This window comes from Clostridium tetanomorphum (assembly GCF_017873215.1).
In the GTDB taxonomy this organism is placed as follows: domain Bacteria; phylum Bacillota; class Clostridia; order Clostridiales; family Clostridiaceae; genus Clostridium_AO; species Clostridium_AO tetanomorphum.
In genome coordinates this window covers 1-57,671 of record NZ_JAGGKA010000021.1, presented here as the reverse complement: position 1 = coordinate 57,671, position 57,671 = coordinate 1, and the positions used below count along the sequence as shown (strand labels likewise).

Sequence of the window (57,671 nt, the reverse complement as noted above, 5' to 3'; positions counted from 1 at the left end):
ATAAAAATAACATTCAATGTAAATATTTAAGAGGTTAATATAAATTGCTTTTAAATTAATTCTAACTATTAGGGTTTCATATAATAATAGAAATGTCTTTATTATTATATGAAATCCTTTTGTTAATAACATATAAATGATGTTAAAGTAAATAAAATAATGAAAAATAAAGTAGTCTTAATATTTTTATTCTATAATACTTACTTTTGTTTTACTTATTTTTTCATAAAATAGTCTGTCCCTTTTTATAAGAGTAAGTACAATATGAATAAAAAGCAAAATGTTAATTATAAATAGAATGAAAATTATAATATAAATTACATAATGATTGTAAGAGTATATTTTATTTAATGTAATTGCTTGTAACATAATTTTATTTATTCCAAACACTCCATAATATAATATAGTATATCTTATGAAAATTTCTTTGAAGGTTAATTTTTTACCAATTCCTGAAACCTTTATTCTTAGTATCCATTTACCCAAGGTTTTTCCATTTATAAGATAAGGAATTAAAATAAAGTAAACAAATAACCAAATTGTTTCAGATAAAATACGATTTTTATTTATAAAAATTCCCATTATGAGCCAATCTATTGAAAAAGCAATAATTCTTCTAAAATAACTTACTCTATATTCTTTTAAATTTATATTTTCATCAAGTTTTGATGCATCTGGAAGAAAAAAAGTGAATAATGGTGCTATTAAATACCCAATATATCCACCAAAAGTATTTAGAATTAAGTCGTCAACATCAAAGATTCTATAAGGAGCGTTATATATACCATATAATCCTGTAAGCTGAGTTAATTCAAAAAACAATGAAAAAAGAAAAGTAATTAGTAAAGTTTGTTTTAATGTTTTTTTAAAATAATATCTTAAATAAATTCCCAGTGGAAGAAGCAAAATTCCATTAAAAGCTGCTTGTAAAAAGGCTCTTTCTTTTAAAATATTTATATATGATAAAGGATCTCTAAAGTTAATTGTTGTTTCTTTTAAAATATCAAATATAAAATTAAAAGGCATTAATTGATAATGTTTTGTATCTGGTTTTTGTATACTAAGGATATCCCTAGTACTAGGCAAAGGTAGTATTACTAAATAATAGGAAGTTATTAAAAATAATAAAAATGAATATAGGATAAAAACTCTAAATTTATTTATATATCCATGTTTTCTATATTGATATATTGCAAATGGAACTATAAATAATAATGCTATAAATGGAAAAGTTATGAATGCATATTTAATAGGTATAAAATAGTTCTCCATTTGTCCTCCTTAAAAGATTAATTTTTAGCTTTACTTTATTTATTATAGGATAATTAATTATATATTTGCAATAATTATGTAATTTTTTTTATTAAAAAGAATGATTTTTTCTTTTAATGTAGAATTATATAATAATTAATGGGTATATAGAGATAAAAGAAAGGGGAAATTTTAATGAGGAAAGTTCTTATTGTTGATGATGCTCAGTTTATGAGGGTATCTTTAAGAAAAATGCTTGAAGAAAATGAATTTGAAGTAGTTGGGGAAGCTTCAAATGGAATAGAAGCAATAGAAAAGTATATGATTTTAAAACCTGAAATTGTAACTATGGACATAACTATGCCGGATATGAATGGTGTTGATGCTCTTAAAGAAATAAAGAAGTATGATTCAAATGCTAAAGTTATTATGATATCTGCTATTGGACAAGAAACATGGGTAAAGAGAGCTATATTGGAAGGAGCGAAAGGTTTTATTATAAAGCCTTTTAAAAAAGAGAATGTTATTAAAACTATAAGTAAATTGTAATATAAATAAAAAATTAAACCTTATGCTAAGTTAACAATAGCATAGGGTTTAATTTTTTAAATCTTACATTTAGTAATTTGTATCCAAAACATATGGATTTTGTTATATAATAATTAGTGGCACAAGTAAGAGTTTTTATAGACAATTAATAATATGGGAGGAAAATCACAATGATAAACTATGGAAAATTTAATAAAAAGATTAGGAGTACTGTAATTATAACAGCATTGCTTGCCAATATGGTTACTCCAATTAGTGTACAAGCATTAGGGGAATTTGATATAAAATCTAGTTTTATATCTAAAGGAATTAATGAACAAAAAACAAATATAGTTCCAGGTATAACACAAAAAGTATATACTTTTAGGGACAAAGATGGTAAAAAGCAACAAATGTTTGTAGTGGAGGTGGATTCAAAAAATCCTAATGCAAGTATTGAAGCTGGAACTCCGCATAACAGAGATGCTTATTCTATGCAAGCTGTGTCTTTACAAGCGAAAGCAGAACAATCCGAAGAAGAACATGTAATAGCAGCTGTTAATGGAGATTTTTACTATATGGTAACTGGAGAACCAATTGGTATAGTTTATAAGGATGGAAGAGCAGTAAAGCCAACCCATGCAGCAGAGTGGAATTTCTTTGGCATTTTAAAGGATGGAACTCCTATAATTGGTGATGGTAAAAAGTATAATGAGGTAAAAGATAATTTGGAAGAGGCATTAGGAGGTAATGCCATACTTGTGAAAGATAGACATGTTTATCAAACACCACCTATAGGGGCATATAGAGAACCAAGAACAGCAGTAGGTATAAAGGCAGATGGAACAGTATTTTTTGTAGCCATTGATGGAAAGCAAGAACCTTACTCCGCAGGAATATCAATTAAAGATTTAGCTTATTTAATGGCAGATATGGGAGCTGTACAAGCTTTAAATCTAGATGGAGGGGGATCAACTACTTTTGTTGCTAAAAAACCTGCCAATGATAACATATCTGTATGGAATAGACCTTCAGATGGAAGAGAAAGAAGTGTTGGCAATTCATGGTTAGCAGTAACAAAGGTGAAATCAAATAAAGGATTTACACAAGCATATATTGAACCTTTTGATAAGAGTTATACTCCAGGATCTTCTATTAATTTTAAAGCAATAGGAATGGATGAAATTGGATTGCCAGCACCACTACCTTATGAGGGAGTAGTTTGGGCAATTTCTGATAAGTCTTTTGGGAGTATTGATAAAAATGGAGTATTCACATCAAATGGAAAAGTTGGACAAGTTGAAATATTAGTATATTATGATGGAAAGATAGTGGGAAGAACATGGGTAGAAATTGTTCAACCAGATGAGATACATAGTAGTATAAATAATATTAAAATTAATAAAAATTCCAATAAAGCTATAAGTATATCTGGTAAATATAAAGAAAGGGATGTTAAATTAAAAGGCAGTGATATTTTATGGCAAGTTCCACAAGAAATTGGAACAGTAGATGAGAATGGTGTTTTACATACTAAAGATAAAGATGCATCTGGAAAAATAATTGCTAAAGTTAAAGGAACAAATCTTAGTATTACTATAGATGTATTAGTAGGAAAAGCTTCTGAAATTAATAAGATTAAAATAGAAAATAAAACTAGATTGTCAGGGGCAAATAGATTTGAAACAGCAGCGTCTATAGCTAAAAAGTTATATAGTGAGGAAACCCTTAATGTAGTTATTGCAAATGCATATAATTATACAGATCAAATATCTGCAAGTATTTTAGGTAACAATTTAAAGGCACCTGTTCTTTTAGTAGGAAATAATCCAGAATATGATAAGGAAGCCTTATCATATATAAAAGAGCACATGATAAAAGAAGGTAAGGTATTTGTAGTTGGAGGTAAAGGCGCAGTAGGGGATACAGTTGTAGACTCTATAAAATCTTTAGGAGTTAAGAATATAGAGAGAATGGAAGGAAAAGATAGATATGACACTAACATTAAAACTAATGCTAAACTAAATTTAGCAAAAGGAACCCCCATAATAATAGCTAGTGGAGAAGGATTTGCTGATGCTTTAAGCGCAGCAAGTATAGCACAAATAAATAAATATCCAATAATACTTACTAGTAAGAATAGTTTATCTAAAGATGCAGAACAATATATAAAAAATGTAAGTCCATCTAAAGTTTATATTATAGGTGGAGAAGGTGTAGTAAGTAAAAATGTTAAAAGTGCTGTAAGTAATATTACTGGATTAAATGATGGCAATATAGTAAGAATTAGCGGAACAGATAGATATAAAACAAATATGAATGTATTAAAAAGTTTTGATATAAAGGGAGATACTATTGCAATAGCTTCAGGAATAAGTTTCCCAGATTCGTTAGTTGGAAGTGTATATGCAGCTAATAGCAACGCACCTATACTATTAGTTAACAATGTGATGAATTTATCTGAGCAAAGTAAATATGTATATTCAAAGGGATACAAAAATTGTATAATATTTGGTGGCAATGGAGTTGTAAGTGATAATTTATTTTAAGAATATATTATAACCTTCAATTTATAAATAATAATTAAAACAATAGAGTGTTGATTTTTATAAATTAATGCTCTATTGTTTTATTATAAGAATTTATTTGAATGTATTGTTTTTAAGATAAATGTTAAGTGAAAACTATAAAGTATATGGCTATAAATTCCAATAATTAACATAAACATATTATTTAAATATATGTTAGAATTATTAGTACAAGATTATAAGGAGTGAACATTGATGACAAGGGGAAAGAAATTAGTACTATTTATTGTATGCTTTTTATCCACAATTTTTACATTTACAACAAAAGTAGCAGCATCACCTGAAATTGAAAGATTTGGTGGAAGCAACAGATATGAAACTTCAATAAGTATATCTCGAAATAATTGGGAGAAGTCAAATTATTTTATTTTAGTTTCAGGAGAAAATTTTCCAGATGCTCTTAGTGCAGCACCATTATCAAAAAAGTATAATGCACCTATTTTACTAACAGAGAATGATAGTATAAATAGCAAGATGATGGATGAGATAAATAGATTAGGATCTAATACTGCATTTATAATAGGAGGTCCTGGTGTAATATCTGAGAAAGTAGAAAAACAATTGATTGATGCAGGGATAGCATGTAATAGAATATATGGAAAAGATAGATATGAAACCAGTATAAAAATAGCAGAAATTATAGGAACAAATAATGGAGCTTTTATTGCATCAGGAGATAACTTCCCAGATGCTGTATCAGCAGCTGCTATAGCTTCTTTAAGAAATATGCCTATACTTCTTACAGCTTCTAAATATCTACCAGAGAAAGTTAAAAATTTTATTTATAATAATAATAGAAATAAATATTATATTGTTGGTGGGCAGGCTTCTGTAAGCGAAAATGTTATAAATGGAATTAATGATTATAAAAGGTTAGGCGGCAGAGATAGATATGAGACTAATTTATCAATTATAAATGAGTTTATAAGTAATATAAATTTTAATAATACATATTTGGCTAATGCTAACTCCTATGCAGATGCATTGTCAGGAGCAGCGTCAGCAGGAAAAACAGGGTCACCTATAGTTTTAGTAAGTAATTCTTTTAATACAAAAGACTCTATAATCAAATCTAATATAGAAAATATATCTACTATAAGTGTATTAGGTGGTACAGGGGTAATATCGAATGTATTAGTTCAGAAAATTATAAATGGAGGAATAATAAGAGTGTGCTTAGATCCAGGACATGGAGGATATGATTCTGGAGCAGTAGGTTCCACAGGAGTTATGGAAAAGAATATAACTTTAGCAATAGCATTAAAAACTGGAAAGATTCTTAAAGAAAAGGGAATAGAAATTGTATATACAAGAACTAGTGATAGTGTATCTTGGCCAGCTAATGTAGCACAGGATCTTCAAAAACGCTGTTATATAGCTAATAATGCTAATGTAGACTATTTTGTATCAATACATACCAATAGTGCTAGTGCATCTTCTGCTAATGGTGCGGAAACTTATTATTATACTTATGAAAGTGGTGCAGGTAAAAGTTTAGCACAATCTATACAACAATCAATTATAAATGCTACAGGTTTAACAAATAGAGGAATAAAAACTGCAAACTTTTATGTTTTAAAAAATACAATTGCTCCAGCTGTTCTTGTGGAAACTGGATTTATAAGTAATGTTAATGAGGAAAAACTCTTAAATAGCAATAGTTTCCAGGACAAAATGGCACAAGCTATAGCAAATGGAATAATGAATTTTATAAATAAATTATAAAAAAAGTGCAATGCACTTTTTTTATTTTGAAACAAAGGAAAATTGAATTCGTTGATTCTTTATTATAAGTTTGGCATTAAATTCTTTTCCAGATTTAGATTTAAAGCCTTCTATAGTATCCGTTTGTCCTTCATTAATTAATTTTTTGATTTGAGGAAGGGGAATTTTTTTGCCACAAATTTGACTCAGGAAGAATTTGCATCCACTTTGCCAATTGTTACAACCATAACCTTTACTGTTTTCTACAATATCCCCTGCTTTACATATAGGGCACATACCGAGAGATTCTCTAGTATATTTTTTATTATTTAAATTATTATTCTTTTTAGATGTTTTAGAACTTTTAATTACATTTTTATTTTTATCTTTAACCTTTTTAAAAGAGTTATTTATATTTTCAAAGTTGGAAATTTTTATAACTTTTTTGACATTGCTTTCAGTATAGTTTTCCAATTTTTTCATAAATATATCTGGAGATATTTCTTTAGAATAAACCATATTTAACCCTTTTTCCCAACTAGCAGTAAGGGTAGGATTAAGTAATGTAGGTATAGAATTTTTTATAACTTCATATATCATCTCGCCCTTTTGAGTTGGAGTTATAACCTGGGTTTTTTTATCTAAACTAATGTATTCTATCTTTTCTAGTTTTTTTAATATTTCAGCCCTAGTAGCTGATGTACCAATACCAGCCCCTTTTATTTGTTCCCTCAGTTCTTCATCTTCAATAAGTTTACCTGCATTTTCCATAGCTATAATTATAGAACCTGAAGTATATCTTTTAGGTGGGGAGGTTTCACCTTCCTTTATTTCCATATCTACAACGTCTATTATTTGGCCTTTTTTTAGATTATTTAAAAATTTTAAGTTTTTATCTTCTGTATTTTTTTTATAGTCTTTTAATACTTTAAGATAACCTTCTTCAACACAGACTTTATTTGTAGTGAAAAAGTTTTCGCCACCTACTTGTGAAGTAATAGATATTTTATTGTATTTAGCTGCTGGATAAAATATAGATAAAAATCTTCTTAAAACTAAGATATACACTTTTTGTTCTAAATCTGAGAGACTGTCATAGTTTTGAAGTCCTTCTCCAGTAGGAATAATAGCATAATGGTCTGTTATTTTACTGTCATTTACATATTTAGTTTTCTCTAAATTTAAGTACCATTTGTTGTTTAATATAGTTTGGCATATATCTTTTATTTCTTCATCATTGTAATTTATAAGTTTATTTATATTTTTATGTATTTCTTTGGCTACAGCTTTTGATAAAACTCTAGCATCTGTTCTTGGATAAGTTAATAATTTTTTCTCGTATAGAGATTGAATCTTATTTAAAGTTTCTTCTGGACTTATTTTAAATTTTTTAGAACATTCATTTTGGAGTTCAGCTAGATTAAATAGTAAAGGAGCATTTTTATTTTCTACAGTCTTTTTTATATTTTTAATAATTGGGTCTTCTTCAAAAATTTTTTCGCCTATGATTTCTACGAATTTTTCAGCATCTTCTCTTTTTTTAAATCCTCCCTCATTATATAGTAGAGGAGAAGAAGCATATTTAGAACCTTCTACAGCCTTCCACTCTCCATCATAAATCATTTCTTCTTCAAATTCACCGTGAGAATTTCCATCAAAGCTTCCTATTATTTTATAAAAAGGAGTTTTTACAAAATTTCTAAATTCTCTTTCTCTATCTACAATCATACCTAAAACACAGCTCATAACTCTTCCTACTGCAATTACAACTCTATCATCGCAAATAGCATTTGCCACAGATTTGCTATATTTAAGAGTTAAAAGTCTAGAAAAATTAATTCCTAAAAGATAATCTTCTTTTGCCCTTAAATATGCTGAATCTGATAAAGAATCATATTCAGAAAGGTCCCTTGCTTCTTTTATACCTCTTTTTATCTCATCTTCTGTTTGAGAGTCAATCCAAACTCTTTTTTTCTCTTTTTTCTCTACTCCCACCATTTTATCTACAAGTCTATAGATATATTCTCCTTCTCTTCCTGAGTCTGTGCACACATATATTTTACTTATATCTGTTCTTTTAAGTAAAGTTTTTACTATATTAAACTGTTTTGAAACTGAAGGAATAACTTCATACTTATATTCTTTAGGTAAGAAAGGTAAAGTGTCTAAAGACCATTTTTTAAGAGTTGGATCATAGGCTTCTGGATAACTCATTGTTACCATGTGACCTACACACCAAGTAAATATAGCAGTATCTGATTCTATATATCCATCCTTTTTTATTCCTTTTATTTTTAAAAGTTTAACATATTCCATAGCCACAGAGGGCTTTTCTGTAATAAATAAAGCTTTATCCATTTAAAAACCTCGCAGTACTTTAATAATTTACATTAATTCTTTAAGATTTCACATATATTATGATACCATAAAATAATAAAACTTTTTAATTAATATAAAAGATAAAACTCTTATACCCATCTTAGGAGGAAATAATATTTTTATTTACATGGAAGATTAAGTAAGGTAGAATATATCTATTCAAAATATATATAATATAATGCATAAAAGGAGAATTTTACAATGAATTATGAAAAGTCTTGTGGAGCTGTAATTTATAGAAAAGTGAATAAAAAGATTGAGTTTCTAATAGTTAAAAGTAGAAATAGAGGTCATTGGGGTTTTGCAAAGGGACATGTTGAAGAAGGCGAAAATGAAAAAGAAACAGCCAAAAGAGAAGTGTTTGAAGAAACAGGGCTTAATATAGAAATATGTGATAATTTTAGAATGAATATAAATTACTCTCCTTTTGAAAATATAGAAAAAGAAATAATATTTTTTTTAGCAAAAATAAAAAATGGAGAAATACATTTACAAGAAGAGGAAATAGCAGAGTATAAGTGGACAGGTTATGAATTAGCAAGAGCCTTGCTAGATGATATTTATATACAAGTTTTAGAAAAAGCTAATAGTTTTATAGGCACACCTACAAAATTTTAAAAGAACTTCATTAAAAAGTTATTCATATATATCTCCAGCTAGTTGTTCTAATTGATTAATATCTAGTATTATTATTGAATTTTTATATTTCTTTATAATATTTTGTTTACAAAATTTATCTATGGTTCTTAGTAAATGTCTATAACTAGTTCCAAGTAAATCTGCCATTTCAGTTAATTTATATGTTGAAATTCCATTTATATCTAAACTTTTATCTTTGGGTGAGGAAATAGCTAAAAGATAGCTAGCTAATCTATTTTCTAAAGGATAAAGAAGATTAATAGAACTAGATTTTGAGTTTTTTTCCAATTTATCGCCTAAGCTATTTATTATATAAGTTAGAAAATTAGTATCTTCTAAGGCTAGTGTTCTTAAACATTCCATTGATATGCCAATGCACAGAGTCTTTTCAACTACTTGAATATTTGAGCTAGTATAATTGTCATTAACGAATTCAACATCACCAATTAAACTTAAAGGTTTATAGAATCTTAATAAAAGGGATTTTCCGTTTTTTAGCAAAAGATATACATTAGCTTTTCCATGAACTAAAAAATAAAAGTAACTTAATTTTTCTTTATATTTACAAATATGTTCGTTTTTATTAAAAGAATGTAATTCCATATATTTAGTTAAGTCATTAAGAAAAATGTTATTCATATTATATTTATTTATATAATACCTAAGTTTATTTTCATCATATATTCTTTGCAAGAATTATCACCTCATAGTTTATTATAAACATATAATTAAAATTATGACATATGTCATATTAAATAAATATAATTAGTGATAATATTTTTAATGAAATGAATTTAGAATAAATAATGAGGAGAATAGATAAATGTATAAGTGCAGTGCAGTAGTTATTGGTGTGTTAATTGCCATAATGGTAACAGTGAACGGTGCTTTATCAAAAGGAGTGGGCGATTATAGTTCTGTATTAATAATTCATTTAGTAGGACTTATTTCTATAAGTACAGTATTAGTTTTAAGGAAGGGAAAATTAAAGTTTAAAGAAAAGCTACCAATGTATTTTTTTAGTGGTGGAGCTATTGGAATTTTTATAGTACTTTTTAATAATATAGCTTTTAATAAACTAGGAGCTTCTCTTACTCTATCTTTAGGATTACTCGGACAGCTTATTATTTCAGGTATAATAGATCACTTTGGATTATTGGGTATGAGAGTTAATAAATTTAAAAGTAAAAAAATAACGGGTTTTTTACTAGTGTTTATAGGGATAATTGTAATGATTGTATATTAAAGGAGGAAGTTATGCTATATATTATTATTGCATTTGTAACTGGTGGTATGGTTATTTTATCTATGGTAATAAATTCACATTTAGCAAAAAGAATAGGAGTGTTTCAAGGAACATTAATTAATTATGTTGTAGGATTACTAGGAATTATAATAGTGATTTTTACCAAACAAAAAGGGATAAATCTGACGCTAAAAGAATTATATAATATGCCTTCTTGGGTTTATCTAGGAGGAGTAATTGGTGTAGGAGTAGTGGCAGCGTCTAATATAGTAATACCTAAAATTCCAACTATATATTCAACTTTACTTATTTTTATAGGGCAAATTGTTACAGGAATAATTATAGATTATTTTACTTCTAATGTAGTATCTACAGGTAAAATTTTAGGAAGCTTTTTTATATTAGCAGGATTATTATATAATTTTTATATTGATAAGCAAGAACTTAGTGTGAAAGAAACTTTAGAATGGCAATAATAAATTTAAAAATGAGATTTACTTTTAAAAGTAAATCTCATTTGGCAACTTACATAACCCTTCCAGGCAATATGGCATCTATTATTCCAATGACTAATGCAGCTAATATAGCACCTATTATTGATACTTGCATATTAGGAACTAGAAATTGAGTTAAATATATTATTATGGCTGCTATTACAAATCCTTTAAATCCTTTTCCAAAAGGAGAAGCATCCATTCCCATAAGACTCTCAACTAAAATATCTATTACAGTTATAACAACTGCAGCAAGTAACATCGACCAAAGCCCTACTATACTAAAGCCAGGAGTTAAAAAGGATGTTATTCCTAATACAATGGCAGTTAGTATAAGTCTTACTATATAATTCAATACATTTGAACCTTGCCTTTCAGTATTTTTATTATCCATAATTGGAATCCTCCTTTATAATAAAAAATTGATATATATATATATTGTGCTCGTAAAATTGAAAAATATTTAAAAAGTTGTTAATGTAATTTTAATATTTTAAAGTTATAATGGATATGATAAATATTGGGAAAAATAGCAAATATAAAATTTAGAAGGGATTACTGAAACATGAATATGAAATTATTTTACATAATAAACGATTTAGCAGATAAAAATATTTTTTTAGATAGCTTCATGATAATGTTATCTAAATATGTACCTATTGTATTTATGAGTGTACTTGTTTTAATATTTATTTTAGGAATAGTTAAAAATAAGGGTGAATATAGGAAAGTTGCTTTTAATACCTTTATATTTACCATATTTAATCTTATATTAAGTTTTATTATTGGAAGCATATATTTTGAAAATAGACCATTTGTTCAAAGTAAGGTAAATTTACTTTATCCACATGCTGAAAATGCTTCTTTTCCTAGTGATCATGTTACTGGAACAATGAGTATTGCTTTAGGGATGAAAGCTTATAATAACATACTTAGCAAAATATTAACTATGTTATCAATTCTAGTGGGAATTTCTAGGGTGTATGTAGGGCATCATTATCCTATGGATGTAATAGGAGCTTATGTTATGGTGGTTATTACAGGGTATTTATATAATTTATTTCTAAAAAATAAAATTGATATGATTTATGATAGAGTAGAAAAAACACTAATTATAAAATTAGGTTTTAGTAGCTAGAAATAATATAAAAAAGTGAGATGTACCTTTTTTAGAGGACAGAGCAAAGATTATAGAGTACAGATAAGGAAGATTTTCTTCTGTTATTACTACAGAAAAGCTTTAATTTAAAATTTTTCGTAATGTTAATGGAGAAAAATTCTCATCATCTGTACTCTGTGCTCTGTAATCTGAAAAGTTGCTTTACAATCTTTTCATTATAGGTTATGAATAATTCCGTTATATATAAGTTTTTCTTCTATTTTTATATTTAGTTCTTTTTCATATTTTTTTATTAAAGAAAGTTCTTTTTTAGTAACTATAGAAACGGCTGTACCAGATTTACCGGCTCTTCCAGTTCTACCTACTCTATGTAAATATTCTTTTGGATCTTCAGGTAAGTCTAAATTTATTATATGGGTTACTCCTTTTATATCTAATCCTCTAGCAGCTATATCTGAGGCTATCAATAGTTTGATTTTTCCATTTCTAAATCCTTCTATGGCTTTTTTACGGTCTTCTTTTGAGGCATTGCCATATATTGCATAAGCTTTAATATGATGATATTGAAGTTTAGCTGTAGTAATTTCTATTTCATCCTTTTTATTTAAAAATACAATAGCTCTTTCAAGTTTTAAAGCTGCAAACAATTTCCTTAGAGTTTCAATTTTATCTCTTTGTTCACAAATAAAGTATATATGATTAATATTTGGATTTAACATATCATTATCTTCAATTTGCAATATTTTCGCATTTTTCATAAAATCTTTTGCTATATTTATTGTTTTTTCATTAATAGTAGCAGAGAAAATCATTAATTGTCTTTCTCTTAGAGTAGTTTTTATAACATTTTTTACGTTTGTTATATTATTCATATCTAAAAGTCTGTCACCTTCATCTATAACAATAGTTTTAATTGTATGAGCACTTATTTTTTTTAGTTTAATAAGTTCAAATATTCTTCCTGTAGAACCTACAATTATATGAGGTTTTTCTTTAAGTTTTTCAATTTGCCTTTTTATATTAACTTCACCGATTATAGGACAAGATGTTACAGGCACTCCAGAATTTTTTGATAATAGTTTAATTTCATTATGTATTTGCATGACTAATTCATGAGTTGGAGCTAGTATAATGGCTTGCATTTCTTTTTTATCAGTATTTATTTTTTGAAATAAAGGTAGTAAATAAGCTAGAGTTTTTCCGCTTCCTGTTTCTGATTTTCCTATTATGTCTTTATTTTCTAATGCTAATGGTATTGCCCTTATTTGAATAGGTGTGGGCTTTTCTATACCTTCTTTTTTTAATCCTTCAATTAACTGCAAATTCAATCCTAATTTATCAAATAAATTCTCCATATCTATCTCCTTTATAATTCTCAAATATTTTTTATATATTTTATTAAAAACTTATATAATTCTATACTTAGCATATGTTTTTGTCAATTATTTTATTAATGTATTAATTTAGGGAAAAATATAGAAATTAATGAAAAAATGTATAAATATATAGAAAAATCAGAAAAAATCATATATACTATATATAAATAAGTATAAAGGAAGTGAGATTATGTATATATCTAAATTATTAAAGCTTATTAGTAGAGTTTTTATGTTGTTAATTGTCATACTTATAGGAATTATTTATTATTTAAATGTAAGTTATAATGAACAAAGTGAAACAGTAAACTTGCAAATAGAGTTAAAGCAATTAGGAAATGATTTAGCAGCAGCTTCCGATTATTTAACTGATCAAGCTAGACGATATGTTCAATTTGGAGAGGAAGAATATTTTACAAATTATTGGAAAGAGGTTAAGGAAACAAAAACCCGTGACAAAGTAATAGAGAGATTAAAAGAATTAAATACACCAAAAGAAGAATTAGATTTATTAGAAATGGCTAAAAAGAATTCAGATAATTTGGTCAAATTGGAGGAGGAAGCATTTAAAGCAGCTCAAAATAAGCAGTTTGATAAAGCGAGAAAGCTTATGTTTGGAAAAGAATATAATGAATATAAAGAAGAAATAAAAAAGCCTATATCACAATTTCAAGAAAAAATGAATAATAGAGCAAAAAATCAGACAGAAATAATTAGAAGCAAAGTACAACTAATATTAATACTAATTAATATTTTAATAATAATCATAGGTGTAACTATAATTTTAGCTTTTATAATACTTAACAAAAAGATATCCAAGCCTATTAACAAAATTAAAGAAGAATTAAATAACTTAGCTGAACAAGGAGGAGATTTAACTCAAAAGATAAATATAAACTCTAAAGACGAAATAGGAGAACTTTCTAATATCATCAATAGCTTTTTAGAGACTTTAAGAAGAATGCTATTAGCAGTAAAAGATAACTCTTTAAATATAGAAGATAATTCTTTGAATTTAAATTTTATATCTCAGAATATGTTAGCTTCTTCTCGAAATGTAGCTTTAGCTATAAATGATGTAGCAAGTGGAACAGGAGATCAAGCACAAGATTTAGTAAATATAACATCTGTTTTAAATGATTTTGCACAAGAACTTAATATAATGATAAATTCAATTGAAAATATAAATGTTACTTCAGGAGAAATAGAAAGTACAGCTGATGAGAGTAAATCAAACATGAATACTTTAATCAATTCTGTAGAAAAAGTAGATAACAGTTTTAAAACTTTTTCAGAGAAAGTAAAAGTGTTAGGAAATAGTATCAATAAAGTAAATGAAATAACAACCATAATTAATAGCATTTCTGAACAAACTAATTTATTAGCTTTAAATGCAGCTATAGAAGCAGCAAGGGTGGGGGAAAGTGGAAAAGGATTTGCAGTAGTAGCGGATGAGATTAGAAAGTTGGCTGGACAAAGTAGAGAGTCGGCAGAAAGTATATCAAATGTAATTAAAAATGTTTATAATGAAACTAATTTAATTGTTAAATCTTCAGAAGAAATAGATAGAGAAATTGGAGAACAGGTTAATATTATAAATAGCTCTATGAGCTCTTTTCAAAATATTCTAAATTCTATTAATTCTATTATACCTAAAATTCAAGATTTAAATAATGGATCTAATCATTTAAATAAAGAGAAAGAAAATATTCTATGCAAAATAGAAAATTCTTCATCTATTGCAGAGGAGGTATCTGCTTCTGCAGAGGAAATATCTGCGTCAATTGAAGAAATGAATTCACAAGCTAGCAATGTTGCACAAGCATCTGAAGAACTTAAAAATATAACTAATAACATGATAGAAAACATAAATAAGTTTAAATTATAATTTTATATATAGTATATTATAGCTGTAATACTATAAAGTATTACAGCTAATATTTATCTTAATTTAAAATATAAATTTCTAATTACAATATGTGTAAGAAAAATATGAATTCTTGTATTATAATAGAATTGAAGTATAAGAGAAAATATATAGTTGGTACTAGTAATAATATAGGAATATGGATGTGAGAATTGTTGAGTAATAAAGGGAAAAATGTATTGATAACAGGAGCATCATCAGGAATAGGGTATGAACTAGCCAAAGTATTTGCTAAAAGTGGTTATAACCTTATACTTGTAGCTAGAAGATTAGATAGATTACAACAGTTGGCTGAAAATTTATTAAAAGATTATAATGTAATGATAAAAGTAATAGGAATAGATTTGATAAAATCCAATTCAGTGGAGGAAGTGCTTGAACAAATTAAAAATTGGAATTTGAGTATAGATATACTTGTCAATAATGCAGGCGTTGGAATTTGTGGCTTTTTTAATGAAACAGATTTAAAAAAGGATGTTGACACAATACAGCTTAATATAATTGCATTAACTAAGCTTACAAAACTTGTAGTAAAAGAAATGGTAGAGAGAAGAAGTGGTAAAATATTAAATGTAGCTTCTACTGGTGCGTATCAACCAGGGCCTTTAATTTCAGTGTATTATGCAACAAAAGCTTATGTAGTTTCTTTTTCTGAAGCAATTTATAACGAATTTAAACCATATAATATAACTGTCACAGTACTTTGCCCAGGGACTACAAGTACAGAGTTTTCACAAAATGCAGGTAAAGGAGACTTAAAGAATGCTATGAGTGCTAAAAAAGTTGCAGAAATAGCTTATAAAGGTCTTATGAAGGATAAAAGAATTGTTATACCAGGAAGTTTAAATAAATTTTTAGTATTTATGTCTAAAATAATACCAAGAAATTTATTAGCAATTATAGTAAGAAAAATTCAATACAAAGCTATGAAAGAAATGAAAAAGAATTAGTTTATATATATTTATTGAGTAATAAGTATATAGATATTTTAGAGGGGATGAATATAAAGTGAGTGATGTAAAGTTTAAAAATATTGTTAGTGATATTTTAAATGAAGGAGCGGCTTATGCAAAATATTTTAAGCCAAAGGAACTAAAGTTTTCAGATAAAATAAGAGGGTATTGTGAAGAAAATCTATGTGGACATTATGGAACCAACTGGATGTGCCCACCAGCAGTAGGGCCTATAGAGGAACTAAAAGAGAAAATAATGAAATTTAGAAATGGTGTTGTATTTCAAACTATAACAGAAGTAAGAGATATGAGAGACAAAGAAGGATTAGCTAAAGCAAGAGATTTACATAATGATTTTTTAAGAAAAATATCTAAATTTCTTAGTGAAAAATATGAAGAGATTGATATTTTTCCAATGGGTGCAGGGCATTGTGAAATTTGCGAGAGATGTGCATATTTAGATAGGGAGAAATGTAGACATCCAGAAATTATATTACCTTCAGCAGAAGCCTATGGTATTGACTTAGGAGATTTGCTAAAGTGTTGTGGATTGAAATTTAATTATTCAGAACACTCTGTTGCATATGTTTCATTAATATTATGGTAATAAAAAAATAACAACATTTGTAAGTAATTTCAGGAAGATACAAATGTATCTTCCTATTAATTTTTAGCAATTTATCTTTTAAAAATAAAGTAAAAAAATCTTGTTTTATCTGTGTATTTAGTATAAATTATTAGTAAAGCTTATGTTTAATGAAAATTCATAATTTATAGTATTTTAAGCTCTAGTAGAGGAAAGAAGGCTAGTAATATGTTTAAGCAGTTTTTGGAGAAAAAGTCAACGAAAAGGATTATGTATTTTATTATTTTATTAGTATTGTTATATTTTTTAAGGTCTATGTTTAATCTATTTTTATTAACATTTTTAATTGCATATTTTGTGGATACAATACAAACATTTATTTTAAATAAAATAAATGAATTTATTCCAGTGAAGCCTAAGTTAATTACAGTTATAATATATTTATTAATAGCTATTTTATTAACCTTCGCTATTGTAAAATATATACCTATTGCTGTGAATCAAAGTATAGCTCTTATTCAACAAGCATCTAATATTAATTTTGAAGAATATAAGTTTATTAATCCAATATTGGAGCAAATAGATATTGAAAAGTATACACAAATTGCAGCTAATAATTTAGTTATATGGGCTACTCATGTTGGAAGATGGGTATTTAATATATTTATGGCCTTAATTTTAAGTTTATTTTTTGTTCTTCAAAAAGAGCATGCTATAAATTTTGTAAGAAAGTTTAAGTATAGTAAAATAGCTTCTTTTTATGAATATATATCTTATTTTGGTAAAAGTTTTTTAAACTCCTTTGGAAAGGTTATACAAGCGCAAATAATTATAGCAATTGTAAATACGGGTATTTCTATTGTAGGACTTTCTATTATAGGATTTAAGAACTTAATTGCTTTAGGGTTTATGATATTTATATTAAGTTTAATTCCAGTGGCAGGAGTAATAATATCCCTTATACCTCTTTGTTTAATGGCTTTTGAAATGGGAGGAATAATTAGAGTTGCCTATGTGATTATTATGATAGGTATAATTCATGCTTTTGAAAGCTATGTGTTAAATCCTAAACTTATGGCAAATAAAACAAATCTTCCCGTATTTTTTACATTTGTAATACTTATTGTATCAGAGCATTTTATGGGAACTTGGGGATTGTTATTAGGTATACCAATAGTTATATTTATATTAGACATGATTGGAGTAGACCTAACAGAAGAGTAATATTTATGTTTACTTTATTATTAAAGTAATAGTAATATATATATGTATATATAGTAAAAAAATTTAATTTAAGGAGCAATATTTATGAAAGACAATAAAAATTTAAAAGAAGAATTAAATAAGGTAAAAGGATGTAATTGCTGTCATGGGGAAGATAACTGCAATAATCATAATGAAGAGCATCATAGCCATGAAGAACATACTCCACATGTGCATGGTGGAAAATATATTGGAGAAAAAAAAGATGGCAAAGCCCATGGAGAAGGTACATATTTATATAATGATGGAAGTAAGTATGTAGGTCAATGGAAAGAAGACATGATGCATGGAGAAGGAATACATACTTGGATATCAGGGGAAAAATATATTGGTTTATGGGAAAATGACCTAAAGCATGGATATGGAATATATACATGGCCAGATGAAGAAAGTTATATTGGTGAATGGAAAAATGATGTAAAAGATGGTTGGGGAATATATGTATGGGAAAATGGAGATAAATATATAGGTCAATGGAAAGATGACTTAAGAAATGGAGAAGGAACGCTGATTTATTCAGATGGAGAAGTATATACAGGTAAATGGCAGAATGATGAACCAATAGAAAGTAATAATTAATAATAAAGAAGCATTTACAGTTGAAATGTAAATGCTTTTATTTATTTTTTAATAAAAATCTCATTTATAGCATTACCATCTACTTTACCTAAGTCTACTCCTATTATATTGGCTATAGTTGGTCCTTCATCTACTAAATGCATGCTTTTTATTTGAAAGTTTTTCTTTATTTTAGGACCAGAAACAAAGAATAAAGTATTATAATCTTTTATTTTAGGACAATATCCATGAGTAGCTTTGTGAAATTTATCATCAATTTTTTCTATAGCATTGCCATATATAGAATTTACGAAATAATAACCTTTTTTTGCTTCTAACATTAGGAAACAGTTTTCATCTGCTCCACAATTTATAGCTTCTTTTTTAGTTAATATTTTAGCTATGCAATTATTATTTTTAATAGAGAAATTTTTAAGTTCATGAATAACTTTTTCACCTAATTTTATATTTTTACTATCTTTTAGGTATATATAAGCAGAACCATCACAATAATTCATAAATACAGACCAATCTTTAATTTTACCTTTGTTATCCAGTGATATTAGTCCCTTTTGTATAAATAATTTATTTAATTTTATTACATAATCTGCATCTAAAAAGCTATGATCACCTAAGACTATTATAGTACTTTTATTTAAAATTTTATTTTCATTTAACAAAGAAATTATTTGTCCAAGTCGAAGGTCATGTCTTTTTAAAGCTTCTTTTACTCTATTATCATTGCATCCATAATGATGTTTAAAGTAATCTACATCAGTCAAATGTATTAGAATTAAATTAGGTTTTTTATATTTTATTAAATATAAGGCGGATTCTGTAACAAAGTTATCTAAATGAGGTTGTAATAGTCCCTTTCTTAAATGCTTAAATTTATTATTAACAATTAATTGAAACAGTTTGCTTCCACTACAAAAGGAAGTTAGTATTTGATTTTCCCAAGGTCTATTTGGAAATATTTCAGGCATATTGTAATCTATATTTGCTTTTGCAGTAACAGGCCATAGAAGAGCAGCAGTTTTTAATCCTTTTTCTTTGGCTAAATCATAAAGTGTTGAACCTTTTATATATTTTCTATACCAAAACCAATCTGGACATTCTTTTTCTGGTTGTAATAAAACATTGTTTATAATTCCGTGATTTTTAGGATATTTTCCTGTAACTATAGTAGTATGAGCAGGATATGTTAAAGATGGGTAAATTGTTTCCACATTAGAACAATAAGCTCCATTCTGAATTAAATATTTAAAATTTGGCATTTCTTTAAGTGTTTCAAAGTCTTTTTTGTCTATAGCATCAAAAGAAATTATAATTGTATATTTTTTATCCATAAGTTTTACCTCCAACTAATATATTTTACTATAAATTTATATATGATTTAAATAATATTTTTAGCATTAAAATTATTTTTAATTTTTTTGATAGAAAACCATAGAACATATCGTACTAATATATGAGAAGCTTCTTAGGGAGGGAATAATTTGAAAATAAATGAAGAAAATTTTATAAAGCACATTAAGAATAGGGATGCTAAAGCTCTTCGATTTGCAGTAGATACCTATGCTAATTTGGTCTATAAGGTTGTATATAGCGTATTTAATTCTAATGATTATATAGGTGAAATAGAAGAGTGCGTAAATGATGTGTTTTTATCTTTATGGAACAATGTTGAAAGTTTTCATGAAGAGAAGGGAAACTTTAAGTCTTGGCTTATAGCTATATCAAAATATAAGGCTATAGATTATAAAAGAAAGCTATATAAAGAAAAAAGTTTAGAATGTATAGATGATGTGATAATAATAGAAGAGAAAGATACTGAAAAATTAGTGATACTTGAAGAGAATAGAGAAGAGATTTTAAAAGCAATAAGTGAACTAAAAGATGTAGATAAAGAAATATTTATAAAGAGATATTTTCTAGATGAGAATATAAATAATATAGCAAAAGCATTAGGAATAAATAGGTCTACTGTAGATAATAGATTATCAAGAGGAAGAAAAATTTTAAAAGAAAAGCTTAACTTTTTAAGGGAGGGAATAATTTAATAATGACTAATATAAATGAAAAAGATATTTATGAAACTTTTAACAACATGAATTTTGATGAAAAAGAATTTGAAAATATTCCTGTAGACATGAGTGAAATTCAGAAAAGAAGACTAAAAAATAGTTTAAGTAAAAAAATAAAAGGCAAAAAGACTAAAAAAATTAAAATTGCTACTACAGTAGCCACAGTTACATTATGCTGTTTTGTAGGTATAGCAATGGCAGCACCAGGTTTTGCAAAGGATATACCTGTATTAAGTTCTATAGTGCAAACTATAAATGACAAATATGGAATGGAAGGAGAATATCAAAAATATTCTCAGATAATAAATAAGACTGTGTACAGTAGTGGTATAGGATTTACCATAAATGAAGTACTTTGTGATGAATCACAATTAATAATAAGCTATACAGTTAAAAGTGATAAAAAGATTAAAGGCTTAGATGAGCAAATAGGGGATTTGTTTTTTGGAAATAATATTAAAATAAATGGAAAAACAGAGCATTTTGGCGGAGGAATGCAGTGGGATTATGTAGATGATAATACTTTAATTGGTATTTGTGAAATAGATATAGAAAGAAAAAAGATGCCTAAAAAATTCAATATAGATTTAAACATTCCTCAAATATTTGATGTAAAAGGCAAATGGAATACTGCATTTACAGTGTCAAGAGATGAAATAATGGCTAAAACTACAATGGTTAATACAAATACAAAGATGCAATTTCCTAATAGTAAAATAGTTGTAGAAAAAGTTATGTTTAGTCCTATAAATACATCTATATTTATTAAGGGAGATTATAAAGATAAAAATAAAGATAGATATAGAGGAAATATGTTTGATTACGATAATTGGTTTGTACTTGATGATAAAGGAAACGAACTTTCTCAAAAAGGTGCTGCAGGAAGAACTGAAGGTTTTTTTAGTAAGTATGATTTTGAATATAAATTTGATTTTCAAAGTTTAAAACACATTCCAAAGTATTTAACTGTAATTCCATGTAATATGACTCCAGAGATAAAAGGAGGCATTACAGAAGATGGCAAAGCTTTTAAAAAAGCAGACAAAGAGGTTAAAGAAGTTAAAAAAGCAATAGATGGTAAATATCCAATAGAACTTAGCCAAGGTAAAATAGGTAGCCTTATTATAAAAGAGATAAAGAATGAAAAAGATAAGACTTTAGTAAAATATACTGCTAAAGGTAAATTGCCTAATTTTCAGGCAAGCCATTTTGAAATAAAGGACGAAAAGGGAGAAATAATGAAAGCTTATAATATGTTTAATAGAAGAAAAGATGAAGAGAGACCTAATGAATTTGTATTAGAATTACCTAAACTTAAAAATGGGAAAAAATATTTCTTATGTACTAATACTTTAGACAATTATGAACTTAAAGAAGAATATATATTTAAAATACCATTACAATAATAATATAAAAAACTGTTGGCAAATTAAATGCCAACAGTTTTTTAGTTAGGAGTATTTAGTTAAGTGTAATTATAAATGTTATTTATGAGATGATAGTCTTAATAAGTTATACAGCTTATTTTATTATTTAATAGTTCAACGAAGTTCTTTTTCATAAATTCATTATTATACAGGTTATTACAAAGATGAAATAATTCATCTTTTGTTAAACCTATTTCTTCTTCAATTACCTCTAAAAAAACAGTATCATTTTTATCGTTCATAATATACTCTGCTATTTCTTGAGGTTTTAAAAATATGTTTATAGATAATATTGTATCTTGCTTATTCCAAGCATTATTAAATTTTTTACAAAAGTTTTTAAGTTTATCAATGCAAGCATTTTCATTTAGAGTCCAATAAGTATTTAGTTCAAGGATATACTTGTCAAAATTTTGTGAAGGGTTCATATAAGTGATATACTTGTCCGTTTTATTTAATTCACTTATAAATTCTTCACTAGAACATATAGGAACAAATAATTCATCTGCTTTACAATTTAAAATATTAAAGAAAGCAGTAGGAAGATATACATATTGAAGAAATCCTAAAGTAGCCAATATATTAGGATAACAACACCAGTTATTTTCAAAAATATTTTGTTGGTAGTCTATTATACTAGTATTAATAAAAATAGATTTTTCATTAAGAGGTAAATTCATAAAATGTGAATCCCAAATATTTTGTCCAGTAATGATTAAATTTTCCCAGTAATAATAATTATTATACTTGTATACCATAAAATTACCTCTTTTTAAATTTTTATTTTGAGTACAATTCAACTACTAATGTTTCATTTACTTCAATGGGAATTTCTTCTCTATTAGGTTTTCTAATTAATTTTCCACTAAAGTTATCATAATCTTTTTCTAAATAAGCTAATGAAAATTTATTTATTTCTAAAAAGTTATTTGAGAACTCCTGAATTTTTCTATATTTTTCTTTTAAAGTTATAATATCACCAACTTTTATAGAATAAGAAGGTATATCTACTTTACATCCGTTCACTAGTATATGACCATGATTAACCATTTGGCGAGCTTGACGTATAGAATTTGCAAAGCCTATTCTATACACTATATTATCTAATCTACATTCAAGATTTTTTAACAAAGCTTCGCCGGTAATATCCTTACTTTTCATAGCTTTTGCTATATACCTTCTAAATTGTTTTTCTAAAACACCATAATAAGCTTTTACTTTTTGCTTTTCTATAAGTTGTTTTCCATAATCAGAAATTTTTTTTCCAGATCTGCTATTTTCATTTGTAGCTCTTTTCATAGCTTTTGGATGTCCATAAATATTAACACCTAATCTTCTAGATAATTTAAATCTAGGAGTTCTTATTTTTGCCATGGTAATCCTCCTAATAAAATACTTGCCGCGATAATACTTGTACTTTTGCTAACAAAATAAATTATAACATAAAAAAAAGAGTTTGAAAATGATAATCATTATCATTTTATTCTTATAAATGTTAATATTTTGTGAACAAGATGTATTAGTAATAATTAATACTTTTATAAATTCTATAAAAATCTTGAGAATTAATAGGTTAATAGTTTTTATAGTAGAAAAATGAAAATGAATAATATACAATTGAATAAGAATTTCTACTATACTTACATAGAAAAAGGAAGTTAGTAAATGAACGATGTAACCATTTTTAGTGATTTAAAAGATTATTTAAATAACAATATAAAGGTTTGGATGGGATTACAAAAGTTTCCTTTTCCACTTATGGTAATAATAAATTTTAAACTTATATATGGTGTAGACTATAGTAAAGTAAGTCGGCTGAATAGTGTAAGTAAAATAAATATTCCTATTTTTATAATACATGGTAAAAAGGATGTAACAATTCCTTATACTGAAAGTGTTAAAATTTAAAGACAAATTTAATAATAAAAAAAGCAAACTAGTATTATTTGATGATTCTGTACATATAGATTTATATTATTTATATAAAGATGAATATGAAGCTACTATAAGAAATTTTTTGAAAAATATCTAAAAACTATTTACAATTTATTATTATTGTAATATAATTTAAGTTAAAATTTAATGAGATAGTTACTTATCAAGAGAGGTGGAGGGACTGGCCCTATGAAACCCGGCAACCTATGCTTTTATGCATACAAGGTGCTAAATCCTGCAGCAGTAGCTGGAAGATAAGGGTATTTTAAGAGACTTATAAAGCCTAAAGGAAATATCCTTTAGGCTTTTTTAAATTTATCAAATAGCTACTATCCATCTCTATATAAAGCTAACAATCATTTTATTGAATAGAATAGGAGGAATAAATTATGACATTGGAAAGTGTGAAAAAACAAATTTATGAAGAAAACTTAAATTTGGAGGTATTAGAATTTCAAGAGAGTACAGCTACTGTTGAAGAAGCAGCTAAGGCAGTAGGAGTAGAGCTGGGACAAATTGCAAAAACTATGGCTTTTAAGGTTAAAGAAGAAAATATACTTATAGTTGCAAAAGGAGATTCTAAAATAGATAATAGAAAATTTAAAGATTGCTTTAAGACTAAAGCAAAGATGATGAGTAGTGAAGAAGTAATGGAAATTACGGGTCATATTGTGGGAGGTGTTTGCCCATTTGGTTTAAAAAATTCAATAGATGTATACCTTGATGAATCACTAAAGGAATTTTATGAGGTTTATCCAGCAGCAGGAAGCTGTAACTCAGCAGTAAAAATAACTATAGATGAATTAGAGAAAATTACTAATGGAGTATGGATTGATGTATGTAAGTAAGGAGGAATAGAAATTATGAAAATTAAAGATATGTTTGGTAGAAAAGCTGTGGTATTTTCTTTGGAAATTTTTCCTCCAAAGCCTAATTGCTCAGTAGAAAGTTTATATAAAACATTAGAAGAATTAAAGGATATAAGTCCAGATTATATAAGTGTAACTTATGGAGCAGGAGGAAATAGTATTGATAATAAAACCTGTGAATTATCATCTTTAATAAAAAATAAATACAATATAGAAGCTTTAGCTCATTTAACATGTATAAGCTCTACTAGGGAAGATATATTATATACACTAAATACTCTGAAAAAAAATAATGTAGAGAATGTCTTAGCATTAAGGGGAGACTTTCCGTTGGATGGAAAATCTTTAGGGATTTATGATTATGCTCATGAGCTTATTTATGAAATAAAAAAAGTAGGAGATTTTGGTGTAGCGGCAGCATGTTATCCTGAGGGACATATTGAATGTGAAGATTTAGATAAAGATATAGTAAGGCTAAAAGAAAAAGTAGATAAGGGAGCAGATTACTTAATAACTCAACTGTTTTTTAACAACAACTTATTTTATGATTTTTTAAATAAATGTACTCAAAAAGGAATAAAAATACCAATTGAAGCTGGTATAATGCCAATAACAAATAAAAGACAGGTAGAAAGAATAATATCATTATGTGGGGCAAATTTACCTAATAAGTTTATAAAGATAATAGATAAGTATGAACATAATAAAGATGCTTTAAGAGATGCAGGAATAGCATATGCAGTAGAGCAAATAGTAGATTTAATATCTACAGGTGTAGATGGAATACATTTGTATACAATGAATAATTCATATATAGCAAGAAGCATCAAAAAAAGTATAAGTTCTATATTGGAGTCTGTAAATAGTGAGGCTATTTAATATAATTTAATTTTTGTATATAATAAAAGGAGAAGAATTTAGGAGGAGATAAACATGAATAAAGTTGAAAGCTTTCAGTTAGACCATAGAAAGGTGGTAGCTCCTTATGTTAGAAAATGCTGCACTTTAGAAGGAGAAAAAGGTGATATGGTTTCAAAGTATGATTTAAGATTTACTCAACCTAATAAGGAAAGCATACCTACAGCAGCATTACATGCTCTTGAGCATTTATTGGCGGGATTTTTAAGAGAAAATATAGATGGAATAATAGATTTATCACCTATGGGATGTAGAACTGGTTTTTATTTAACAGTATGGGGAGATAGGGATACAAAATATATAAAAGATGGATTGGAAATTTCATTGAAAAAAGTATTAGATGCGAAGGAGGTACCAGCAGCTAATGATGTTCAGTGTGGTAATTACAAAGATTTATCTTTATTTGGTGCCAAAGAATATGCAAAAATTGTTTTAGATAAAGGCTTTAACTTAAATATATATGGTGAAAAATAATGGAGAAATATAGCTTTAATATATCTAAAGAAGAGGTATTAAGGTATTTAGGAGTTAAAGGTAGTATAGAAGACAATATAACTAGTTTAATATATGACTGTACAGAAGAACTTAAAAAAATAATTAGATTTAAAGTTACCTATAAGGTTTTTACAATGAAAACAGAAAAAGAAGAAGTCTTATTAAGGAATTGCAAATTAAAGCTTAAAGGCGAAAGTATAATAAATCATTTAAAGTATTGTAATGACTGTGTATTATTTGCAGCTACTTTAGGTGGTGAAGTAGATAAAAAGATAAATTATTATGAAAGAATTAGTATGAGTAAAGCTATAATTTTAGATGCTTGTGCTACTGTAGCTATAGAAGAAGGCTGTGATTTTGTAGAAGATGAAATTAGAAAAATTGCTATAGAACAAGGAAAAGAGATAACATTTAGATTTAGTCCTGGATATGGAGATTTGGATTTGAGTATTCAGGAAAGCTTTATACAAACGGTAGAAGCATATAAAAATATAGGTCTTACTGTGTCAGCACATAATATATTAATACCTAGAAAATCTGTAACAGCAATTATTGGATTTACCCCAAAGGATAAAAAGAAAGAAAAGAAGAGCTGTATTAGGTGCAATAGATATAGTAACTGCCAGTTTAAAAAAGTGGGTGAAGTATGTGAATTTTAAGGAGTTATTAAAGAAAAAAACATTAATTTTTGATGGTGCTATGGGCACAATGCTTCAAAAGATGGGACTAAAGGTTGGAGAATTACCAGAGATTTTAAATTTATTGGACAGAGATAAAATAATAAATATACATAAAAAATATATAAAAGCAGGAGCTAATATAATAACAACAAATACCTTTGGTGCCAATGAGTTAAAATTAAAAAATTCTGGATATATTCCCGAGGAAATAATAGCTTCAGCAGTGAACAACGCTAAGAAAGCTTCAGAAGGAAAAGAAGTTTTAATTGCATTGGATATAGGGCCTATTGGACAGTTATTAGAGCCTATAGGAACTTTAACTTTTGAAGAAGCCTACGAAATTTTTAAAAAACAAATTATTTGTGGAGTAAAACATGGTGCGGATTTAATTCTTATAGAAACTATGACAGACCTTTATGAAGCTAAAGCAGCTGTTTTAGCAGCAAAAGAAAATTCAAATCTACCAGTAATTTGTACTATGACCTTTCAGCAGGATAGAAGAACTTTTACAGGATGTACTCCTTTATCTATGATTATGACTCTGGAGGGGTTAGGTGTAGATGCATTAGGTGTAAATTGTTCTTTAGGACCAGTAGAGTTAGAACCAATAGTAGATGATATATTAAATTACTCCTCAGTTCCTGTTATTGTGCAGCCTAATGCAGGATTACCGCAGGTTATAAATAAAACTACAGTATATAAAATAACTCCATTAGAATTTGCCAAGGTAGCTAAGAATATGGTGGAGAAGGGAGTTAGTATTATTGGAGGATGTTGTGGTACAGATGATGAATTTATAAGGGAATTATGCAAGTCTGTAAGAGACATAAAATCTAAAGAGATAAATAAAAAATATATATGTGGAGTGTGTACTCCTACAAAAGGCATTATAGTAGATGGAGTAAAAGTTGTAGGGGAAAGAATAAATCCTACAGGGAAAAAACTTTTTAAGGAAGCTTTGAGAAATAATGATATGGAATTTATATTTAAAGAGGCTATAGTGCAGATAGAAGCAGGGGCAGATGTTTTAGATGTAAATGTAGGACTACCGGAAATAAATGAAGAGGAAATGTTACCTAGAGTTATAAAAGATATCCAAAGTATAATAGATACGCCTTTACAAATAGATTCTAGTAATGCTAAAGCTATAGAAAAAGCCTTAAGAATATATAATGGAAAGCCTATAGTGAATTCTGTCAATGGGGAAGATAAGGTTTTAGATACTGTATTGCCAATGGTAAAAAAATATGGAGCTTTAGTAGTAGGACTTACTCTTGATAATACAGGTATTCCTTACAAAGCCGAAGATAGATATAATATTGCAGAGAAAATAGTAAATAGAGCTTTAAAATATGGTATAGGGAAAGAAAATATTATCATAGATTGCTTAACTTTGACAGCTTCAGCTCAACAAGAAAATGTTATGGAAACTTTAAAAGCTTTATCTATGGTAAAGGAAAAATTAAATGTTAAAACTACTTTAGGAGTTTCAAATGTATCCTTTGGACTTCCCAATAGAGAGCTATTAAATAGAACATTTTTAGCGATGGCACTAGAGGCAGGCTTAGATTTACCTATTATAAACCCATTAGATGTAAATATTATGGATACAATACAAGCCTTTAATGTACTCAGTAATAAAGATTATGATTCAAAAGAATATATAAAAACTTATGGTATTGTAAAGGAAGAAAAGGTAAAATTAAATATACAAGGAGAAATAGATTTAAAAGAAGCTATTATAAAAGGACTAAAGGAAGAAAGTATAGAACTTACTAAAAAGCTTTTAAAAGAAAAAAGTGAAATGGAGATAATAAATGAATATTTAATTCCTGCACTGGATATTGTAGGAGAAAGATATGAAAAAGGAATAATATTTTTACCAGCACTTATTCAATCAGCGGAAACAGTAAAAAAATCATTTCATGTTATAAAGGAAAAATTGGTTTTAGAAGATAAAAATAAAATATTTAAAGGTAAAATACTTCTTGCTACAGTAAAGGGAGATATACATGATATAGGAAAAAATATAGTCAAAACTTTACTTGAAAATTATGGATATGATATTATTGATTTAGGGAAAGATGTATCGAAGGAAATAATAGTAGATCAGATATTAAAGAATAACATAAAATTAATTGGACTAAGTGCTTTAATGACTACTACAGTAAAAAGCATGGAAGAGACTATACAATTAATAAGAGAAAAAAACATAGATTGTAAAGTTATGGTAGGCGGAGCGGTTTTAAATGAAGAATATGCAAATATGATTAATGCTGATTTCTATGCTAAAGATGCTAAAGAGGCAGTAGAAATTGCTAAGAAAGTGTTTTTAAAGTAGGGGGTATATATGAATTTTCAAGGAATTATTATTGGAATAGTGTCATTTTTGATTATTGGAATATTTCATCCTATTGTAATTAAATCTGAATACTATTTTGGTAAAAAAGTTTGGCCTGTATTTTTAGTTTTAGGTATAATATGTATTTCACTTTCAATATTTTGTAATGATACGATGATCAGCGCTGTTTTGGGAGTTACGGGATTTTCATGTATATGGAGCATTCACGAAATAATTGAGCAGGAAGAAAGAGTTAGGAAGGGATGGTTCCCTAAAAATCCTAAAAGAAATTACCGTTGTTAAGATAAATAAGAAAAATAGGATGCAATTTACAGCAACCTATTTTTCTTATTTATATATTAACTTACATTTCTATTAGTCTTTCTTGAAGATCCATAATTATATTTTCAGCATCAGAGAAATCTTCCACTATATCAAGAGTTTCTTCAAGAATAGAGTCAATTTTTTCTAATTCATTATTTATTGTATCTATATCATTAGAAATAATAGCATTCTTTAATAAGATAAAGATATTTTCATAGGAATCCAATGAATTAGATAGTCTATCTATACCTTGTATATAAAGGTTGATACTTTTTAGATAGTCATCTTTTAAAGAATCCATTTCACTAGGAGAATTTAGAGCAGATACCTTTTCTCTTAAATCTATTAAGTTTTTTTTATGGGTGTTTAAATAAGGTTTTAAATCTGCATAGGATTTAATAAAAGTATCTATAGCTTCTAAAACTTTTGCAGAGTCTGAAATATCTAGATTTATATAATCATAGAAAACTTTTCCAAAAGTATTTTCAATATAAAGAGAAGCATTTGTAGTCTCATCTATATATTTGCTAGAGTAATTTGATAAACTATCAATAAAATCTTTTTCTTCTTTTGACAAATTTTGATAACTCTTTAAAGAATATTCTATTGAGGAATTAATAGAACCTTGTCCACCAAGCAGAAATATATTTTTATAGTTTTTACTTGCCATAAAAGTTTGCTGTTTAGTTATATCTTGTCCATTTGTAAGTATTATTGGTGCATTAAATTTTGTAGCCAATGCACTACCAGAAAGTGCATCAGCAAATTTTGATCCATTTGCTATGACTGCTGTATCTGTATCTAGGTTGAAATATTTACATATAGAGAGAGAAGTTTCATACCTATCTTTTCCTTCTAATCTTATTATATTATCATTAGTTAATGAAGGTATTAAAGTTTTTATCTCATTTACAACATTATTCTCTATAGAGGAATATCCACCTATTATATAAATATTACTAGGTTGAATATTAGCAAGCATATCTTTAGCATATAAAGATAAACTAGAATTTGATGTTATTATTATAGGATATTCGTTCAATGCAGCAATACTTGATATACTAAGTGCATCTGCAAAGCCATGGGCATTTGCTATAACTACAGGAGTGTTCTTTTTACAATCCATGAAGTTTACAATAGATTTATTGGTATCAAATCTGTCTTTTCCTCCAAGCCTTACAAAATTTTTATATCCTTGAGTTTTCATGTAATTTATAAACTTATCATCTATGGATGATTGTCCACCTAATATGTATATGGTTCCATTTTTATCTAAATGATTATTTATGTATTTAATGTAGTCTTCATTAGCATTTATAATATTGCTACTTAATAATATTGGTGCATTTAATTTTTTAGAAAGAACACTTCCAGTTAAAGCATCAGGAAAATTTTTACCGCTAGCAACTATTATACTCTGTAGAATGCCATTTTCGAATGTATTTGAAATGCTTACAGATGTTTTATATCTATCCGAACCATACAATCTGTTAACATTGTAGCTATTTTTGGCATGTACATTATTGAAAATACCTAGTGTTATGACAGTTGCTGAAATTAAACTTATTATTTTCTTCAATTTTACCACTCTCCTATAAATTTCATAGTAAAATTTTAGCATGAACTAATAAAAAATACCTTATGAAAGTGAAGGGATATATTAAGGATATAACCACTGGTGGTTATTGTTGGGCATAAAGTTAAATTTAATATAAAGTTAATATTAAAGAGATTTTATGGCAGGTGTCATATGCAAGAATTATTGCAATTTAAGTATATGTATTTTATAACTACACATATGTTTTTTACAAACACACTTTCATTTGAATAGGAAGTAAATTATATATGAATTATATAATAAAGAATGAAAAAATCTATTGAGGTTATATGTAATTGATTTCGGTAAATAAAATTATACAAATTTATAATTTCTATACAATTATAAATGATAAATGTAAATTTAACAGATAAAATTGTCGAAAAAAATAGAAAGAAAACTTGCATGACTATAAAAAAAAGAAATTTAATAATTAATTATATAAGAATAATAATGCAATTATTTGTTCAAAAATTTAAATTAAATATTTTAAAAAAACTGTTGACCTTTGATATTTACTGTGATAAGATTGTAAACAATAAATTTCGCAAATAAAATATTTATGAATAAAAATTCATTTATTTGCATAAATATAAGTAATATTGTTTAACAATAATGATGGAGATAAAGGTATCCACAAATTAGTTAAAGAGAGTCGGGGATGGATGGAAGCCTGATACTAATGGATATATAATGCTCACTCCTGAATTGTGTAGCTGAAATAATAGTAGGTTATTACCGTGTTGCATACGTTATAATGCAAGGTTATTATATAGTAACCTAGTTTAAGGCTGTGATTGTGAAATTTCAGCGAATTAGAGTGGTACAGCGAAGGATCGCCTCTATATGCAGAATATGCATATAGAGGCTTTTTTTATATGACAGATAACAGAATATAGAGCACAGATATTTAGAAATGAACAGTTATTTATAGTAGATAGTTGTTCAGGAGAAATTTTCTCCATTGTCATTACAAAAAATCTTAATAACTGTAAATTATCCCATGTTAACTGTCAGCTAAAAAAGTGCATTGCACTTTATAGTTATAGATAATAGCAAAAAGGGGGCGATTTTGTTGGGGCTAATTACTGGCTCAGATGAGGATGGTGTGATTATTATTTCAAGATTAAAGAAGATATTTAGAGTAAAAGAAAGGGGAAAAATTATGAAAAAAAAATTATCATTATTTATGGCTTTGTTAATGACAGCATCCTTATTTGCAGGATGTGGAAAAGGTGGGGCAAATAATAAAGATGCGGGAAGTAAAGGAGATACCATAAAGATAGGATTAGATTATGAGCTTTCAAATGAGGTTGCCCTTTATGGCCAAAGTTTAGTTACAGGAATAGAACTTGCATTTAAAGAGATAAATGAAGCAGGCGGGGTTTTAGGAAAAAAAGTTGAAATTATAAAGGCAGACAATAAATCAGATACAGCAGAAGCTGCTAATGTAGCTGCTAAATTAGCTACTAGAGATAAGGTTGTAGCAATACTTGGACCTGCTACATCAGGTAGTGTAAAAGCTGCAATTCCGCAGGCTACACAAAATAAAGTTCCTTTAATATCTGCATCATCAACAGCAGATGATGTTACAGTAGATAGTCATGGTAAAGTAAGGGATTACATTTTTAAAACTTGTTTCAGTGATTCCTTCCAGGGAGTAATACTTGCAAACTTTGCAGTAGAAGATTTGAAGTCAAAGAATGCTGCAATATTAATGGATACAACAAGTGATTATAGTAAAGGACTTTCAAAAAGCTTTAAGGAAACTTATAGCAAATTAGGAGGAAAGGTAGTAACAGAGCAGGCTTATCAAGCTAAGGATAAAGACTTTAAGGCTGTTTTAACAAATATTAAGAATGCTAAACCTGACTTGATTTATTTACCAGGATATTATGAAGAAGTAGGATTAATAGTTAAACAAGCAAGAGAATTAGGTCTTAATGTACCTATTTTAGGTGGAGATGGTTATGATTCACCAAAGTTAGCTGAACTTGCTGGAAAACAAGCATTAAACAAAGTTTACTATACAAATCATTATTCTTCAAAAGATACTAGTAATGAAGTTGTAAAGTTTAAAGATACATTTAAAAAGCAATTTAATAAGGAACCAGATGCATTTAATGCTTTAGGATATGATCTTGCATATTTTGTTGCAGATGCACTTAAGAGAGCAGGAGAGTCAAATCGTGAAAAATTAAAAGAAGCACTTGCGAGTACAAAAGGCTTCAAAGGAATAACTGGTGAATTATCAATAGATGAAAATCATAATCCAGTAAAATCAATAACAATATTAGAAGTTAAAAATGGAGAACCAACATTCCTAAAGAAACAGCAGCCATAGTTAATGAAAAAATGGAGGGGATATCCCCTCCAATAATATTAAACGTAATAAAAAAGGATGTGATTAGATGGAGAAATTTTTACAGCAGTTGTTTAATGGCGTTTCATTAGGAAGTATTTATGCACTTATAGCACTTGGATATACTATGGTTTATGGAATTATTAATTTAATAAATTTTGCTCATGGTGATATATATATGTTAGGTGCCTTTATAGGGTTTGCTATGACTGCATTATTTCATATGAGTTTTATACCAGCACTTATTATTTCTATGATGGCTTGTTCTGTGATAGGTGTAATTATAGAAAAAGTAGCTTATAAACCTATAAGAAATTCTACTAGAATAGCAGCTCTTATAACAGCTATAAGTGTTTCATTATTTTTGGAATATGGAACTATGTATTTTGTTTCAGCAGAAACAAGAACTTTTCCAGAAGTATTAAAAGGTAAGCAAATTAGTTTGTTTTCAGGAAAAGTATTTATAAATACAAAGGATATTTATATTATTGTAATAACTGTGTTACTGATGCTTTTACTTCAATATATAATATATAAAACTAAAGTTGGAAAAGCAATGAGAGCAGTATCTATAGATAGAGAGGCAGCTCAGCTTATGGGAATTAATGTAGATAATACTATATCATATACCTTTGCCATAGGTTCAGCTCTTGCAGGGGCAGCAGGAGTTTTGGTTGGAGTGTACTATAATTCAATTGATCCTCTTATGGGAGTTTTACCTGGATTGAAAGCCTTTGTAGCAGCAGTTATAGGGGGAATTGGAATAATACCTGGTGCTATGTTTGGAGGAGTATTTTTAGGACTTACAGAAACTATGGTTAGCTCTTATGGAAACTCACTATACAAGGATGCAGTTGCTTTTGCAATACTAATTATAATACTTATAATCAAGCCTAATGGACTATTGGGTAAAAATGTAAAGGAAAAGGTATAAGGAGGAGATAGTTTGAAGTGGTTAAATAAAAAAAATATTGCATGTTTTATAGCTATAATTGCAGTTTATGTACTATCTCAATGGTTAATAAGCGGGGGCTATATTGATTCATATATATTACTTAATATAGTTTTGATTGGAATAAATATTATTTTGGCGGTAAGTTTAAATTTAATAACAGGATTTACAGGACAATTTTCATTAGGTCATGCTGCTTTCATGGCGGTGGGAGCTTATGTATCAGCAATTATGACTTCAAAATTAAATTATCCTTTTGCAGTTGCAGTGTTACTTGCAGCTATAGCAGCAGCATTTGTTGGTTTAATAATTGGCATACCTACATTAAGATTAAAGGGAGATTATCTTGCAATAGCTACTTTAGGTTTTGGAGAAATAATAAGAATACTGCTTTTAAATATTGAATATGTTGGTGGAGCTAGTGGATTTAATGATATTCCTCAATACACCACTTGGACATGGATATATTTTGGAGTAATTGGTACTGTAATTTTAATTAAAAACTTTATAAATTCTTATGCAGGAAGAGCTTGTATTGCTATAAGAGAAGATGAAATAGCAGCAGAAGCTATGGGGATAAATACTACATTATATAAGGTGCTTTCTTTTGTTATAGGAGCATTCTTTGCAGGTATTGCAGGAGCCTTATATGCTAATTATTTCTATTTTATAAAACCTAGTAATTTTGGATTTATGAGATCTATAGATATTTTGGTAATAGTTGTTTTTGGAGGCATGGGAAGCATTGCAGGTTCTATAGTGGGTGCTATAGCTCTTTCAATAATATCCTTATTCCTTCAAAATATACCTGAACTAAGAATGGTAATATATGCAGTAATACTTTTCCTAATTATGGTATATAGACCAGAGGGGCTTTTAGGAAAAGCTGAGGGTAAAAGAAATTTATTTAAGAGAGGAGGAAGAATAAATGGCAGTATTAACAATTGACAATCTATCAAAGAGTTTTGGAGGTATAAAAGCTGTATCTAATATCAATATGACGGTTGAAAAGGGGGACATTGTAGGACTTATAGGACCTAATGGAGCGGGAAAAACTACCTTTTTTAATCTATTAACTGGTATATACACACCTACAACTGGAAAAATTTCTTTTCAGGATTTACATTTAAATAATCTTACGCCTTATAAGATTACTGATTATGGTATTGCAAGAACTTTTCAGAATATAAGATTGTTTAAAAATATGACAGTTATAGAGAATGTTACTTTAGGATTTCATAAAGATATTAAATATGGATTGATTTCAGGATTTTTAAAATTACCTTCTTTTTATAGAGAAGAAAAAAGAATATATGATGAAGCTTTAGAATTATTAAAAAAGTTTGATTTAGAGAATAAAAAGGATGAACTAGCTAAAAATCTACCTTATGGAGAACAAAGACGTCTTGAAATAGTAAGAGCATTGGCTTCAAAACCTAGACTTCTTCTTTTAGATGAACCTGCAGCTGGAATGAATCCAAATGAAACAAAAGAACTTACAGAACTTATAAGATGGATCAAAGATAATTTCGATATTACTATTATTTTAATTGAGCATGATATGTCCCTAGTTATGAATATATGTGATAAATTATTTGTTCTAGATTATGGAACATTAATTGCAGATGGAGAACCAGAAGAAGTAAAGAATAATGAAAGAGTTATTGAAGCTTATCTTGGGAGGAGTGCAGCATGTTAGAGCTAAACAAAATTAATGTATTTTACGGGGGAATTCATGCACTTAAAGATTTATCAATTAAAGTAAATGAAGGTGAAATCGTTACTTTAGTAGGTTCTAATGGGGCTGGAAAAACCTCTATGCTTAAAACAATTTCCGGTATAGTTAAACCAAAGTCTGGAATTATAAATTATTTAGGAAAAGATATTACAAACTGTTCAGCATCTGAAATAGTAAAAATGGAAATAGCTCATGTTCCAGAGGGAAGAAGAGTATTTGGGAATATGTCTGTAATGGAAAATCTTGAAATGGGGGCTTTTATAAGAAAAGATAAATCCGAAATTAAGGAAGATTATGAAAAGATATTTGAAAGGTTTAAAAGACTAAAAGAAAGAAGAAATCAAATGGCAGGAACTTTAAGTGGAGGAGAGCAGCAAATGCTTGCTATGGGGAGAGCATTAATGCTAAGACCTAAGTTGATTTTACTTGATGAACCTTCTATGGGTCTTGCGCCTATAATGGTAGATGAGATATTTTCTATTATAAAAGAAATAAATGAAGGGGGAACTACAGTATTATTGGTAGAGCAAAATGCTAATATGGCACTATCCATAGCCCATAGAGCCTATGTAATCCAAACTGGAAGTATAGCACTTGAAGGTAAGGCTTGTGACTTATTAAAGGATGAATCAGTAAAAAACACATATCTTGGGGGATAATAAAAAACATTTCTAAGGAGTAGTATTTAAGCTATATTTAAGTAACATTTAAGAGGCATTTAATTAAATATTATTTAAATATGTAGTAAAATTATTTTACAATTAAATGAACTTAGAGGTGTAATAAAAATGATTAAAAAATATGAACTATTATATGACAATACAAATAGAGTACTAAAAATAAACACAGAACTGGGGGATGAATGTATAGTTGAAGCTGGTGCAATGGTTTCAATGACTCCTAATTTTAAAATTAGTTCTCAAACTAATGGTATGAAAAAAGCCTTAGGAAGACTTTTTTCAGGAGATTCATTCTTTATACAAAAATATAAAGCAGAAGGTAATGGTGAGTTATTAATAGCGCCAGCTTTTTTAGGGGATATAGAGGCTGTTGAAATGGATGGAAGTCAAAGATATAGATTGGGAAAATCAAGCTTTTTAGCAGCTATGGGAAAAGTTGAAATGGATATAAAATCTGGTGGTTCTAAGGGATTTTTATCAGGAGAAGGACTTATACAAAAAGAAGCCTTTGGAATTGGCACATTATTTATAAGTGCTTATGGTGCAATACATGAAATAAACCTAAATGAAGGCCAACAATATATAGTTGATTCAGATCATTTAGTGCTTTGGGATAGTAACATACACTATACTGTGGAGTTAGCCAATGGTTTTATAGGTTCTATTACAGGTGGAGAAGGTCTTGTATGTAAATTTACTGGACCAGGTAAGATTTTAATTCAAACAAGGAATCCTCAAAATATGATGCAAAAAAGTAAGTAAATAAATTAACCTCCGACATATCGGAGGATTTTTTTTATTTTTTGTTATATTTGTATTATGTAAATATAACAATGTACTTTTGTTTACAATTTGGCAATAGTTTTCTGTATAATATTTTTATGAATATATGTAACAAAGTAATGTTAGTTATGAAATAAAATTTAGGATTTAAGTAGCAAGAGTTAAAAGTGAAGAAAGGTGATATTATGAATAAAACCATACTTATTATAGAAGATGAAGAAGATATAAGAGATATTTTAATTCATTATATTAAAAAAGAAGGGTTCAATATTTTAGAAGCTGAGGATGGTAAAAAAGGAATAGAAATTGTAAAAAAAGAGTTTGTGGATTTAATTCTTTTAGATTTAATGCTTCCTAGTATGAGTGGATATGATGTGTGCAGGGAGATAAGTAGTATATATAAAATTCCTATAATAATGCTTACAGCAAGAAATGATATTGTGGACAAAGTTTTAGGATTAGAACTTGGGGCAGATGACTATATTACTAAACCTTTTGATATAAGAGAAGTTATAGCTAGAATAAAAGTATGCTTAAGAAGAATTGAAAGTTTAAATGAAATGGAATATGAAACTTCACAGGATATTATAAATTTAAAAAACAATATAAAAATATATGTGGAGAGTAGGGAGGTTTTTAAAGAAGAAACTATAGTAAAGTTAAAGCCAAAGGAGTTTGACCTTCTTTTAATATTGGCACAAAATAAAAAAATAGTATTATCCAGAGAAAAGTTGCTCCAAAAAGTGTGGGGATATGATTTTGAAGGAGATAGCAGAACTGTAGATGTACACATACAAAGACTAAGAAAGAAATTAGATAATAAAAGTGGGCTTTCAATAATAGAAACAGTTTTTGGAGTAGGATATAAAATGTTGTAAGGAGATAGATTGTATGAAGTTTTCTTTAAGATATAAATTTGTAGTGGGGCTTATTATTATATTTTGTATAGGGTTTAATGTGATGAGCTTTTTTATGAATAAAATAATTGTAAATAATAATAAGGAAATAATAAAGAAAGAATTCTCAACTTCCATAAAAGATTTAAGTCTTTATTTAAGACAGTTTATGACCATGAATAATATTAAAAATAATGAAAAAGACTTTGAAGAGCGTATAAATGAGATTTCTGAGGCATTATCTTTAAAGATAGATGACAGAGTGATGTTTTATAAAAATAATGGACAACTACTTTTAGATACTACTTATGCAGATGGAGATGTTTTAGCATTTAATAATGAATATAAAAATATTAAGGACAGCAAAGAAGATTTAAAAGAAGCATTAAAAAGGAAAAATGCTTTTTCCATATTGAATTATGATAACATTTATATAGTAGCTTTTTCTTTTCCAGTTAATGTAGATGGAAAGGACATATGTATTATGAGATATTCTAAAGATTATTCATATTTATTTGAACTAAGTAGAAACCTTTTAAAAATGATAAAGAGAGTAATACTTATAATCTTTATTTTGACTTGTATTTTTACTATATTATTATGTACTAAAATTACAATTCCAATAATTAAATTGAGTAAATTTAGTAAAGAAATGTCTAAAGGGAATTTTAATTTAGAATTTAATATAAAATCTTCAGATGAGATTGGTGATTTAGGAGAAGATTTTAAATCTATGAAGGAACAGATAAAAAATCAAATAGAAACTATTAAAGAGGATAGAGATAACCTGAGAGTAATAGAAAGCCATAGAAAGGCTTTTTTTGATAATGTAACACATGAAATGAAAACACCGTTAACTATAATATCTGGTTATGCTCAGATGATACTTGATGATGGCAGCAAAGATGAAAAGGTGTTAAATAAGGCAGCTACAAGAATAAAAAGGGAAAGTAATAGAATGCACAAAATGGTTTTGGACTTACTTACTATGTCAAAGTTAGAGTCTTATGTAGAAATTGATAAATTAGAAAAATTAGATATGAAGGAAATAGTTCATTTAGTTTGTGAAGATATGTTAATAAAGGCAAATAAGTATAAAATTTATATAGAAGAATCATTAGAAAAAGATATATTTATATATGGAAATAAAGAAGATATAAGAAGAATGATAATAAATATTATAGATAATTCAATAAAATATGGATATGTAAAATCTACTATAAGAGTAAAGTTATATAGTAAAAATGGATTTTGTATTTTAAGAGTAAAAGATAAAGGAAAAGGGATACCAGAAGGTAAAATAGATAAAATATATGAACCTTTTTATAGAATTGATAAAAAAGGTGAAAGGGAAAAAGAAAGTAATGGATTAGGACTTCACATAGTTAAATCTATTTTAAAAAAGCACAATGGAGAAATAAAAATAGAAAGTAAAGAGGATATGGGAACTAGCGTTTGTATGAAGATTCCCCTTATGGTTATTAGTGATAAATGTTTACATATTGGCAATAATTGCTTAAATTTCGGCAATAATCATTGATTAATATGGGTATATAATAAAAAATATTAGAGGAGGAATTCTAAATGAATACAAAACGGAAAGGATTAATATTAAAAGTTTCAATACCTGCTTTAATAATAGGTAGTTGCGTAGGAGTAGAATATTTTTTTACAACTAAAGCTCAAGGAATTTCAGAAAAACCTATAATTATGGTTCAAGACAGCTTAAATATTCCTAATAATAATCCATTACAAATTATTAATAAACAAGAATATAAAAATATACCGGGATTATATGAGGTTTATGGATTTTCAGAAAACGATGAAGTTATATTATCAATTGGAATGACTAAAGATGAACTTAAGAAAAAATATAAAGATTTTAAATTAGATAAGATGCCTAATGAGAAAATTGATAATTTTTATAAAGACCAATATGGAAATTTATATAAGCTAAATTTAAACACTATGGAAAAAACTATCTTAAAAGATAATAATGAATATATAAATAACAATACTGTTAAGGCTGAAATTTCACCTAGAGGGAAGAATATTGCCTATTTATTAAATGGCAAAAGTAAAATTTATAATTTGAAAACTGATGAGATAAAAAGTTGTGGAATAAGTCATAATGATAATTGGACAGATGGAGTATGGTCTAAGGATGGAAATTTCATAATTAATTTTGCGGGAAGTGGGCTTGAAATATATAATATTAAGGCAAATAAGGGAGAAATTATAAATATAAATAAAGAAGGATTCTATATAAGTATAATACCAGGATTTTTTAGCGAAGATGGAAAGGAAATTTATTTTATAGGGGAAGAAAAGGGAAATAAAGGTGATGAAAGAAGACAAGGTATATATAAGATAAATGTAGTTAGCAAAAAAATTGACTCAATTATGTTGCTTCCTTATGTAGATAGAACAAAAAAAGATTTTATTGAAAATTGCATACCATCAGCACAGTATGAAATATTAAATAATGGTAAAAGTATATTATTACAGGCTATTGTTAATGGGGAAGATGGTACTTATATGTATGATGTAGAAAATAAAAAATTTAATAGAGTAATATTCCATATGAAAAGTAAAGAAGGCGGATTTTCTTCGCCATGTTATGTGTCTCCAGATAGAACAAAGGTTGTATATGTAAACAGAGCTAAGGAAAATGGTAAGGAATGCTGGAATCTATATGCTGCACGAATTAATGAAAATAATTTTACTAATAGAATCTGCTTAGCTAAAGATATAGATTTAGGTGGACGTGTACCTAATTGGGTTCATTGGAGTCACGATGGCAAAAAGATAATGTTTTATAAAGCAGATACTAAATTTGAAGATAGAGTGGCTTATTCGAATATAAATATTATAAATGTAATTACCATTAAATAAGATTATTTTTATGATTAAGATTTCCTCTAGTTAAAATAAATAATATAGACATATTGTAATTTAAATAATACAATGTATAAGAATAATTAAAAAGTCACTAATTGCATAGGAGGAAATCTAATGAATATTAAGGATAAAATAATGGATACACTATTACAATTAGTAGCGGTTCCAGGAATAGCGGGAAAGAAAGAAGAAAGTGTAACAGCAGAAAAAATTATAAATATATTAGAGGATATACCTTATTTTAGCCAGTATCCCGAAAATTTAAATTTGATAAAAATTAGTGAAGATCCACTAAATAGAAGTTTTGTAAGTGCTTTATTTTGCAGTTCAAAACCATCAAAAAACACAATTATTCTTACAGGACATTTAGATGTAGTGGATGTAGAGGATTTTGGGCATTTAAAGGAATTAGCTTTTGAACCGTTGAAACTTCAGAGCAGAATAAAGGAATTGCCTTTAAATAAAGAGACTTTAGAGGATTTAGAATCAGGGGAGTATCTTTTTGGAAGAGGTACTGCAGATATGAAGTTTGGACTAGCTCTTCATATAGAACTTTTAAGGGAGCTATCTTTAAGGGATGATTTTGAAGGGAACATATTATTTTTAGCAGTACCAGGGGAAGAAAGTAATTCAGAAGGTATGCTAGCTGCAGTTCCCTATCTTTTAGATTTAAAGCAAAGATTTGGATATGAATATGTAGGATTATTTGTATCAGAGTGTTGCATACCAAAAGAAATAGGAGACAGTACAAAACGTATATATTTGGGTACTTCTGGTAAAGTAATGCCTCTGTTTTTATTTGTAGGAAAGGAAACTCATGTTTATGAGTCCTATACAGGATTAAATCCAAATTTATTAGCAGGAGAACTTAATAGATTGTTGGAGTTAAATTCAGATTTTTGTGATAGGGATAGAGGAAATATAACACCAGCTCCAATTTGTTTAAAACATATGGATTTAAAAGAACTTTATTCTGTACAAACTCCCCTTATGGCAGCTTCTTATTATAATATATTAACATTAAATCTATCTATAGATGAATTAATGTATAAACTTAAGAATTTAGCGGTAGAGGCATTTAAAAATGCTTTAGATATATATGAAGATAGAGTAAATAAATTTGCTACAATATCTAATAGAAATTTAGTAAGTGAAAAGATTCAACCTACAGTACTTACTTATGAAGAAATTTATAATAGAGTTAAAAAAATGAAAGGGGAGTCTTTTGATAAGCTTATTAATGAAAAGATAAATCAGTGGATACACGAAGGAAAAGACCTTCAAAATATAGCAATAAATATAATGAAAGAAACCTATTTAAATTACCCAGATAAATCACCAGCTATAATAATAGGATTTGCACCACCATATTATCCTGACAAACATTTAAAGGAAGATAAATTGTTAGATAAGATTTTATTAAATGTAGTTGATGATGTAATAAAATATGCAAAGGAGAATTTTGAAACTCACATTGAAAAAGATCATTATTACATGGCACTTTGTGATTTGAGTTATACTGGTGTTGAAGATAAAGAGGGATTAAATATCATTGCTTCAAATATTTTAGGTATAAATAAAAGTTACAAATTACCTGTTAAGGAATTAGAGGAGTTGGATATACCTTCTGTGGCTTTTGGAGGATTTGGGAAGGACTTTCATAAATTATCTGAAAGATTGAATATACCTTATTCTTTTGAAATAGTACCAAAACTTTATGAAAAAGCTATATATAAATTATTTCATATAGCAGACAGGTTTACAAAAAAATAAATCTATGATATTATTACTAACGAAACTAAAAAATGTAGTATGGTAGATAGGGCAATGAAGGAATTTAGTAGTGACTTTTGTGTTTTATAAAGAGAGCAGAGCATAAGGTGAGAGTTTTGTGTTGCAAAAGTTTGCCAATTACAATCTGGAGCATTAATGTAGAAACATTACGGAGGTCACCCGATAAGTGACAATGAGGCACAGCTTGTGTAAATTAAGGTGGTACCACGGGTTTTCTCGTCCTTATAAGGATTTGAGAGAACCCTTTTTAATTTATATGGAATTATGTAATTCCTAGATTATAGATAACTTTTAAAAATTACCAATAAATCGATTTAGTTGACATAAGATAGTGGATAGCTAAGGGTAAAAATTATTTATTGACAGATGTCAACTAAAAAAGTATATAGGAGGAAGGTAGTATGGTAGAAAGAGAAAGCTTTTCAAGCAAAGTAGGTTTTGTTTTATCTTGTTTAGGATCAGCTATAGGACTTGGGAATATGTGGATGTTTCCTTGGAAATTAGGTCAATATGGAGGAGGAGCATTTTTAGTTCCTTATTTCATTTGTGTATTTTTATTAGGTGTGCCAGGTCTTATAGGAGAATTTGCTTTTGGAAGGTCAAGAAAAAGTGGTTCATTACAAGGAATTAAGCATGTATTTAAAGGTAAGAATGAGAAGTTAGGTAGTTTTTTAAGCGTGATACCTACTTTTGCTGTAGGGGGTACTCTAATATTTTATGGAGTAGTGGTAGGATGGATATTTAGATATTTTTATGCAGCTTTGAAAGGCTCCTTTTATAATATGAGTATTGCAAATTATTTCAACGATTTTGCTGGAACTAGTAAAACTATACCTTGGCATCTTTTGGCTATAGTTATTACCATTGTAATTATAATTTTAGGGGTTACAAATGGGATTGAAATAATGAATAAGATAATGATGCCTACATTATTTATTATATTCATAATACTTACTATAAGAAGTGTTACATTGCCTGGAGCTATAGATGGAGTTAGATATTTACTTGTACCTAAATGGGAATATCTATTTAAACCAATAACTTGGGTAATGGCTTTAGGACAAGCGTTTTTTACAGTATCTTTAAATGGAGCTGGTATGGTAGTATATGGGAGTTATTTAAAGGATGATGTAGATATACCAAAAGCGGCGTTGCAAGTAGCTATTTTTGATACTTTATCAGCGTTATTAGCAGCCTTTATGATAATACCTGCTGTATTTGCTTTTGGATTAGATCCATCAGTAGGACCATCTTTATTATTTATAACTATGCCACATATATTTAAAGTAATGCCTTTTGGATATTTGTTTGGTGTATTATTTTTCTTAAGTACAATTTTTGCAGCTATATCTTCTATAATTAATATGTTAGAAGCTACAGTAGAAGCTTCTATGAATTATTTTAAGATAAGCAGATTTAAAGGAGCATTAATTATTTCTATAATTGCATTTACAGTTGCAATACCATTAGATTTAAGTATGATTAGATTTGGAACTTTTGCTGATTTTGTAACTATATATCTTGCTCCAATAGGTTCAATAATTGCATCTATAACGTTTTTTTGGATATATGGAATAGATAGAGCTATGGAAGATATTAATTTGGGAGCAGAAAAACCATTAAAAAAATGGTTCATTCCTTTAGCTAAATATGCATTTGTAGTTTCTGGAGTATTAGTTTTAATATTTGGAGTTGTATATAATGGAATAGGATAGTGCTTTTAGTTGGTATAGGATAAGTGACAGTTAAGTATATCTTTGTTATGTTAATACTACAAAAAACTTTAAATGAAATTTTAAAATAAAAAATAATAAAGAATAAATATAAAGAAAATTTTCTTTATATTTATTCTTTATTATTTTTTATTTATTTATCATAAGTATTTACTTATGGTAAATATAAAATAATAATATTTTAATTTTATATAATTTTAAATTATAATAAGGAAGTAAAAAGCATTTAGGAGGAATCGTATGAATAAGTTAAAAGAAATATATTTAGGAGTTATTCTTAGTTTTATAATTGCTATAGTTGCTACCATACTTGGAGGAAAATTCCCTATTATAGGAGGAGCTGTTTTTGGAATTATAATTGGAATCATAATTAATAATACTTTAGGTAAACCAGAAAGTTGTAAAAAGGGAGTGGCTTTTGTTTCAAAAAAGGTTCTCCAATGGTCAATAATTTTATTAGGAGCAGGGCTTAGTTTTACTCAAGTAAAGAACACAGGATTAGAATCATTATCCGTAACATTAGTAACTATAACTGTAGCTTTTGTATCAGCATTTTTAATTGGAAAGCTTTTAAAAATCCCTAGTAATTTAAAATCTCTCATAGGGGTTGGAACTGCTATATGTGGAGGATCAGCTATTGCCGCTGTATCTCCTATAATTGAAGCTGATGAAATGGAAATTGCATACTCTATATCAACAATATTTTTCTTTAATATAATTGCAGTTTTAATATTTCCGCCATTAGGGCATTTTTTAAGTTTGACAGATAAAGGATTTGGATTATGGGCAGGTACAGCTATAAACGATACTTCTTCTGTAGTGGCAGCGGGATATGTTTTTAGTAATGCAGCTGGAGAGTTTGCCACTATTGTAAAATTAACAAGAGCTACTTTAATAATTCCGATATCTTTAATATTTGCAATGGTTGTAGCTTATAAAAAGAAAAAGGAGTCCAATTTTAATATAAAGAAAATATTTCCTTGGTTCATATTATGGTTTTTAGTAGCTTCTATTTTAAATACTTTAGGAGTGTTTCCAAAAGATTTAATCCCATATATAACAAAGTTAGGAAAGTTTATGATAGTTATGGCTTTATCAGCAGTGGGACTTAGCGCTAATTTTAAGGATATGGTTAAATCAGGGTTGAAACCAATTTTTCTAGGGCTTATAGTTTGGTTTAATGTAGCTATATCTAGTTTAATAGTTCAGCATCTTATGGGACAACTGTAAAATATTGTGAAGCAGCTTTTTAGAGTACAAATATAGAGAACAGAGTACAGATAAGGAGAATTTTTCTCCATTGACACTACAAAAAATTTTAAGTTAAAGTTTTTCTGTAGTAATAACGGAAGAAAAGCTTTCTTATCTGTACTCTAAAAAAGTGATTTGTACTTTTTTATAATAAGTGTATTAACTATTTTTAAGAGCATTCAATACTTTACATATATCATCAATATCTGATTTTGTTAAAGAATCAAAATTATCTAATTTATTTTGTATCATTTTTATAGTTTCACATCTATAATCACAATTCTTATTTTTACCTTTATTTATAAAAAATGTAGCAATAGTTCCGGTAAGCATACTTAAAAATCCTATACCAGTAAGCATCAAGAATACTGCAATGAGTCTTCCGAAAGGTGTCTTGGGAGAAATATCACCATAGCCTACAGTAGTAATTGTAACAAAAGACCACCAAAGGGAATTGCCTAAGGTCATATTTTCACAAAGATGTATTCCTAAGGCCCCTAAGATTAATATACTAAGTGTAATCCATAATACATAATTGAAACTATTTGTTTTTATGAAATTATCTATACTTTTTCTAAATTTACTATAAATGGCTAGTACCCTAATAATTTTTACAAATCTTAATAAACGAGTTAGTTTAACTACTTGGAAAATGGGGTCAAAAGGTATAATTGCTATTAAATCAATTAAGTTTCTTCTAAAGAAAGCTTTTTTATCCTTTGATAATATAAGTCTTACTAAATAGTCTGTAGCAAATATAAAAAGAATAATATTATTTATTAAGTTTAAAACTTCAACTTCTTTAGGAACCATTATAGATATAATTAAAATTAAAAGAGAAATTAAGGCTAATATAGCTATTGTAATTTCATATAATATAAAATATTTTTTATTATTTTTTAAGTTGTACATTTTGTTATATATAAATTCCATAGTTAAGATCCTCCAATGTATGCTATAAAACTATGTTATATTGTCCTTATGTTACCATTCAAATATATTTTAAATATATTATAAAGTCAATTAAATTTTAATAGTATTAATTATTAAATAACAGTAGACGAATAAAATATAAATAAAGTATAATAAAGTATAATAAAATATATAATATGTAGAAAAAGGGGAAAAATGTACAAATTGCAAAAGGAAATAAGGAAGTGGAGGGTGAATTAAATGAAAAAACTAAGAATTGTTATAGTAGATGATTCTCCGTTTTCAATAAGTATCTTAAAAGATATATTAGAAGAAAATGGACATGAAGTAGTTGGATCCGCTGGAACACTACAAGAAACTATTGAGGTGGTAAGAGATAGTAAGCCAGATTTAGTAACTATGGATATGACAATTCCAGGAACAGATGGATTAGAATGTACTAGAGCTATTCATTTAATAGATAATAACATAAAAGTTGTAGTTGTAAGTTCTATGATGGATGAGGAAATTGTAAAGAAAGCTAAAAAAAATAATGTTGCTGGATATGTACAAAAACCTGTAGAACCAGAAGAACTTATTACTACAATAGAAGGAATAATGTTTGATAAAGAATTGTTTGATAATTTAGAAAAGATATATTTTACTGTTTTTGAAGAAGCTTTTTCAAATAATCTTAATAGATTGACAAAAACTATTCCTTCATTTGAAAATAAAACTAAATCTGATAAAATAGAAGTTTCAAATGGTGTATCAGTAGTTATAGGAATTATAGGAAAATATTCTGGTAGAATGATAATGGATTTATCTTATGAATCTGCTAAGAGTATGGCTAAGGTTGTTTTGAAAAGGGAATGTAAGGATATGGATGAGTGTTTAGCCATGGTAGGAGAATTAGCTAATATTATAGCAGGAAATGCTTGCTCTATGATTAATCGTAAGAATAAAGTATTTGGATTACGTGTAGCACCTCCTACAATATTTCATGGAAATTCCTTAAAAATATCTAGAACTTCTTTAGAAACTACTTCTGTTATGGCCAAGACTGTTTTTGGAGATATACATTTAAATGTTGGTTTTAAAAGAGGTGAAGAAGAATGGATGTAAAATTAATTAATCCATTTATAGAAGCGTTTTATAATGTAATGCCTCAAATTGGGTTTTTTAAAATTGAAAAAGGTGAGGTTTATTTAAAAGAAAAACATTTATCAGGGACAGGAGTTCTTATTAATTTAGGACTTGTTGGAGATTTTAAAGGAAATATAATCTATGGAATAGATTTAGAAAGTGCTAAAAAAATTGCTTCTACAATGATGATGGGGATGCCGGTAAGTGAATTAGATGATATGGCCCAAAGTGCAATATCTGAGCTTACTAATATGCTAACAGCTAATGCTAGCATAAACTTTTCTAATATGGGAAAAAATATAAATATATCAACTCCTACTTTAATTTATGGTGATAAAATTGAAATTAAAGTCAATACAGATAAAGTTTTATGCATAAAGATATTAGTTGATGATATTCCTATAGAGATTAATGTAGCTATTCACATAACTTAAGCATACTAGGTAATTGCCTAGTATGTTTTTTATTTTCATCAATAATATTTGGAATAAAATATTGAATAACCCCATAAAAATTATATATACCAAAGATTATTTACATCAGTTAAAGAGTAAATAATTTTATTATAATTAGGAGGAACTGGTATGGGGGAATTTGATATTATAATTAAAAATGGAACTATTGTTACGGCTTCAGATACTTTTAAAGGTGATATTGCAATTAATGAAGGTAAAATTGTAGAAATTGGATTAAATATAAAAAATAATGCAGATAAAATAATTAATGCAGAAGGAAAATATATATTTCCAGGAGGAATAGATCCACATACGCACATGGACATGCCTTTTGGAGGAACTTTTTCTAGTGACAATTTTACAACAGGAACTAAAGCTGCTGCTTGTGGGGGAACTACCACTATAGTAGATTTTGCTGTTCAACCCAAAGGAAAGAGTTTGAAAGAAACAGCTAAAATTTGGAGGGAAAAATCTGATAATAAAGCTTGTATAGATTATGGAATTCACTTAGTAATTACAGACATGAATGAAAACATTATCAATGAAATACCTGAAGTGATAGAACAAGGTTATTCAAGTTTTAAATTATTTATGACTTATGAAGGAATGAGGGTAGAAGATGATATTTTGATGAGAACACTTATAAAGGTAAATGAGAATGGTGGATTAACCTGTGTACATGCGGAAAATTATTATGTTATAAACTATTTAACTAAGAAGTTACTAAGTGAAGGTAAAATTGAACCCAAATACCATGCAATATCTCGTCCGGATTTATGTGAAGGAGAAGCGGCAGGCAGAGCAATTAAATTAGCCCAAATATGTAACGCTCCCCTTTATATAGTTCATAATAGTTGTGAAGCATCTACATCTGAAATAGCTAAGGCAAGGAATGAAGGACATCCAATTATGGGAGAAACTTGTCCTCAGTATTTATTGCTATCTTATAAAAACTACGAAGAACCGGATTTTAATGGAGCAAAATATGTTATGTCACCACCACTTAGAAATAAGAAAAATTGGGCTTATTTATGGAAAGCATTAGAGAAGGGTACATTGCAAGTTGTATCTACGGATCATTGTCCATTTTTTATGGAACAAAAGAAGATGGGAATAGATGATTTTACTAAGATTCCTAATGGAGCACCTGGAGTAGAGTTAAGAATGCCACTTATGTATACTTATGGAGTTGAAGAAGGTAGGTTTAATTTACAAAAATTTGTTCAAATAACTTCAACTAATGCAGCTAAAGTTTTTGGAATGTATCCTGAAAAAGGAACTATAGTAGTTGGCAGTGATGCAGATTTGGTTGTATTTGATCCTAAAAAAGAGATTACAGTTACTCAATCAGTTCTCCATGAAAATGTAGATTATACGCCTTATGAGGGATTTAAATTAAAAGGATACCCAGCAATTACTTTATCTAGAGGAGAAGTTATAGCGGAGAATGGAAAATTTGTTGGTAAGGAAGGAAGAGGAAAATTTCTAAAGAGAAAAGCACCTGAACTTATTTAGTGTATCTAAGAATTATCATCAATAATGTTTATGCTTTTATATTAGAGTGTATGTGATAATTTAGTAAGCATAGATATTTGTAATTTAGATTTTTAGTAAAATTAAGGGAGATGTGATTAGTGAAAGATGTTTATAAAGAATTAAATAGAATGGCTAAAGAGTTTAAGGAGGATACCATAGATTTTGCTCAAAGATTAATAAGAGTTCCAGCCCTTTCTGGACAAGAGAAGGAAGTTGCAGATATTTATTTAAGTGAAATGAGAAAATTAGGATATGATGAAGTTTTTAGAGATGATTGGGGAAATGTAATAGGAATAATAAATGGTACAGAACCTGGCCCTACAATAATGTATAATGCTCATCTAGATCATGTTGATACAGGAGATTATAGTGAGTGGCAAGGATATGATCCCTATGGTGCTGAAATTGATGAAAACGAAATGCATAATCAAGATGCAACAGCTTTAGAACCTACTAAAGTTATACATGGACGTGCAGCAGCAGATGTAAAAGGTGGAGGGGCTTGTCAAATATATTCTGGTGCTATGTTATTAAAACTTAGAGAAATGGGGTATCCAATAAAAGGTAAATATATATTTACAGGAGTTGTACTTGAAGAGCCAGCGGAACAGTTAGGAATGATTAAACTAATAGATGACACTTTTGCTAAAAGAGGCATAAAATATGATGGAGTTGTGTCTTGTGAAGCTACTTCATTAAAACTTTATTTAGGGCATAGGGGTCGTGTAGAATTAAAGGTAATAATTTCTGGAGTAACATCCCATGGCAGTGCCCCATGGCTAGGAATAAATGCAGTGAATAAGGCTACGAAGTTTATAGATAAAGTAGAAGAAGTTGTGGGAAAAAATATTAAAATTGATGAGGACTTAGGTAAATCTAGTATAGCTCTTACAATAATAAATTGTACTCCTGGAGCTATGTGTATAGTTCCTGATAGATGTTATATAACTTATGATAGAAGATTTGTACCAGGTGAAACAGCAGAGGATTGTATAGCACAAATTCAAAGTATAATAGACGAGATGTCCAAAGAGGACAAAGATTTTAGAGCTACAGTGGAAGTGGCAGAAGTTCCTAGAACTACTTATACTGGAATTACAGCATCAGTTCCTAATATTAAAGAAGCTTGGAAAATGTCAAAGGATAGTGACTATGTAAAAGCAGCAGCTTCAGGGCTAGAAGAAATAGGACAGCCAGTTAAATATGGCTATTGGGATTTTGGCACAGATTTATCCAAAGTATGTGGAACAGATAAAAAGCCAGCTATTGGATATTCACCAATGCAGGAATACTATTGTCATAGACCTATTGATAAAGTTAGAATAGATTATATGGAAAAGGCATTGGCTGGCAATGTATCAATATATTTAAAGCTTGTTCAGCTTTCTAAAGAAGCTTTCATAGTATAGGTGAAATATGAGTTCATTAATTGCACTTTCAATAACTACAGCAATTTTTTGTGGAGTATGGGCATATTTAAGTGGCATAATTGGATTAATTTCTTGGGCTGGTTTTGCTGGATGTACAAGTTTTTTTGCAGCAGGCGAGAAAAAAGAAGGTTTTAAAGTATCAATAATTGCCAATATAAGTGGAGTATTTTGGGCAATAGTCATAATTAAAGTATCTAATTTATTAAGTTTTCCTATTGCTGGAGCTATAGTGACTACAATAGTTACTTTTGCAATGTGTGTTCAGGCAAAATTTAAATTGTTTGCTCATATTCCAGGGACTTTTATAGGAAGCTTTTCTACTTTTGCTACTAATGGAAATTGGAAAGCAATATTACCAACGCTTATTATAGGTGCTATTTTAGGATATATTTGCGAAACTAGTGGAACTTGGCTTTATAATTTAATAAATAAAAATAATAATTAATCTTAAACGATCAAGTTTAAAAGCTTGGTCGTTTTTTATTTTTTGACAATATGTTTTCTAAAAACAAAGAATAATAGGTTAATTAGTGTATTTTAGGAGAATATTGTATGAAAAGTAGTAAACTATCTATAAAGGGAGCCGAATTATATAGTAGCTACTTAATTTAGGAGGTCGTAATTGTATGAAATTTTTTAACAATTTAAAGGTTAAAATAAAAATACTTTTGGCATTTTTTATATTAACTATTTTAATCTTAACTAGTTCTATTTTTTCAGCTATACAAATAAATAGTATGAAATATAGATTTGCATCTATTACTAATGAGGAAATGAAAAAAATTCAGTATTGCTATGAAATGAGAGGATATATAAATGATGCATATACAGCATTCAGAAATATTCTTGTTAGCAATAGTTTAGAATATATATCTGATCAGGAAGAAATATTAAATAAAACACTATCAGAATATAATAAAATTAGTGAAGAACTTAATAAGTTACTTATAACGGATAAAGGAAAAGAGGATTATATAAACGTTGGCAAATATGGGAAAAGTTCAGTTAAAGTTATAAAAGATTTATCAAGTAAAGCAAAAAGTACTAACATTAGTGTAAAGGAACAAGAGGATATAACAAAGTTACTTAATGCTACACAAGAACAATGGTTAGATAGTATACAAAAAATTTTAAATACTATAAATGAACATGCAGAATTAGAAGAGCAGAATACAAATAATTTAGCAAGTAATACAGTTAAAATTTTATATTTTATATTAGCAGTTAGTGTAATATTATCAATTTTAATAACTATAGTTATTACTAATACCATAACTGTGCCATTATTAAAAATTAAAGATTTTGCTAAAAGGCTTGAAGGATACGATTTTTCTACACCAATTACTATTACAAGAAAGGATGAGTTTGGGCAAACTGGAGTATCTCTTAATGAAGCACAGAAAAATGTTGCAGAATTAGTAAAAGCTATTTCACAGAATTCCACAGACTTAAGTGCATCTAGCGAGGAATTATCAGCAACAGTAGAGGAAATGACTTCAAAGTTTGAAGATATAAATAATGCAACAAACAATATAGCAAAAGGAGCTGAAGAAGCAAGTGCATCTTCAGAGGAAATTTCGGCATCTATAGAAGAAGTTGATTCTAGTATAAATGAACTTTCTAATAAATCCGTAGAGGGAAGTAATCAGTCAGCTAAAATAAGTGAAAGAGCTATTGGAGTTAAAAATAAAGCTTTAGAATCAGATATAGAAACACAAAATTTATATAAAGAAAAAGAAGAAAATATACTACAAGCCATTGAACAAGGAAAAATAGTTGAAGAAATTAAAGTAATGGCAGATGCTATAGCTAGTATAGCAGAACAAACTAATCTTTTAGCGCTTAATGCAGCTATAGAAGCTGCAAGGGCAGGAGAACATGGAAAAGGATTTGCAGTAGTAGCGGAAGAAGTTAGAAAGCTTGCAGAACAATCAGCACAAACTGTACTAACTATTCAAGGTACAATTGGTAAAGTACAGCTAGCATTTGAAAACTTGTCAATGAACTCAGAAGGAATACTTAAATTTATAACCGAAAAAGTAATAAAAGATTATAAACTTCTTGTAGATACAGGAGAACAATATAATAAGGATGCAGGCTTCTTAAATACGATGTCAGAGGATATAGCGGCAATGACAGAAGAAATTACTGCAACAATGAATCAGGTTAGCGAAGCAGTACAGAATATGGCTATTCACACACAGAAGACATCGGAAAATTCCAATGAAATATTAGAAAGTGTAAATCAGGCTACAATTGGAATGGAACAAATGGCCACAACTGCTCAAAGTCAAGCAGAGTTAGCACAAAAATTAAATGAGATGATACAAAAATTTGATATATAAAAGTATGTTAAACTTAAACAGGTTTAATATTTTCACTTAAGAAAAGCAGGTAGATTTTTACCTGCTTTATAGTGAATTAAATTTTAATGGTATTATTATATAAAAAATTTTAAAACAAACAATAATGCTAGTATGTAAGTTGATATATGTACTTCTTTGTTTTTCTTAGTTAAAGCTTTTAAAAGTACATAAGAAATGATACCAAATATTAATCCGTCAGAAATACTATAAGATAGAGGCATCATTATTATAGTAAGGAAAGCTGGAATGGCCTCTGTAAAATCTGTAAAGTTTATTTCTTTTATAGGAGACATCATAAATAAACCTACTAATATTAATGATGGAGCAGTTGCTGCTGATGGTATCATTAAAAATAATGGTGATAAAAATAATGCTATAATAAACATCACTGCAGTGGATACCGCTGTAAGTCCAGTTTTACCACCGGCTGCTACTCCAGAAGCACTTTCTAAGAATGTGCATACAGTACTTGTACCAAAACAAGAACCTAATGTAGTTCCTATGGCGTCTGAAAGTAATGCTTGTTTTGCCCTTGGAACATTTCCGTTTTCATCCAGCATACCTGCTTTAGTAGAAACACCTACTAGAGCTCCAACAGTATCAAACATATCCATAAACAATAGAGTAAATAATGCTATAGCCATATCCTTAGTAAATATATGATTCCATTCAAATTTTAGAAATACAGGACTTATACTTGGTGGTAAACTTGCTAAGGAAGATGGTAGCTTAGTAATTCCCATGGGGATTCCAATTAAAGTAGTAATAATTATTCCTATAAGTAAGGCTCCTTTTATATTTCTAGCAAGTAAAACGCCAGTTATTATTATACCAATAATTGCAAGTAATGGAATAGAGCTAGTTATATCTCCTAAAGCTAGTATAGTTCCTGATTTAGGATGAAGTACTATTTTAGCATTTTCAAGGCCAATAAAGGCTATAAATATACCTATACCTACAGAAATAGCTTTTTTAATATTATCTGGAATGGAGCCAATTATAGCCTCACGAACATTAAAAGCTGTAAGTAAAATAAATATAATTCCTTCTAAAAATGCTGTAGTTAATGCAAATTGCCATGTATATCCCATACCAATAACAATGGTATAAGCAAAAAATGCATTAAGCCCCATACCTGGCGCTTGAGCAAAAGGAAGTTTTGCATATATTCCCATTAAGAGAGTTGAAACTATTGCAGCTAGTGCAGTAGCTGTAAAAACAGCACCGAAATTCATTCCAGTTTCGGATAATATATTAGGATTAACTACTAATATATATGACATAGTCATAAAAGTAGTAATTCCTGCTAGAATTTCAGTTCTTGTTGATGTATTGTTTTCCTGTAATTTAAAATATGATTCTAAAAAGTTTCTTTTTAAATTAACTGATGATTTCATAATAATCTCCTTTGTTTCTTATTTTGTAATTAATAAATGTCCTTTATATTACAAATATATATAGAAATTGTTGGTGTTTTTGGCACTTGTACATATTAGCAAATACGAACGTTAAAGTCAATATAAACAGCGAATGTTTTCGACAGAATTATAGTTATTTTTTGTATTTATACTTGATTTTTCTAGTTTAAACAAGAAGAAAGTCTTAATATCTGGATAATAATAATATTATTAAAAATTTACAATGTATTAAAAAATTTTATATGGATATAAGTTATAATAAGCTATATACTAGTAAATACAGTATATATTAACTAGTTATTTTATGTGGGGGAGTTGAAAGAATTTGCAGTTTTATAAAAACAAAAAGATAAGATATTTTGATTTAGTTATTGCCATAGTAATAGCATTTATATCAATAAAGGTGATAGATAATTATAAAGTACTATTTGCAGCTTTAGGTAAGTTAATGTCTATTATATCGCCTTTTATATTTGCACTTATAATAGCTTATATTTTGAATCCTATAATGAGCTTTTTTGAAAGGAAGTTTAAACTTAGGAGAGGATTAAGCATTTTAATTACATATATTTTAATAATAGTAGCAATTACACTTTTTATTGTAGATTTATTACCAAAAATAACTTCAAATATTTTAGATATGGTAAAAAATATTCCTCAGTTTACAGTTATTGCCCAAGAGTGGTTCAATAATTTATTAGATAATGAAGGTATAAAAAATGTATTAAACTCTACAGGAAATTTAAATATTAGACCAGATTTTGTAGTAAGTAAATTAAGTAATATAATATCAACTATTTTAGATACAATATTATCAAAGACTTTATCTATTACTAATTCTTTTATAAAGTGGGTCTTTGGATTTATAATATCAATATATGTACTTGCAGATAAAGAAAAATTTATTGAAACTACTAAAAAATTTATATATATAATAATGAAGGAGAAAAAAGCTGATAAATTTTTAAATTTTTTTAGAAATATTGATTATATGATAGGTTTATATATTGGAACAAAAGCTATTGATTCTTCAATAATAGCAACAATAGCTTTCGTAGGTTTAAGTATTATAAAGTCACCATATACTCTTTTAATAGCCATAATAGTCGGGATAACTAATATGATACCTTATTTTGGACCTTTTGTAGGAATGACCATAGGATTTTTTATAAATTTATTTTTTAGTCCTATAAAAGCTTTTATAGTATTAATTTTTTTATTCCTATTACAGCAGTTTGATGGTTGGTATTTAGATCCTAAACTAATAGGTGGCAAGGTTGGTCTCCCTCCATTTTTAATAATATTTGCGGTAACTTTAGGGGGAGGATTATATGGACCTATAGGGATGATTCTAGCAGTACCTACTATGGCTGTTATAAAAATATATATAGATAAAATTTTAGCTAAATATGGTAAAAAGTCAAATAGAAATAATGATAATAAAGAAGAAAAAGTTAATATTCAATCAGATGAAGAATGTAGTGTAATTAAATAATATATATTAGAATTAAAATGGGGCTGCCGAATTAAGAAATTTACATACAATATATTGCTTTGTAAATTAATAGCAAACACAATATGTTGTGAGATTTATTCTTAGTGCGGCAGTTTTATATAATATTTGTTATTTGATAACAATTATTATACAAGGTATAATATAATCAATAAAATATTTGATTAGAGGTGTATTATGGAACAAAATTTAAATAATGATATATTAGATAAATTAACAAAGGTATGTATATGTAAAGCAATATCAAGGTCGAAAATAAAACATGCTATTAAAGGTGGAGCGAGAACCTTAGAGGAAGTAAATAATATTACTGGAGCAGGTAGTGGAGGATGTGGAGGAAAAGGATGTAGATGTAAGATTGAAGATATTTTAAAACAGCTTACTACTAAAGAATAAAAAATTATAAGAATCCCTTGCAATTTTGGGAGGCCACTGAAAAACTAAGAATATTGAATCGTCATCACGAAAGTGATGGCGGTTTTACTTTTTTGAATCAATAAATTATATTTCTTTAAGGTTA

The 57,671-nt window shown here is 27.7% G+C and carries 53 protein-coding genes and 1 riboswitch (1 of these 54 running past the window's edge); of the genes, 42 read left to right on the top strand and 11 right to left on the bottom strand.

What is annotated here, in order from left to right; all coding sequences use genetic code 11:
• On the top strand, nucleotides 1–4 hold the 3' end of the coding sequence (htpG, locus tag J2Z24_RS17340) for a molecular chaperone HtpG (RefSeq protein WP_035149386.1). It extends 1,877 nt beyond the left edge of the window; the window shows 4 of its 1,881 coding nt (coding positions 1,878–1,881); its start codon lies off the left edge, out of view; the stop codon is at nucleotides 2–4.
• A 182-nt stretch (nucleotides 5–186) separates the two neighbouring features.
• Here the strand turns inward: htpG and J2Z24_RS17335 are convergent, their stop codons facing one another.
• Nucleotides 187–1,272 (bottom strand): VanZ family protein, encoded by a 1,086-nt coding sequence (locus tag J2Z24_RS17335; protein WP_035149389.1) that lies wholly within the window; start codon nucleotides 1,270–1,272, stop codon nucleotides 187–189.
• 174 nt (nucleotides 1,273–1,446) lie between these two features.
• Between J2Z24_RS17335 and J2Z24_RS17330 the strand changes: the two genes are divergently transcribed.
• The 3 genes from J2Z24_RS17330 (at nucleotide 1,447) to J2Z24_RS17320 (ending at nucleotide 6,092) form a co-directional block, all read left to right on the top strand.
• Nucleotides 1,447–1,800, top strand: coding sequence for a response regulator (locus J2Z24_RS17330; RefSeq protein WP_035149392.1), 354 nt, complete (start codon nucleotides 1,447–1,449; stop codon nucleotides 1,798–1,800).
• 170 nt (nucleotides 1,801–1,970) lie between these two features.
• Nucleotides 1,971–4,328: a cell wall-binding repeat-containing protein gene (locus J2Z24_RS17325; RefSeq protein WP_051593342.1), complete on the top strand. Its 2,358-nt coding sequence runs from the start codon at nucleotides 1,971–1,973 to the stop codon at nucleotides 4,326–4,328.
• 234 nt (nucleotides 4,329–4,562) lie between these two features.
• Entirely contained in the window at nucleotides 4,563–6,092 is a 1,530-nt protein-coding gene (locus J2Z24_RS17320) for an N-acetylmuramoyl-L-alanine amidase (RefSeq protein ID WP_035149396.1), read from the top strand.
• Nucleotides 6,093–6,113: 21 nt separating this feature from the next.
• Here J2Z24_RS17320 and J2Z24_RS17315 read toward each other — a convergent pair whose 3' ends face one another.
• The gene (locus J2Z24_RS17315) at nucleotides 6,114–8,429 is read right to left on the bottom strand and encodes a type IA DNA topoisomerase (protein WP_035149399.1); all 2,316 of its coding nucleotides are present in this window, start codon (nucleotides 8,427–8,429) and stop codon (nucleotides 6,114–6,116) included.
• 222 nt (nucleotides 8,430–8,651) lie between these two features.
• Here J2Z24_RS17315 and J2Z24_RS17310 point away from each other — a divergent pair, with 222 nt between their 5' ends.
• Nucleotides 8,652–9,068, top strand: coding sequence for a bis(5'-nucleosyl)-tetraphosphatase (locus tag J2Z24_RS17310; protein WP_035149402.1), 417 nt, complete (start codon nucleotides 8,652–8,654; stop codon nucleotides 9,066–9,068).
• Nucleotides 9,069–9,086: 18 nt separating this feature from the next.
• Here the strand turns inward: J2Z24_RS17310 and J2Z24_RS17305 are convergent, their stop codons facing one another.
• Complete coding sequence (locus J2Z24_RS17305; protein WP_035149405.1) at nucleotides 9,087–9,782, bottom strand: cyclic nucleotide-binding domain-containing protein; 696 nt, start codon at nucleotides 9,780–9,782, stop codon at nucleotides 9,087–9,089.
• 130 nt (nucleotides 9,783–9,912) lie between these two features.
• Here J2Z24_RS17305 and J2Z24_RS17300 point away from each other — a divergent pair, with 130 nt between their 5' ends.
• Both J2Z24_RS17300 and J2Z24_RS17295 read left to right on the top strand, forming a co-directional pair.
• Nucleotides 9,913–10,335, top strand: coding sequence for a DMT family transporter (locus tag J2Z24_RS17300; protein WP_035149408.1), 423 nt, complete (start codon nucleotides 9,913–9,915; stop codon nucleotides 10,333–10,335).
• 11 nt (nucleotides 10,336–10,346) lie between these two features.
• A complete protein-coding gene (locus J2Z24_RS17295) occupies nucleotides 10,347–10,811 on the top strand; it encodes a DMT family transporter (RefSeq protein ID WP_035149411.1) in 465 nt (154 codons plus the stop codon).
• 49 nt (nucleotides 10,812–10,860) lie between these two features.
• Here J2Z24_RS17295 and J2Z24_RS17290 read toward each other — a convergent pair whose 3' ends face one another.
• Nucleotides 10,861–11,223, bottom strand: coding sequence for a phage holin family protein (locus J2Z24_RS17290; RefSeq protein WP_035149414.1), 363 nt, complete (start codon nucleotides 11,221–11,223; stop codon nucleotides 10,861–10,863).
• A gap of 171 nt (nucleotides 11,224–11,394) precedes the next feature.
• On the opposite strand from J2Z24_RS17290, the gene J2Z24_RS17285 reads away from it, so the two are divergent.
• Nucleotides 11,395–11,967: a phosphatase PAP2 family protein gene (locus tag J2Z24_RS17285; protein WP_035149417.1), complete on the top strand. Its 573-nt coding sequence runs from the start codon at nucleotides 11,395–11,397 to the stop codon at nucleotides 11,965–11,967.
• A gap of 197 nt (nucleotides 11,968–12,164) precedes the next feature.
• Here J2Z24_RS17285 and J2Z24_RS17280 read toward each other — a convergent pair whose 3' ends face one another.
• Nucleotides 12,165–13,304, bottom strand: coding sequence for a DEAD/DEAH box helicase (locus tag J2Z24_RS17280; protein WP_035149419.1), 1,140 nt, complete (start codon nucleotides 13,302–13,304; stop codon nucleotides 12,165–12,167).
• A gap of 211 nt (nucleotides 13,305–13,515) precedes the next feature.
• On the opposite strand from J2Z24_RS17280, the gene J2Z24_RS17275 reads away from it, so the two are divergent.
• The 5 genes from J2Z24_RS17275 to J2Z24_RS17255 all read left to right on the top strand — a co-directional run bounded on the left by J2Z24_RS17275 (nucleotide 13,516) and on the right by J2Z24_RS17255 (nucleotide 18,633).
• Nucleotides 13,516–15,213, top strand: a complete 1,698-nt coding sequence (locus J2Z24_RS17275; protein ID WP_051593343.1) for a methyl-accepting chemotaxis protein — start codon at nucleotides 13,516–13,518, stop codon at nucleotides 15,211–15,213.
• Between the two features lie 191 nt (nucleotides 15,214–15,404).
• Nucleotides 15,405–16,202, top strand: a complete 798-nt coding sequence (locus J2Z24_RS17270) for an SDR family NAD(P)-dependent oxidoreductase (protein ID WP_035149422.1) — start codon at nucleotides 15,405–15,407, stop codon at nucleotides 16,200–16,202.
• Between the two features lie 58 nt (nucleotides 16,203–16,260).
• Complete coding sequence (locus J2Z24_RS17265; RefSeq protein WP_035149424.1) at nucleotides 16,261–16,812, top strand: DUF2284 domain-containing protein; 552 nt, start codon at nucleotides 16,261–16,263, stop codon at nucleotides 16,810–16,812.
• Nucleotides 16,813–17,019: 207 nt separating this feature from the next.
• Nucleotides 17,020–18,015 carry an AI-2E family transporter gene (locus J2Z24_RS17260; protein WP_035149427.1) on the top strand — a complete coding sequence of 332 codons (996 nt, stop codon included), beginning with the start codon at nucleotides 17,020–17,022 and terminating at the stop codon, nucleotides 18,013–18,015.
• 84 nt (nucleotides 18,016–18,099) lie between these two features.
• Nucleotides 18,100–18,633, top strand: a complete 534-nt coding sequence (locus J2Z24_RS17255; RefSeq protein WP_085059111.1) for an MORN repeat-containing protein — start codon at nucleotides 18,100–18,102, stop codon at nucleotides 18,631–18,633.
• 41 nt (nucleotides 18,634–18,674) lie between these two features.
• On the opposite strand, the gene J2Z24_RS17250 is transcribed toward J2Z24_RS17255, so the two are convergent.
• Nucleotides 18,675–19,961: an alkaline phosphatase family protein gene (locus tag J2Z24_RS17250; RefSeq protein WP_111947797.1), complete on the bottom strand. Its 1,287-nt coding sequence runs from the start codon at nucleotides 19,959–19,961 to the stop codon at nucleotides 18,675–18,677.
• Nucleotides 19,962–20,111: 150 nt separating this feature from the next.
• Between J2Z24_RS17250 and J2Z24_RS17245 the strand changes: the two genes are divergently transcribed.
• Both J2Z24_RS17245 and J2Z24_RS17240 read left to right on the top strand, forming a co-directional pair.
• The gene (locus J2Z24_RS17245) at nucleotides 20,112–20,675 is read left to right on the top strand and encodes a sigma-70 family RNA polymerase sigma factor (protein ID WP_035149434.1); all 564 of its coding nucleotides are present in this window, start codon (nucleotides 20,112–20,114) and stop codon (nucleotides 20,673–20,675) included.
• A gap of 2 nt (nucleotides 20,676–20,677) precedes the next feature.
• On the top strand, nucleotides 20,678–22,105 hold the full coding sequence (locus J2Z24_RS17240; protein ID WP_035149437.1) for a DUF4179 domain-containing protein: 1,428 nt from the start codon (nucleotides 20,678–20,680) through the stop codon (nucleotides 22,103–22,105).
• 98 nt (nucleotides 22,106–22,203) lie between these two features.
• Here the strand turns inward: J2Z24_RS17240 and J2Z24_RS17235 are convergent, their stop codons facing one another.
• Entirely contained in the window at nucleotides 22,204–22,884 is a 681-nt protein-coding gene (locus J2Z24_RS17235; RefSeq protein WP_035149440.1) for a hypothetical protein, read from the bottom strand.
• A 22-nt stretch (nucleotides 22,885–22,906) separates the two neighbouring features.
• On the bottom strand, nucleotides 22,907–23,500 hold the full coding sequence (gene rpsD, locus J2Z24_RS17230; RefSeq protein ID WP_035149442.1) for a 30S ribosomal protein S4: 594 nt from the start codon (nucleotides 23,498–23,500) through the stop codon (nucleotides 22,907–22,909).
• A 291-nt stretch (nucleotides 23,501–23,791) separates the two neighbouring features.
• Between rpsD and J2Z24_RS17225 the strand changes: the two genes are divergently transcribed.
• From J2Z24_RS17225 to J2Z24_RS17195, 7 genes are all read left to right on the top strand, one after another.
• Nucleotides 23,792–24,034 carry an alpha/beta hydrolase family protein gene (locus J2Z24_RS17225; RefSeq protein ID WP_035149444.1) on the top strand — a complete coding sequence of 81 codons (243 nt, stop codon included), beginning with the start codon at nucleotides 23,792–23,794 and terminating at the stop codon, nucleotides 24,032–24,034.
• Between the two features lie 184 nt (nucleotides 24,035–24,218).
• Nucleotides 24,219–24,322: riboswitch (SAM riboswitch) on the top strand.
• Between the two features lie 128 nt (nucleotides 24,323–24,450).
• On the top strand, nucleotides 24,451–24,909 hold the full coding sequence (locus tag J2Z24_RS17220; RefSeq protein ID WP_035149447.1) for a YbaK/EbsC family protein: 459 nt from the start codon (nucleotides 24,451–24,453) through the stop codon (nucleotides 24,907–24,909).
• A gap of 15 nt (nucleotides 24,910–24,924) precedes the next feature.
• Nucleotides 24,925–25,809 carry a methylenetetrahydrofolate reductase [NAD(P)H] gene (gene metF, locus J2Z24_RS17215; protein WP_035149449.1) on the top strand — a complete coding sequence of 295 codons (885 nt, stop codon included), beginning with the start codon at nucleotides 24,925–24,927 and terminating at the stop codon, nucleotides 25,807–25,809.
• 54 nt (nucleotides 25,810–25,863) lie between these two features.
• Complete coding sequence (locus tag J2Z24_RS17210) at nucleotides 25,864–26,322, top strand: S-ribosylhomocysteine lyase (RefSeq protein ID WP_035149452.1); 459 nt, start codon at nucleotides 25,864–25,866, stop codon at nucleotides 26,320–26,322.
• Nucleotides 26,322–27,002 (top strand): hypothetical protein, encoded by a 681-nt coding sequence (locus J2Z24_RS17205; RefSeq protein ID WP_035149456.1) that lies wholly within the window; start codon nucleotides 26,322–26,324, stop codon nucleotides 27,000–27,002. Before J2Z24_RS17210 ends, J2Z24_RS17205 begins: the two co-directional genes overlap by 1 nt.
• Complete coding sequence (locus tag J2Z24_RS17200) at nucleotides 26,992–29,364, top strand: homocysteine S-methyltransferase family protein (RefSeq protein WP_035149459.1); 2,373 nt, start codon at nucleotides 26,992–26,994, stop codon at nucleotides 29,362–29,364. Before J2Z24_RS17205 ends, J2Z24_RS17200 begins: the two co-directional genes overlap by 11 nt.
• 9 nt (nucleotides 29,365–29,373) lie before the next feature.
• On the top strand, nucleotides 29,374–29,667 hold the full coding sequence (locus J2Z24_RS17195) for a DUF4491 family protein (RefSeq protein WP_035149462.1): 294 nt from the start codon (nucleotides 29,374–29,376) through the stop codon (nucleotides 29,665–29,667).
• A gap of 61 nt (nucleotides 29,668–29,728) precedes the next feature.
• Here the strand turns inward: J2Z24_RS17195 and J2Z24_RS17190 are convergent, their stop codons facing one another.
• Nucleotides 29,729–31,267 carry a cell wall-binding repeat-containing protein gene (locus J2Z24_RS17190; protein WP_035149464.1) on the bottom strand — a complete coding sequence of 513 codons (1,539 nt, stop codon included), beginning with the start codon at nucleotides 31,265–31,267 and terminating at the stop codon, nucleotides 29,729–29,731.
• Nucleotides 31,268–32,357: 1,090 nt separating this feature from the next.
• Between J2Z24_RS17190 and J2Z24_RS17185 the strand changes: the two genes are divergently transcribed.
• The 12 genes from J2Z24_RS17185 (at nucleotide 32,358) to J2Z24_RS17130 (ending at nucleotide 46,354) form a co-directional block, all read left to right on the top strand.
• Nucleotides 32,358–33,629, top strand: a complete 1,272-nt coding sequence (locus J2Z24_RS17185) for an ABC transporter substrate-binding protein (RefSeq protein WP_307861373.1) — start codon at nucleotides 32,358–32,360, stop codon at nucleotides 33,627–33,629.
• 67 nt (nucleotides 33,630–33,696) lie between these two features.
• A complete protein-coding gene (locus J2Z24_RS17180) occupies nucleotides 33,697–34,581 on the top strand; it encodes a branched-chain amino acid ABC transporter permease (RefSeq protein ID WP_035150125.1) in 885 nt (294 codons plus the stop codon).
• 12 nt (nucleotides 34,582–34,593) lie between these two features.
• Nucleotides 34,594–35,547: a branched-chain amino acid ABC transporter permease gene (locus J2Z24_RS17175; RefSeq protein WP_035150122.1), complete on the top strand. Its 954-nt coding sequence runs from the start codon at nucleotides 34,594–34,596 to the stop codon at nucleotides 35,545–35,547.
• The gene (locus tag J2Z24_RS17170) at nucleotides 35,528–36,298 is read left to right on the top strand and encodes an ABC transporter ATP-binding protein (RefSeq protein ID WP_035150119.1); all 771 of its coding nucleotides are present in this window, start codon (nucleotides 35,528–35,530) and stop codon (nucleotides 36,296–36,298) included. The genes J2Z24_RS17175 and J2Z24_RS17170 overlap by 20 nt, the downstream gene beginning before the upstream one ends.
• Entirely contained in the window at nucleotides 36,292–36,996 is a 705-nt protein-coding gene (locus J2Z24_RS17165; RefSeq protein ID WP_035150117.1) for an ABC transporter ATP-binding protein, read from the top strand. Before J2Z24_RS17170 ends, J2Z24_RS17165 begins: the two co-directional genes overlap by 7 nt.
• Nucleotides 36,997–37,125: 129 nt before the next feature.
• Complete coding sequence (locus J2Z24_RS17160) at nucleotides 37,126–37,779, top strand: TIGR00266 family protein (protein ID WP_035150114.1); 654 nt, start codon at nucleotides 37,126–37,128, stop codon at nucleotides 37,777–37,779.
• A 206-nt stretch (nucleotides 37,780–37,985) separates the two neighbouring features.
• Nucleotides 37,986–38,678 (top strand): response regulator transcription factor, encoded by a 693-nt coding sequence (locus J2Z24_RS17155; protein ID WP_035150130.1) that lies wholly within the window; start codon nucleotides 37,986–37,988, stop codon nucleotides 38,676–38,678.
• A gap of 13 nt (nucleotides 38,679–38,691) precedes the next feature.
• Nucleotides 38,692–40,236 carry a HAMP domain-containing sensor histidine kinase gene (locus J2Z24_RS17150; RefSeq protein WP_085059131.1) on the top strand — a complete coding sequence of 515 codons (1,545 nt, stop codon included), beginning with the start codon at nucleotides 38,692–38,694 and terminating at the stop codon, nucleotides 40,234–40,236.
• A gap of 44 nt (nucleotides 40,237–40,280) precedes the next feature.
• Nucleotides 40,281–41,591: a TolB-like translocation protein gene (locus J2Z24_RS17145; RefSeq protein ID WP_035150112.1), complete on the top strand. Its 1,311-nt coding sequence runs from the start codon at nucleotides 40,281–40,283 to the stop codon at nucleotides 41,589–41,591.
• 120 nt (nucleotides 41,592–41,711) lie between these two features.
• Nucleotides 41,712–43,370: a M20/M25/M40 family metallo-hydrolase gene (locus J2Z24_RS17140; protein WP_035150110.1), complete on the top strand. Its 1,659-nt coding sequence runs from the start codon at nucleotides 41,712–41,714 to the stop codon at nucleotides 43,368–43,370.
• Between the two features lie 422 nt (nucleotides 43,371–43,792).
• A complete protein-coding gene (locus J2Z24_RS17135) occupies nucleotides 43,793–45,106 on the top strand; it encodes a sodium-dependent transporter (protein ID WP_035150107.1) in 1,314 nt (437 codons plus the stop codon).
• Nucleotides 45,107–45,364: 258 nt separating this feature from the next.
• Nucleotides 45,365–46,354, top strand: a complete 990-nt coding sequence (locus J2Z24_RS17130; protein ID WP_035151723.1) for a YeiH family protein — start codon at nucleotides 45,365–45,367, stop codon at nucleotides 46,352–46,354.
• 180 nt (nucleotides 46,355–46,534) lie between these two features.
• Here J2Z24_RS17130 and J2Z24_RS17125 read toward each other — a convergent pair whose 3' ends face one another.
• Nucleotides 46,535–47,308 (bottom strand): potassium channel family protein, encoded by a 774-nt coding sequence (locus J2Z24_RS17125; protein ID WP_241392972.1) that lies wholly within the window; start codon nucleotides 47,306–47,308, stop codon nucleotides 46,535–46,537.
• Between the two features lie 240 nt (nucleotides 47,309–47,548).
• On the opposite strand from J2Z24_RS17125, the gene J2Z24_RS17120 reads away from it, so the two are divergent.
• The 6 genes from J2Z24_RS17120 to J2Z24_RS17095 all read left to right on the top strand — a co-directional run bounded on the left by J2Z24_RS17120 (nucleotide 47,549) and on the right by J2Z24_RS17095 (nucleotide 54,199).
• Entirely contained in the window at nucleotides 47,549–48,412 is an 864-nt protein-coding gene (locus J2Z24_RS17120; RefSeq protein WP_035151720.1) for a response regulator, read from the top strand.
• The gene (locus tag J2Z24_RS17115; RefSeq protein ID WP_035151717.1) at nucleotides 48,403–48,867 is read left to right on the top strand and encodes a chemotaxis protein CheX; all 465 of its coding nucleotides are present in this window, start codon (nucleotides 48,403–48,405) and stop codon (nucleotides 48,865–48,867) included. The genes J2Z24_RS17120 and J2Z24_RS17115 overlap by 10 nt, the downstream gene beginning before the upstream one ends.
• A gap of 150 nt (nucleotides 48,868–49,017) precedes the next feature.
• Entirely contained in the window at nucleotides 49,018–50,403 is a 1,386-nt protein-coding gene (hydA, locus tag J2Z24_RS17110) for a dihydropyrimidinase (protein WP_035151714.1), read from the top strand.
• 119 nt (nucleotides 50,404–50,522) lie between these two features.
• Nucleotides 50,523–51,833, top strand: coding sequence for a M20/M25/M40 family metallo-hydrolase (locus tag J2Z24_RS17105; RefSeq protein WP_242990837.1), 1,311 nt, complete (start codon nucleotides 50,523–50,525; stop codon nucleotides 51,831–51,833).
• Between the two features lie 7 nt (nucleotides 51,834–51,840).
• Nucleotides 51,841–52,299 carry a DUF1097 domain-containing protein gene (locus J2Z24_RS17100; RefSeq protein WP_035151711.1) on the top strand — a complete coding sequence of 153 codons (459 nt, stop codon included), beginning with the start codon at nucleotides 51,841–51,843 and terminating at the stop codon, nucleotides 52,297–52,299.
• A 181-nt stretch (nucleotides 52,300–52,480) separates the two neighbouring features.
• Nucleotides 52,481–54,199, top strand: coding sequence for a methyl-accepting chemotaxis protein (locus J2Z24_RS17095; RefSeq protein WP_035151708.1), 1,719 nt, complete (start codon nucleotides 52,481–52,483; stop codon nucleotides 54,197–54,199).
• A 95-nt stretch (nucleotides 54,200–54,294) separates the two neighbouring features.
• Here the strand turns inward: J2Z24_RS17095 and J2Z24_RS17090 are convergent, their stop codons facing one another.
• Nucleotides 54,295–55,617, bottom strand: coding sequence for an NCS2 family permease (locus tag J2Z24_RS17090; RefSeq protein WP_035151705.1), 1,323 nt, complete (start codon nucleotides 55,615–55,617; stop codon nucleotides 54,295–54,297).
• A 346-nt stretch (nucleotides 55,618–55,963) separates the two neighbouring features.
• On the opposite strand from J2Z24_RS17090, the gene J2Z24_RS17085 reads away from it, so the two are divergent.
• Together J2Z24_RS17085 and J2Z24_RS17080 are read left to right on the top strand one after the other, a co-directional pair.
• Entirely contained in the window at nucleotides 55,964–57,133 is a 1,170-nt protein-coding gene (locus J2Z24_RS17085) for an AI-2E family transporter (protein ID WP_051593428.1), read from the top strand.
• 195 nt (nucleotides 57,134–57,328) lie between these two features.
• Nucleotides 57,329–57,547 (top strand): (2Fe-2S)-binding protein, encoded by a 219-nt coding sequence (locus J2Z24_RS17080; RefSeq protein ID WP_035151702.1) that lies wholly within the window; start codon nucleotides 57,329–57,331, stop codon nucleotides 57,545–57,547.
• The last annotated feature ends 124 nt before the right edge of the window (nucleotides 57,548–57,671 follow it).

Coding starts and splice junctions, on each gene's coding strand:
- J2Z24_RS17335 (WP_035149389.1), bottom strand. CDS start 1,272: ATGGAGAACTATTTTATACCTATTAAATATGCATTCATAACTTTTCCA.
- J2Z24_RS17330 (WP_035149392.1), top strand. CDS start 1,447: ATGAGGAAAGTTCTTATTGTTGATGATGCTCAGTTTATGAGGGTATCT.
- J2Z24_RS17325 (WP_051593342.1), top strand. CDS start 1,971: ATGATAAACTATGGAAAATTTAATAAAAAGATTAGGAGTACTGTAATT.
- J2Z24_RS17320 (WP_035149396.1), top strand. CDS start 4,563: ATGACAAGGGGAAAGAAATTAGTACTATTTATTGTATGCTTTTTATCC.
- J2Z24_RS17315 (WP_035149399.1), bottom strand. CDS start 8,429: ATGGATAAAGCTTTATTTATTACAGAAAAGCCCTCTGTGGCTATGGAA.
- J2Z24_RS17310 (WP_035149402.1), top strand. CDS start 8,652: ATGAATTATGAAAAGTCTTGTGGAGCTGTAATTTATAGAAAAGTGAAT.
- J2Z24_RS17300 (WP_035149408.1), top strand. CDS start 9,913: ATGTATAAGTGCAGTGCAGTAGTTATTGGTGTGTTAATTGCCATAATG.
- J2Z24_RS17295 (WP_035149411.1), top strand. CDS start 10,347: ATGCTATATATTATTATTGCATTTGTAACTGGTGGTATGGTTATTTTA.
- J2Z24_RS17290 (WP_035149414.1), bottom strand. CDS start 11,223: ATGGATAATAAAAATACTGAAAGGCAAGGTTCAAATGTATTGAATTAT.
- J2Z24_RS17285 (WP_035149417.1), top strand. CDS start 11,395: ATGAATATGAAATTATTTTACATAATAAACGATTTAGCAGATAAAAAT.
- J2Z24_RS17280 (WP_035149419.1), bottom strand. CDS start 13,304: ATGGAGAATTTATTTGATAAATTAGGATTGAATTTGCAGTTAATTGAA.
- J2Z24_RS17275 (WP_051593343.1), top strand. CDS start 13,516: ATGTATATATCTAAATTATTAAAGCTTATTAGTAGAGTTTTTATGTTG.
- J2Z24_RS17260 (WP_035149427.1), top strand. CDS start 17,020: ATGTTTAAGCAGTTTTTGGAGAAAAAGTCAACGAAAAGGATTATGTAT.
- J2Z24_RS17255 (WP_085059111.1), top strand. CDS start 18,100: ATGAAAGACAATAAAAATTTAAAAGAAGAATTAAATAAGGTAAAAGGA.
- J2Z24_RS17250 (WP_111947797.1), bottom strand. CDS start 19,961: ATGGATAAAAAATATACAATTATAATTTCTTTTGATGCTATAGACAAA.
- J2Z24_RS17240 (WP_035149437.1), top strand. CDS start 20,678: ATGACTAATATAAATGAAAAAGATATTTATGAAACTTTTAACAACATG.
- J2Z24_RS17235 (WP_035149440.1), bottom strand. CDS start 22,884: ATGGTATACAAGTATAATAATTATTATTACTGGGAAAATTTAATCATT.
- rpsD (WP_035149442.1), bottom strand. CDS start 23,500: ATGGCAAAAATAAGAACTCCTAGATTTAAATTATCTAGAAGATTAGGT.
- J2Z24_RS17225 (WP_035149444.1), top strand. CDS start 23,792: ATGAACGATGTAACCATTTTTAGTGATTTAAAAGATTATTTAAATAAC.
- J2Z24_RS17220 (WP_035149447.1), top strand. CDS start 24,451: ATGACATTGGAAAGTGTGAAAAAACAAATTTATGAAGAAAACTTAAAT.
- metF (WP_035149449.1), top strand. CDS start 24,925: ATGAAAATTAAAGATATGTTTGGTAGAAAAGCTGTGGTATTTTCTTTG.
- J2Z24_RS17210 (WP_035149452.1), top strand. CDS start 25,864: ATGAATAAAGTTGAAAGCTTTCAGTTAGACCATAGAAAGGTGGTAGCT.
- J2Z24_RS17205 (WP_035149456.1), top strand. CDS start 26,322: ATGGAGAAATATAGCTTTAATATATCTAAAGAAGAGGTATTAAGGTAT.
- J2Z24_RS17195 (WP_035149462.1), top strand. CDS start 29,374: ATGAATTTTCAAGGAATTATTATTGGAATAGTGTCATTTTTGATTATT.
- J2Z24_RS17180 (WP_035150125.1), top strand. CDS start 33,697: ATGGAGAAATTTTTACAGCAGTTGTTTAATGGCGTTTCATTAGGAAGT.
- J2Z24_RS17170 (WP_035150119.1), top strand. CDS start 35,528: ATGGCAGTATTAACAATTGACAATCTATCAAAGAGTTTTGGAGGTATA.
- J2Z24_RS17165 (WP_035150117.1), top strand. CDS start 36,292: ATGTTAGAGCTAAACAAAATTAATGTATTTTACGGGGGAATTCATGCA.
- J2Z24_RS17160 (WP_035150114.1), top strand. CDS start 37,126: ATGATTAAAAAATATGAACTATTATATGACAATACAAATAGAGTACTA.
- J2Z24_RS17155 (WP_035150130.1), top strand. CDS start 37,986: ATGAATAAAACCATACTTATTATAGAAGATGAAGAAGATATAAGAGAT.
- J2Z24_RS17150 (WP_085059131.1), top strand. CDS start 38,692: ATGAAGTTTTCTTTAAGATATAAATTTGTAGTGGGGCTTATTATTATA.
- J2Z24_RS17145 (WP_035150112.1), top strand. CDS start 40,281: ATGAATACAAAACGGAAAGGATTAATATTAAAAGTTTCAATACCTGCT.
- J2Z24_RS17140 (WP_035150110.1), top strand. CDS start 41,712: ATGAATATTAAGGATAAAATAATGGATACACTATTACAATTAGTAGCG.
- J2Z24_RS17135 (WP_035150107.1), top strand. CDS start 43,793: ATGGTAGAAAGAGAAAGCTTTTCAAGCAAAGTAGGTTTTGTTTTATCT.
- J2Z24_RS17130 (WP_035151723.1), top strand. CDS start 45,365: ATGAATAAGTTAAAAGAAATATATTTAGGAGTTATTCTTAGTTTTATA.
- J2Z24_RS17125 (WP_241392972.1), bottom strand. CDS start 47,308: ATGGAATTTATATATAACAAAATGTACAACTTAAAAAATAATAAAAAA.
- J2Z24_RS17120 (WP_035151720.1), top strand. CDS start 47,549: ATGAAAAAACTAAGAATTGTTATAGTAGATGATTCTCCGTTTTCAATA.
- J2Z24_RS17115 (WP_035151717.1), top strand. CDS start 48,403: ATGGATGTAAAATTAATTAATCCATTTATAGAAGCGTTTTATAATGTA.
- hydA (WP_035151714.1), top strand. CDS start 49,018: ATGGGGGAATTTGATATTATAATTAAAAATGGAACTATTGTTACGGCT.
- J2Z24_RS17100 (WP_035151711.1), top strand. CDS start 51,841: ATGAGTTCATTAATTGCACTTTCAATAACTACAGCAATTTTTTGTGGA.
- J2Z24_RS17095 (WP_035151708.1), top strand. CDS start 52,481: ATGAAATTTTTTAACAATTTAAAGGTTAAAATAAAAATACTTTTGGCA.
- J2Z24_RS17090 (WP_035151705.1), bottom strand. CDS start 55,617: ATGAAATCATCAGTTAATTTAAAAAGAAACTTTTTAGAATCATATTTT.
- J2Z24_RS17080 (WP_035151702.1), top strand. CDS start 57,329: ATGGAACAAAATTTAAATAATGATATATTAGATAAATTAACAAAGGTA.